General features: G+C 34.6%; 51 protein-coding genes and 2 pseudogenes (1 of these 53 running past the window's edge). 12 read left to right on the forward strand and 41 right to left on the reverse strand.

Annotated features, from left to right (window positions below; genetic code table 11):
• Window positions 1-231 (forward strand): annotated as a pseudogene (locus ACI3K6_RS19415) (IS110 family transposase); the annotation flags it as partial.
• A 490-nt stretch (window positions 232-721) separates the two neighbouring features.
• Here ACI3K6_RS19415 and ACI3K6_RS19420 read toward each other — a convergent pair.
• The 3 genes from ACI3K6_RS19420 to ACI3K6_RS19430 form a co-directional block, all read right to left on the reverse strand.
• Window positions 722-1,501 carry a hypothetical protein gene (locus ACI3K6_RS19420; protein ID WP_435556121.1) on the reverse strand — a complete coding sequence of 260 codons (780 nt, stop codon included), beginning with the start codon at window positions 1,499-1,501 and terminating at the stop codon, window positions 722-724.
• Between the two features lie 115 nt (window positions 1,502-1,616).
• Window positions 1,617-1,808, reverse strand: coding sequence for a hypothetical protein (locus ACI3K6_RS19425; protein ID WP_435556122.1), 192 nt, complete (start codon window positions 1,806-1,808; stop codon window positions 1,617-1,619).
• A 992-nt stretch (window positions 1,809-2,800) separates the two neighbouring features.
• Window positions 2,801-3,301: a GNAT family N-acetyltransferase gene (locus ACI3K6_RS19430; protein ID WP_435556123.1), complete on the reverse strand. Its 501-nt coding sequence runs from the start codon at window positions 3,299-3,301 to the stop codon at window positions 2,801-2,803.
• 494 nt (window positions 3,302-3,795) lie between these two features.
• Between ACI3K6_RS19430 and ACI3K6_RS19435 the strand changes: the two genes are divergently transcribed.
• On the forward strand, window positions 3,796-5,505 hold the full coding sequence (locus tag ACI3K6_RS19435; protein WP_435556124.1) for a heparinase II/III family protein: 1,710 nt from the start codon (window positions 3,796-3,798) through the stop codon (window positions 5,503-5,505).
• Between the two features lie 249 nt (window positions 5,506-5,754).
• Window positions 5,755-5,961: pseudogene (locus ACI3K6_RS19440) on the forward strand (IS110 family transposase); the annotation flags it as partial.
• Between the two features lie 725 nt (window positions 5,962-6,686).
• Here the strand turns inward: ACI3K6_RS19440 and ACI3K6_RS19445 are convergent.
• The 4 genes from ACI3K6_RS19445 to ACI3K6_RS19460 form a co-directional block, all read right to left on the reverse strand.
• The gene (locus ACI3K6_RS19445) at window positions 6,687-7,205 is read right to left on the reverse strand and encodes an NUDIX hydrolase (RefSeq protein ID WP_435556125.1); all 519 of its coding nucleotides are present in this window, start codon (window positions 7,203-7,205) and stop codon (window positions 6,687-6,689) included.
• A gap of 543 nt (window positions 7,206-7,748) precedes the next feature.
• Window positions 7,749-8,480 (reverse strand): CPBP family intramembrane glutamic endopeptidase, encoded by a 732-nt coding sequence (locus ACI3K6_RS19450; RefSeq protein WP_435556126.1) that lies wholly within the window; start codon window positions 8,478-8,480, stop codon window positions 7,749-7,751.
• Between the two features lie 196 nt (window positions 8,481-8,676).
• Window positions 8,677-8,901, reverse strand: a complete 225-nt coding sequence (locus ACI3K6_RS19455; protein ID WP_435556127.1) for a cyclase — start codon at window positions 8,899-8,901, stop codon at window positions 8,677-8,679.
• A gap of 432 nt (window positions 8,902-9,333) precedes the next feature.
• Window positions 9,334-9,465: a hypothetical protein gene (locus tag ACI3K6_RS19460; protein ID WP_435556223.1), complete on the reverse strand. Its 132-nt coding sequence runs from the start codon at window positions 9,463-9,465 to the stop codon at window positions 9,334-9,336.
• 179 nt (window positions 9,466-9,644) lie between these two features.
• Between ACI3K6_RS19460 and ACI3K6_RS19465 the strand changes: the two genes are divergently transcribed.
• The 3 genes from ACI3K6_RS19465 to ACI3K6_RS19475 all read left to right on the forward strand — a co-directional run bounded on the left by ACI3K6_RS19465 (window position 9,645) and on the right by ACI3K6_RS19475 (window position 11,476).
• Window positions 9,645-10,076: a GNAT family N-acetyltransferase gene (locus ACI3K6_RS19465; protein WP_335480371.1), complete on the forward strand. Its 432-nt coding sequence runs from the start codon at window positions 9,645-9,647 to the stop codon at window positions 10,074-10,076.
• A 202-nt stretch (window positions 10,077-10,278) separates the two neighbouring features.
• A complete protein-coding gene (locus ACI3K6_RS19470; protein WP_435556128.1) occupies window positions 10,279-10,452 on the forward strand; it encodes a YjfB family protein in 174 nt (57 codons plus the stop codon).
• 463 nt (window positions 10,453-10,915) lie between these two features.
• Entirely contained in the window at window positions 10,916-11,476 is a 561-nt protein-coding gene (locus ACI3K6_RS19475; RefSeq protein WP_435556129.1) for a hypothetical protein, read from the forward strand.
• A 558-nt stretch (window positions 11,477-12,034) separates the two neighbouring features.
• Here ACI3K6_RS19475 and ACI3K6_RS19480 read toward each other — a convergent pair.
• The 6 genes from ACI3K6_RS19480 to ACI3K6_RS19505 all read right to left on the reverse strand — a co-directional run bounded on the left by ACI3K6_RS19480 (window position 12,035) and on the right by ACI3K6_RS19505 (window position 17,849).
• Window positions 12,035-12,823, reverse strand: a complete 789-nt coding sequence (locus ACI3K6_RS19480) for a YwqG family protein (RefSeq protein ID WP_435556130.1) — start codon at window positions 12,821-12,823, stop codon at window positions 12,035-12,037.
• Window positions 12,824-12,856: 33 nt separating this feature from the next.
• Window positions 12,857-13,345 carry a prolyl-tRNA synthetase associated domain-containing protein gene (locus ACI3K6_RS19485; protein WP_435556131.1) on the reverse strand — a complete coding sequence of 163 codons (489 nt, stop codon included), beginning with the start codon at window positions 13,343-13,345 and terminating at the stop codon, window positions 12,857-12,859.
• Between the two features lie 445 nt (window positions 13,346-13,790).
• Window positions 13,791-14,540 carry a formylglycine-generating enzyme family protein gene (locus ACI3K6_RS19490; protein ID WP_435556132.1) on the reverse strand — a complete coding sequence of 250 codons (750 nt, stop codon included), beginning with the start codon at window positions 14,538-14,540 and terminating at the stop codon, window positions 13,791-13,793.
• A 600-nt stretch (window positions 14,541-15,140) separates the two neighbouring features.
• Window positions 15,141-16,124 carry a BtrH N-terminal domain-containing protein gene (locus ACI3K6_RS19495; RefSeq protein WP_435556133.1) on the reverse strand — a complete coding sequence of 328 codons (984 nt, stop codon included), beginning with the start codon at window positions 16,122-16,124 and terminating at the stop codon, window positions 15,141-15,143.
• Between the two features lie 128 nt (window positions 16,125-16,252).
• Window positions 16,253-16,744, reverse strand: a complete 492-nt coding sequence (locus tag ACI3K6_RS19500; protein ID WP_435556134.1) for a DinB family protein — start codon at window positions 16,742-16,744, stop codon at window positions 16,253-16,255.
• A 247-nt stretch (window positions 16,745-16,991) separates the two neighbouring features.
• Window positions 16,992-17,849: a MurR/RpiR family transcriptional regulator gene (locus ACI3K6_RS19505; RefSeq protein ID WP_435556135.1), complete on the reverse strand. Its 858-nt coding sequence runs from the start codon at window positions 17,847-17,849 to the stop codon at window positions 16,992-16,994.
• A gap of 283 nt (window positions 17,850-18,132) precedes the next feature.
• Between ACI3K6_RS19505 and ACI3K6_RS19510 the strand changes: the two genes are divergently transcribed.
• Together ACI3K6_RS19510 and ACI3K6_RS19515 are read left to right on the forward strand one after the other, a co-directional pair.
• Complete coding sequence (locus tag ACI3K6_RS19510) at window positions 18,133-19,149, forward strand: Gfo/Idh/MocA family oxidoreductase (RefSeq protein ID WP_435556136.1); 1,017 nt, start codon at window positions 18,133-18,135, stop codon at window positions 19,147-19,149.
• Window positions 19,150-19,187: 38 nt separating this feature from the next.
• Window positions 19,188-20,165 (forward strand): Gfo/Idh/MocA family protein, encoded by a 978-nt coding sequence (locus ACI3K6_RS19515; RefSeq protein ID WP_435556137.1) that lies wholly within the window; start codon window positions 19,188-19,190, stop codon window positions 20,163-20,165.
• Between the two features lie 282 nt (window positions 20,166-20,447).
• Here ACI3K6_RS19515 and ACI3K6_RS19520 read toward each other — a convergent pair whose 3' ends face one another.
• From ACI3K6_RS19520 to ACI3K6_RS19535, 4 genes are all read right to left on the reverse strand, one after another.
• On the reverse strand, window positions 20,448-20,981 hold the full coding sequence (locus tag ACI3K6_RS19520; protein WP_435556138.1) for a cell division site-positioning protein MapZ family protein: 534 nt from the start codon (window positions 20,979-20,981) through the stop codon (window positions 20,448-20,450).
• Between the two features lie 257 nt (window positions 20,982-21,238).
• Window positions 21,239-21,739, reverse strand: a complete 501-nt coding sequence (locus ACI3K6_RS19525) for a PTS sugar transporter subunit IIA (protein ID WP_435556139.1) — start codon at window positions 21,737-21,739, stop codon at window positions 21,239-21,241.
• 286 nt (window positions 21,740-22,025) lie between these two features.
• Window positions 22,026-22,202: a hypothetical protein gene (locus ACI3K6_RS19530; protein WP_435556140.1), complete on the reverse strand. Its 177-nt coding sequence runs from the start codon at window positions 22,200-22,202 to the stop codon at window positions 22,026-22,028.
• Window positions 22,203-22,256: 54 nt separating this feature from the next.
• Window positions 22,257-22,700 carry a carboxymuconolactone decarboxylase family protein gene (locus tag ACI3K6_RS19535; RefSeq protein ID WP_435556141.1) on the reverse strand — a complete coding sequence of 148 codons (444 nt, stop codon included), beginning with the start codon at window positions 22,698-22,700 and terminating at the stop codon, window positions 22,257-22,259.
• A gap of 202 nt (window positions 22,701-22,902) precedes the next feature.
• Between ACI3K6_RS19535 and ACI3K6_RS19540 the strand changes: the two genes are divergently transcribed.
• Window positions 22,903-23,394, forward strand: coding sequence for an RrF2 family transcriptional regulator (locus ACI3K6_RS19540; RefSeq protein ID WP_435556142.1), 492 nt, complete (start codon window positions 22,903-22,905; stop codon window positions 23,392-23,394).
• Between the two features lie 180 nt (window positions 23,395-23,574).
• Here ACI3K6_RS19540 and ACI3K6_RS19545 read toward each other — a convergent pair whose 3' ends face one another.
• The 4 genes from ACI3K6_RS19545 to ACI3K6_RS19560 form a co-directional block, all read right to left on the reverse strand.
• Window positions 23,575-24,753, reverse strand: coding sequence for an MFS transporter (locus ACI3K6_RS19545; protein WP_435556143.1), 1,179 nt, complete (start codon window positions 24,751-24,753; stop codon window positions 23,575-23,577).
• Between the two features lie 95 nt (window positions 24,754-24,848).
• Complete coding sequence (locus ACI3K6_RS19550; RefSeq protein ID WP_435556144.1) at window positions 24,849-25,427, reverse strand: TetR/AcrR family transcriptional regulator; 579 nt, start codon at window positions 25,425-25,427, stop codon at window positions 24,849-24,851.
• 278 nt (window positions 25,428-25,705) lie between these two features.
• On the reverse strand, window positions 25,706-26,917 hold the full coding sequence (locus ACI3K6_RS19555; RefSeq protein ID WP_435556145.1) for an MFS transporter: 1,212 nt from the start codon (window positions 26,915-26,917) through the stop codon (window positions 25,706-25,708).
• 425 nt (window positions 26,918-27,342) lie between these two features.
• On the reverse strand, window positions 27,343-28,251 hold the full coding sequence (locus tag ACI3K6_RS19560; RefSeq protein ID WP_435556146.1) for an AraC family transcriptional regulator: 909 nt from the start codon (window positions 28,249-28,251) through the stop codon (window positions 27,343-27,345).
• 182 nt (window positions 28,252-28,433) lie between these two features.
• On the opposite strand from ACI3K6_RS19560, the gene ACI3K6_RS19565 reads away from it, so the two are divergent.
• Together ACI3K6_RS19565 and ACI3K6_RS19570 are read left to right on the forward strand one after the other, a co-directional pair.
• Window positions 28,434-29,174 (forward strand): SDR family oxidoreductase, encoded by a 741-nt coding sequence (locus ACI3K6_RS19565; protein ID WP_435556147.1) that lies wholly within the window; start codon window positions 28,434-28,436, stop codon window positions 29,172-29,174.
• Between the two features lie 251 nt (window positions 29,175-29,425).
• Entirely contained in the window at window positions 29,426-30,568 is a 1,143-nt protein-coding gene (locus ACI3K6_RS19570; protein ID WP_435556148.1) for an SLC13 family permease, read from the forward strand.
• 260 nt (window positions 30,569-30,828) lie between these two features.
• Here ACI3K6_RS19570 and gtfA read toward each other — a convergent pair whose 3' ends face one another.
• The 18 genes from gtfA to fabF all read right to left on the reverse strand — a co-directional run bounded on the left by gtfA (window position 30,829) and on the right by fabF (window position 55,414).
• Entirely contained in the window at window positions 30,829-32,298 is a 1,470-nt protein-coding gene (gene gtfA, locus ACI3K6_RS19575; RefSeq protein ID WP_435556149.1) for a sucrose phosphorylase, read from the reverse strand.
• Between the two features lie 11 nt (window positions 32,299-32,309).
• On the reverse strand, window positions 32,310-33,266 hold the full coding sequence (locus ACI3K6_RS19580; protein ID WP_435556150.1) for a carbohydrate kinase family protein: 957 nt from the start codon (window positions 33,264-33,266) through the stop codon (window positions 32,310-32,312).
• 107 nt (window positions 33,267-33,373) lie between these two features.
• Window positions 33,374-34,186, reverse strand: a complete 813-nt coding sequence (locus ACI3K6_RS19585; RefSeq protein WP_435556151.1) for an alpha/beta hydrolase — start codon at window positions 34,184-34,186, stop codon at window positions 33,374-33,376.
• Between the two features lie 14 nt (window positions 34,187-34,200).
• Window positions 34,201-35,151, reverse strand: coding sequence for an alpha/beta hydrolase (locus ACI3K6_RS19590; RefSeq protein ID WP_435556152.1), 951 nt, complete (start codon window positions 35,149-35,151; stop codon window positions 34,201-34,203).
• Between the two features lie 101 nt (window positions 35,152-35,252).
• Window positions 35,253-36,236, reverse strand: a complete 984-nt coding sequence (locus tag ACI3K6_RS19595; RefSeq protein WP_435556153.1) for a LacI family DNA-binding transcriptional regulator — start codon at window positions 36,234-36,236, stop codon at window positions 35,253-35,255.
• Between the two features lie 390 nt (window positions 36,237-36,626).
• On the reverse strand, window positions 36,627-37,430 hold the full coding sequence (locus ACI3K6_RS19600) for an alpha/beta hydrolase (protein WP_435556154.1): 804 nt from the start codon (window positions 37,428-37,430) through the stop codon (window positions 36,627-36,629).
• A gap of 45 nt (window positions 37,431-37,475) precedes the next feature.
• On the reverse strand, window positions 37,476-38,282 hold the full coding sequence (locus ACI3K6_RS19605) for a Nif3-like dinuclear metal center hexameric protein (protein ID WP_435556155.1): 807 nt from the start codon (window positions 38,280-38,282) through the stop codon (window positions 37,476-37,478).
• Between the two features lie 153 nt (window positions 38,283-38,435).
• Window positions 38,436-39,761, reverse strand: a complete 1,326-nt coding sequence (locus ACI3K6_RS19610; protein ID WP_435556156.1) for an MFS transporter — start codon at window positions 39,759-39,761, stop codon at window positions 38,436-38,438.
• Between the two features lie 477 nt (window positions 39,762-40,238).
• Window positions 40,239-41,228, reverse strand: a complete 990-nt coding sequence (locus ACI3K6_RS19615) for a LacI family DNA-binding transcriptional regulator (RefSeq protein ID WP_435556157.1) — start codon at window positions 41,226-41,228, stop codon at window positions 40,239-40,241.
• Window positions 41,229-41,707: 479 nt separating this feature from the next.
• Entirely contained in the window at window positions 41,708-43,186 is a 1,479-nt protein-coding gene (locus ACI3K6_RS19620) for an Lsa family ABC-F type ribosomal protection protein (RefSeq protein WP_435556158.1), read from the reverse strand.
• A gap of 497 nt (window positions 43,187-43,683) precedes the next feature.
• Window positions 43,684-45,675, reverse strand: coding sequence for a methyl-accepting chemotaxis protein (locus tag ACI3K6_RS19625; RefSeq protein WP_435556159.1), 1,992 nt, complete (start codon window positions 45,673-45,675; stop codon window positions 43,684-43,686).
• Between the two features lie 433 nt (window positions 45,676-46,108).
• Window positions 46,109-47,692, reverse strand: coding sequence for a SagB family peptide dehydrogenase (locus tag ACI3K6_RS19630; protein ID WP_435556160.1), 1,584 nt, complete (start codon window positions 47,690-47,692; stop codon window positions 46,109-46,111).
• A gap of 24 nt (window positions 47,693-47,716) precedes the next feature.
• Window positions 47,717-49,657 (reverse strand): TOMM precursor leader peptide-binding protein, encoded by a 1,941-nt coding sequence (locus ACI3K6_RS19635; RefSeq protein WP_435556161.1) that lies wholly within the window; start codon window positions 49,655-49,657, stop codon window positions 47,717-47,719.
• The gene (locus tag ACI3K6_RS19640) at window positions 49,657-51,618 is read right to left on the reverse strand and encodes a putative thiazole-containing bacteriocin maturation protein (protein ID WP_435556162.1); all 1,962 of its coding nucleotides are present in this window, start codon (window positions 51,616-51,618) and stop codon (window positions 49,657-49,659) included. Before ACI3K6_RS19640 ends, ACI3K6_RS19635 begins: the two co-directional genes overlap by 1 nt.
• 248 nt (window positions 51,619-51,866) lie before the next feature.
• Entirely contained in the window at window positions 51,867-52,145 is a 279-nt protein-coding gene (locus ACI3K6_RS19645; RefSeq protein ID WP_435556163.1) for a heterocycloanthracin/sonorensin family bacteriocin, read from the reverse strand.
• 422 nt (window positions 52,146-52,567) lie between these two features.
• Window positions 52,568-53,221 carry a TerC family protein gene (locus ACI3K6_RS19650; protein ID WP_435556224.1) on the reverse strand — a complete coding sequence of 218 codons (654 nt, stop codon included), beginning with the start codon at window positions 53,219-53,221 and terminating at the stop codon, window positions 52,568-52,570.
• 96 nt (window positions 53,222-53,317) lie between these two features.
• Entirely contained in the window at window positions 53,318-53,932 is a 615-nt protein-coding gene (locus ACI3K6_RS19655; protein ID WP_435556164.1) for an undecaprenyl-diphosphatase, read from the reverse strand.
• Between the two features lie 243 nt (window positions 53,933-54,175).
• Complete coding sequence (fabF, locus tag ACI3K6_RS19660) at window positions 54,176-55,414, reverse strand: beta-ketoacyl-ACP synthase II (RefSeq protein ID WP_435556165.1); 1,239 nt, start codon at window positions 55,412-55,414, stop codon at window positions 54,176-54,178.
• A 122-nt stretch (window positions 55,415-55,536) separates the two neighbouring features.
• On the opposite strand from fabF, the gene ACI3K6_RS19665 reads away from it, so the two are divergent.
• Window positions 55,537-56,412: a helix-turn-helix transcriptional regulator gene (locus ACI3K6_RS19665; RefSeq protein ID WP_435556166.1), complete on the forward strand. Its 876-nt coding sequence runs from the start codon at window positions 55,537-55,539 to the stop codon at window positions 56,410-56,412.
• A gap of 159 nt (window positions 56,413-56,571) precedes the next feature.
• Here ACI3K6_RS19665 and ACI3K6_RS19670 read toward each other — a convergent pair whose 3' ends face one another.
• The gene (locus tag ACI3K6_RS19670) at window positions 56,572-57,399 is read right to left on the reverse strand and encodes an undecaprenyl-diphosphate phosphatase (RefSeq protein WP_435556167.1); all 828 of its coding nucleotides are present in this window, start codon (window positions 57,397-57,399) and stop codon (window positions 56,572-56,574) included.
• A gap of 85 nt (window positions 57,400-57,484) precedes the next feature.
• Window positions 57,485-57,671: the 3' end of a DUF817 domain-containing protein gene (locus tag ACI3K6_RS19675; RefSeq protein WP_435556225.1), read on the reverse strand. Its footprint extends 587 nt past the window's final position; the window shows 187 of its 774 coding nt (coding positions 588-774); the start codon falls outside the window, past its right edge; its stop codon occupies window positions 57,485-57,487.

The following is a 57,671-nucleotide window of genomic DNA, read 5'->3' on the forward strand; positions in this document are numbered from 1 at the left end:
AGGCTTCGTCACGCCTTATATATGGCTGTTCGTTGTGCTATTCGTGACTGTCGAAAGAGCAAAACAAGTGATGAAATCATTCCTCGTAATAAGAAATTACGAGAATTCTATGATAAGAAGCGTAAAGAAGGAAAACCTTTTAAAGTAGCTGTCATTGCTTGTGTTAATAAGCTCTTACACTGGATATTTGCCCTTTTAAAAAACAAAACTACTTTCCAAGATATAGCTTAGAACCTAAATAAAACTAAATAGCACAAAACCTTCCAACTACGAACTAATGGAAGGTTATTTGGTATGCATATTTTTAGTATAGCACGAGGTATTTTAAGTTTTTATTGAAAAATATTGACAAACTATTAGCTGGTTTACTTCAATAAGAAAAGATCCTTGCCCCTAGAAAAAACAAAGCACTCGTTACTTTAAGTGCATTCTTTCACAATCTAGTGTACTTAGTAACCATTTTGAAGTTCTGTTTACTCTCACTAAAAAAAGGCCGTCAAAAGTCTAACGGGTTCCGTTTCCAATCACAAAACTCGAAAATGCAATCGAAAACGCAGCCCAATTTGTACTGCTTTTTGTATACGTTTTTGCAATAAAAAGTAAAGGGCTCAGTTCACACTGAGCACATTTTTAGTATTCATTTTTCAGACAGTTTTTTACTAACGCACCCCGTTAGTTGCATAAGGTTGAGCTATTCTTAAATTACTCATAAGATTAAATTTCAATCTAATTCCTTGATATATTCTTCTCTTTCTTTAAAAGCTTTTTCTACGATTTCTTTCGATACCCCATCTGGAATATGAAAGGAAATTGAATTCATGTAGTTCTTTGGATATTTATTTTCTAAAGAAAAAATTGTAACATTATAAACGTCAATTTTGGCACCCGTTAAAAATTGAAGTAACTGATAAACCTTATCTACATGGTCTATATCACCTTTTAGTTGAATGTCATATATTTTATATTCATTTGACTCGAAAGCTAAATCAAGATTCTGATTGAAAACTGGCATTTGATTTGTATTCAAATAGTCATAACCAAGACTCTTTAACCCACCTTCAAATTCCTTGAAAAGTGCCGATTCTTCAACATAATAAGAGTATTGTGCAAAATTTGTTATATTCGGCGGTTCATAAGGTGTTGAGCTTTGACGTTCAAAATCAGACATCGAATAAATAGAATGTACATTCTCTATATCAAAAGTTATTCGATTATTTACATCGTTTGTATATTTCATACTAATTTCTTTCACATCTAATGGCTTGTAAACATCGCTAAACTCTTGAAATTTTTTAAGCACTTCATAAATTGAATTCATTTTTTCAGTATCATATAAATTTTTAACATTTGCACTCACAACATTTACTTTTAAATGTTTGATAACATTTCCATTATCAGCGTTATCAAGTGATTCCACATCATTTTCACTATTAAATTCAATTGACTTTACTTTTGCACGACTAAGAATTGCAGAATACGATTCTTCAAATGCCTTTTTCATTACAAATGCTTTGGCTTGGATATTATAGTCATCTCCAACAATTTTCGAAACGAATATCCCCGTAATGTAGATGTTAAATGTGAGTTTGTTGCCTGTTTTCTTTCTAACTTTATAACTAGTTTCCCCCCCCGTTTCCTTCGTTTATATTAGGTTTTTCCAGGACTTCAACTTCGAAACCATATTTGTCTTTAATATATTTTTGTGCCTTTAGTTCGAACTTTCCTGCCCCAGCACATGCAGTTATTAAGAACATCAAAACTAAAATTAGCATCGAGCAAATCGATAATTTGAGGGATTTTTTAACCAAAAAATTATCTCCTTTCTGGTTTACTCTTTATCATTTTCGTTAGTTACATAAGAGCATTTTTAATTTAGTTAATTGAATGTAACCAAATCTGGAATCAGTACTATAAAATGTGGTAACTAACAATCTGAGTTTTCGGTGCCTATTTCGTGGTTTAATTTATTTATAGCATAATTTCAAAATTCTTATTGAATGCTAAACTGCTCTGTTAGCGTGTGTACATTTCTTCACAAACCTTATTTCATCTAAACATATATATCCAATAAAAATGTTCTTTCTAAACATTTTTTTGTATGCCGATTTGTGTATCAAATTGTTGGTTAAATTGTCGAGGTACAACAGCCATTGTACCCCGACAATTTGGGGTGCATTTTACATACAAATTTTTATGTAATTTCAACACAAATGGCTTTAAATCAATAAAAAACGAGAAATTGCCACTCAATTTACATTACATTTTTTAATGTTTGTGATAGGAAACGGAAACCGTTATCAAAAGACGAACCTTTTAGTCACCTTTTCTAAAGCCACTTTTCTGTTGTAATTTATCATAATTACAAACCTTTTAATAACCAATTGATTAGTATACCAAATACAGCAATAATCATAAATATATTCCCAAGAAACTCGAAAATTTGCTTTGATTTATAACTGGAACGTAAATTGACCGAAAATGAAAACAATAATACCAAGGGTATCCAAATCCTACTGGTATCTTGTTTTATATTAAACTTAATTGTAATAATCACTACAAGTAATGATAATGCTACCCAAAAGTAAATTTTCCTATCTGTTTTCCAGTTTTTATCTACCATAAATAAAGCCACCCTTTTTGAGGAAAAATTTTTCAGATACTTGACCTTTCAAATATAAATATTCTTCTATTGGGTCAAATAATCCTTCTTGCACTAAACTTCTCCGTTAGTTCAACAAGAAAAAAGACCGCCGTAGCGATCACTATGTTAACTCTTGCCCCGTTAGTTGAGTAAGAAAAATTATAATAACTTGGACATAAAATACTCATTATAAAATTCATCATCAATCACCAGTGAATTTCTTTTTATACCTTCTATCTCAAATCCACTTTTCTTGTATAAAGCTACTCCTGCTTCATTTTGAGTAACAACTGTAAGTTCTAATCTTGAGATATTAGAATTTATTGCCCACTTTTCTAACTGTTGAAATAAACTTGTTCCTATACCACGCCCACTGTATTCTTCTAAAATACCAATAACAAGATATGCAGAGTGCTTTGTTCTGTTTACACTACCGCCAATGGCTATCAAATAGCCAACCAACTTTCCCTTTTCTTGTTCTGCAACAAATATTGTTGAATTACTTTGCTGTTTGATGTGCTCTAATTGTTTACGCTGTTGTTCAGTAGTAGTTTTTCTTTCTCCTGATTCCATTAGCATAAACTTAGCTTCTGCTTCAACTTGCTTAATTAGACATATTAAATTTTCAGCATCCAAGGGCTGTATCTCTCTAATTAACATTTGAATTCCCCCGATTCCATTGTGATTACCCAAAATTGTAAACTATATTTATTAAACTAACCTGCCAAGTTACTTCAATAAGAAAATGCATTACCGTTGTTCAGTAACGCCCCCTTTAGTTTAAGTGTATTCCTTCACAATCTCTATTCTCAAATTTTTATTTGGACGAAAAATGCTGAGAAAAATCTCAGCTTTTTCCTATTCCCTTAGCCATGTAAACGTGTTCCGTTAATTTACCTACAAGGTAATTCGTTTAACTTAATATACCAATTAAATCTATCCCTTATTTTTTTAAAAAGAGAAGAGCCTTGGTTTGGACTCTTATGGAACTGTATATTTTCTTTATGAATAGTACACTATTTGTACAATATGTGACATAAATCGTAATTAGATATGACAATTCTACTTTTTTAAATCATATAATCCCTTACCATATTTTCACATTTTTGCTTTTTCTATATAATAGTAGCCAGATTGAAAATTGGAGGATTTTTATGATATTTAAACGCTCTAAATCGAATAAAAAATCATTAGAAATTGCTAACGAAATAACACATGATTATTTATACGTAAACAAATCTTTCTCTCCATATAAATCTGATAGTGTGATAACTTGGAAGGAAAACCCTTTCAATGACAAAACATGGTGTTTTTATTTTCATAGTTTAGATATGGTTGGATATTTAATGAATGCTTATGAATTAGATCCTAGACAGGAATACTTGGAAAAATCTAAATGGTTTCTGGAAAGTTGGATGTCTTCCAATCCTTCACCAGAAAACCAAGTAAGTCCGTTTGCATGGGAAGATCATAGTACAGCGAATCGAGTTATTAATATCATTTACTTTTTGGAGTTCTATAGAGAATCAGAGTTATACGATGATACATTCTCTCAAAAAGTATTAGGCACATTAGAAGTTCACGGACAGTTCCTATACGATGATAAAAATTACAACTTCTCAAATAATCATGGAATATTTCAAGATCGTTCTTTACTTGAATTATCGATTATGTTCCCTGAATTTACGGATTGTCATAAATGGTTTGATAAAGCAATTAAGCGAATAGAATCTCGTTTAGAAAGAGATGTTACTGCTAGCGGCGTACATAAAGAACACAGCGCTTCCTATCACATCGTAGTATTAAAACTTTTTCGCGAGATAAATGACTTTTTACTTTACAACAACAAGAGTGTCCCTATATTGAAAGATACAGTATTCAAAATGGAAGAATATTTAGCTCATATAGTTAAACCAGATGGAAAAATTCCAATGACAGGAGATTCTGGTAACGATTCTATTTCATTTCTAAGTATAGAAAATATTACTAACCCTAAATTACTTTATGTTCGCTCCAACGGAAATGTAGGTGAAATACCTACAAAGGATATTGTCTATAAAGATGCTGGGGTAGCAATATTCCGAAATGATTGGGAAATAAATACACCTATTTATCTTAAATTTATATCTTCCTTTCATTCTCAAACACATAAGCACGCAGATGATCTTTCTTTCCTATTATCTATTGGTAAAACTGACTTTTTTGTTGATTCAGGGAAGTATAATTACCAAGAAAACGATAATTATCGGAAATATTTTAGAAGCAGTATGGCACATAATTCGGTGACAGTATCAAGAAAAACCTATAACTTAGGTAAAAACCAAGTAGGTAAATCCAAAATTGACAAATATTTAATTGATTCCAAGTACAGCTATGTTACTGGTAGCCATACGCTATATCCCGGTGTTTTATTAAAACGAACGATTATTTACTTCAAGGAAAGTAATTCAATCATTATCCATGATCGAATGAGTTCTTCTGCAATGAAAACATACAGTCAAATTTTTAATATTGGCAAAGACGTTAATGTATCAATAATATCCAAAAAGAAAATATTACTTGAAAGTAACCTTGAAGATTTAAAGATTGAATTACTACAACTCAACCATGTTACCGAGTTAAAGGATTCCAATGGAAATGTTGAACCAATTGCTGGATGGCAATCAACTAAATTCAATGAAAAGTATCCAATAACTCAACTTCAGTTTTCAAACAAAGGCACAGATTTAGAATATAAAACCATTATTAACACCTCTATTTCTAATGGGCTAAAAAATTATACTTTCAAGAATGAATCTGAAAAAGATATTTTGACAGTTACCTATAAGAATAACGATAAAGAAACTATAATATTAAACAACTAAATTTATGGAAGCAAGTTTCTCTTGCTTCTTTTTTCTATATTTGTTTACTTGTACATTGCTAGTCCTGTGCCAATAGAAACAGCACCCGTGGAACTCGATTCCGTCAGCTAAACTGTTCACCCCCTACTTGTGTAAACATGTTTCAGGCTGGTTGGGACTATGATCCCGTTTAACAAGCGAACCTATGACATTACAAGAAGCATTAGGGGTTACCGACAAATTTGAATTTCTAGGAGGAGGAGAAAATTAATGAATCCAGTGATTGGTCTGGATGTATCAAAAAGAGAAAACCAGATTCAAGCGTTTTTAGATAAAGGTAAACCATATCGTAAGAGTTTTAGTATTACTCATGATCTTAAAGGATTAGGAAGTTTATTAGAGTTCCTTCAAGATGTTGAAAAGGCTACTGGTGGTCATCAACCTTCGGTTGTTTTAGAATCAACTGGTCATTATCATACGCATCGTATTATGCGAACTACCTCAGATAAATTATATTTTTTCATTAGAGATATACTTATTCAAAAATGCTGATTATAAAGTAGTAGAAGGTAAAGTAAAAATAGAGATTCATTGCTTTCGTGGGAGTTGTGATGATTTAATATATATAAATGGTAATGAATTTATTGACGAGTACACTCCAATGGATAAAGTAGCATTTGACGAAAAAAAAATAAAACTATTCTACCTACCTTATACAATATTAATTAAGAAAAGTGAAAAGGGATGATAATAGGAATGGGAACTATAATTGGTATTTTAATTGTATTGGCATTATTGGCAACATCTCTCATTATGGCTGTTTGGGGAATAAAAACTGTGTTTAAAGTATATAAAAATAATGATAGTTAAAGTTTGTTGAGTACAAACGAATAATATGATACTAATATATATTTTGATATAAATTTTTACAGTATTTAATTCATAGTATGAAAAAGAATAGTTTTGCTTATGTTATACAATGATATTTTATTTTTTGTAATAGTATTAGTTTTTTGTTACGAGATTTTGAAGTTTCTAAAGCAGAATGACGTAAGGAGACATGAAAAATAAACTCAAACTAAATAAACATAGTTATCGTTGGAAACGTAAATCTAAGTTTATTTTTATACTTATTTAGGTTGGAAAATAAAACACTGAACACACACTATACCCATACAATGAAATTTCCTTGCACGTTTCATTTAAAGACGAATAGAGCCATAATGATGTCGACCCTCAAAAAGAAAAGCAATGATACTCTCATAATAAGGAATAAATTTTTTTAGTTCAATTAGCTCTAAGATTTCCTCTTTTGAAGCCCATTTTACTGCTTGTACCTCTTCAGTCTGTAATGTCAATTCATTCAAATCAAAGTCACCTTCAATTAAATAATAATCATCAAAGCCACGTTCAAAGTTAATAGTAAATTGTGGACGTAACTTTTCAAAGTTATAATGAATTCCCAACTCCTCAAATAACTCTCTTGATGCAGCCTGCTGACTTGTATCGCCTGCAACTGCACTACCACCACAAGTGATATCCCAAAGGTTCGACCACCCTTGCTTAAAGGGCTGGCGCTGCTGAATGAGCATTTCTCCTTTTGAATTAAATATACAAACGTGTACTACTAAATGAAACTCGTCTGGTGCCATTTCATCCCCGCGAGTTATTTGTTTCTTTATTTTATAACGATGCTTATTATATAAATCCCACTTTTCCATTGTTAAACTCCTTATGTATATTTTTGTAACAAGATTCCCAGTATACTATAAAAAAATTATAAGAATGAACTTTGCAAAATATATAACGATTTGGGATAAAGTAGATAAATCTCCCCAAAGTTTCGTTTGGTAACATTTCAATAAAGAATGTTTTCCAATAAAAATGTCCCTATTCACAAAAAGAGCGCTATTTATATTATAGAATTGCGCTCTAGAGTTGAACATATATATCGGTAAATTTTGTCACATTAAATAACAAATTCAAAACCTGTGGGTTCTTAAAATGGTATTTAACATTGTTTAAAGACTAATGTAAGTTCGGAAAGATCGTCTGGTAAAGCTGGTGATACGATAAAAGTATTAGATTCATGTCCTCCAGAGCCTCCCCCTCACCTGAAAAATGGCGAGTTTTCTTTGTTATAAATTACTCGTTCTATTGTACTAAAACCCTTTAGTTTAAGTGTATTCCCTCACAATCTTTATACTGAATGAAATATAAACAAATAAAGGCTTTGTTTAAAAATAGTGTCGAACTAAATTAATTTATATTTTTACCAACAAAGCTATAAAAGCTACCACATCTGTAAAGTTACACAAGCAGTGTACTAGAATGGCTAATTTTAATGAATCCTTTTTATATACAAAATAATACAATGGTAACATCGATATAATTCTTGTTATAATAAGCCAAGGTGACCAAAAATGATAAACTGAAAATAATATTACATTAAAAAAAACACTGTATTTTCCCATCCATTTCATACGAGCAAGTAAATATCCTCTAAAGTAAAGCTCCTCAATTATTGGTAATATAAGTGTAAAAATGAAGAATCTCACTAATATTGAAAGGATAATAATATTTCTATCAAATTGACTCATGTCTTGCACATAATTATAGGAACTTGGAATCCAACTAAATACAGTATTTAATAGATTATTTGAAAGTGGCTTTAGGGCTGTCATAAGTATCCCTGTCACTATAAACAATGAGAGTGTGTAAAATATGTATTCTTTAACCTTCAGCTTACTTTCTAAACCTAGTATTTTAAATATATTAAAACTTCCTACTTCCTTCTTTGCTACATAGAATAAATATCCAAGTTCTAAAGGTATTATAGAAAAAATCCCTGCTAAACTAAATATAAATAATTTGGGATAATTTTCAAAAATCCCTACCTTCAATAGAAATACATAAATTATACTAAACACTATTCCTGGAAACAAATGAAGTATTATAAGTTTCCATACACTCCTGATTTCCTTTTCTTTACTCATACCTTATCCCCTTACTTTTTATCAACTTCAATTATACGGAATATCAATGGTTTTTTTACAATATTCAGTAAACTGTATATCTAGTAATACACGTTACTTACTTTAAAATTCTAAACTTTGTATCGGAATTAGAGATGTGAGCTTGACAAATAAATAAATTCTTTACAGCTCCCGTTTCAGCAATATAGAAATGAAGCTAATTGTCGTCATCAGGTCTTCTTTTATGTTTTTCATTTATGATTTTCTTATTGAGTATCCTTACTTTACCAACCATTAGCAACCTCATATCTTCTACAATATACTTAGCTAACTCTTCGTCAGAAATATCATCTCCCTCAATATCAAGACGGAATTCCTGCCCTTGAATTCCACCGCCATTGGTAAATTCGATTTCAAAGTCGAATAGAACTCTTTTGTCCATTTCGTTTCCACCTTAACCATAATTTTAGAGTGTTATATATATATTCTGATTTTTAAAACAAATACCTTCTTCCACTCTTCAAGTAAACTGCACCGTTCGTAGTATTAGGTTAGCCAGAATGCTAAATATTTCTGGTTACCTTATTTATTTTGGCTTATTATATCAGCAGCCAGGGTAGAACGTAACTACCTTAAACTTTAATATACATACCCAATTTTCTTTTAAATGTTAATCTATTAGATGGCCCTTTTCATAAAGAATGACGCTTTCCTTATTTCAGAAAAGCGCCCAATTGCTGAAAAATCAATAGCGTTGACAGAGGAGAACGCCCTTCACTCTGGAGAAAAATGATAACTGACAAAAAAATCTTGAACGTTTGAATCGTCAGGTTTTTAAATAAAGAAAGTTGAACCTAAATCGCCTCGTCTACTCTCATTCCCAAAAATTTCGGCTTCCTTCGTTATCTTCTAACATTAGGACTTTCACCAAATCTCCTTTTTGGAAAGTGCGAGTACTACCAGGTAAAATAATTAATGTATCAGTTTTTGAAAGACTCATCACAATATTGGACTTGTAAGAGAATCAAGAAGGTTTCGGACATGCCTATGTCTATCTATGTATATTGAGTAATAACTATATGACGTGATATAATATTAACAAAATTCAATAAATTAGTATTTATCATTACATTAAAAAGTAGATATCTCATAACTTAAGATAATTTAATGGGAGCGAGGGCTGAAATGGAAATTAAGCATGCAACAATGGATCAATTTGATATTGCATTTGATTATATTGAAAAATTATGGACGTCAAATGATTACGATAAAGAAACAATTAAGAAAGTCTATCAAGAAGTGGTGGAAAATGAAAATGATTTCGCATTTTTCCTTTATGACGAAGGAAAAGTAAGAGGTTTTTGTCATGGAACTTATTTCAATACGTTCTGGCACTCAGGAAAATCTTGTTATGTATCTAGTATTATTTCTAACGAAGAGGATCGTGGTAAAGGATACGGGCGTAGGTTGATGGATTATGCTAAAAAATCAGCTGAAGATTTAGGATGTACCGCAATGTTCCTTGATACTGGTCTTGCTAGAGAAAAAGCGCATCGTTTTTATGACATCTATGGTTTTGAAAAATGTGCATTTTGTTACCAGCTAAAACTCGATTGATTAATGGTCTTTACTGTATTAAACACACAAATACACATGTAGTAAGTTAAGTTGTATCTTTATTGGGTACAACTTTTTTGTTGAATTGAAAAGGGTCTCCTGCCGACAAAACTGGTGTGTCTCTATATTTCAATTATTTTGCAATAATGGTCTTAATTTTAGTAATTTATAGCCGATAATAATAATAAGGGAGGTGTATTTCTTGGATATTGCAGCTTTATCAATTAGCATGCACCAAGCTTCACTTGGTCAAAATGTTAGTCTAGCTTTAACGAAAATGTCTATCGATAATGCCCAGCAAAATGCAGCACAAATGGTTGAAATGCTTCAAGCGCCACATCCAACTTTAGGTCATTCCATCGACATAAAGGTATAAGCGTCTGAAAAAAATGTATTCGAATTAGGATACATTTTTTTACTTTTTCACTCTAAATGGAATTATTTCTTTCATATATCATAGTAATTCTGAAGTTTTGAAACAATTCCAGCAATAATTTATTTCTTTTATTTATTAAATAAAAAAGCTAAAAAATAGAATGTTATTTTAAAAAGATTTTAAGAAAACCTGTCAAACTACCAGGTAAATCCCCCATCTCACTGAGACAAGGGATTATTTATATCGATGTGCAGAATTGCTTAAATTAGGCTTGCGCACCAAATTACCCTGGACTGGTGGAAACAGATTCAAAGAAAAAAATGCCTTATCATGCGATTCTAGAAGAAAAAACACTTAAGTTAAAATTTACCTTTCTAGGTATTTTTTTAATAAATTTATAGTAATTTAGTATAATTTCGATTATAGTTATATGTGAAAATTATACTATTTTTTGGGGGTTCACATGAAAAAATTAGCCAAATTACTTATGATCGTAACATTTGCTCTAGGTACCTTTGCAGGATACGGTGCAAAAACTGAAGCAGCTACAATAACCAAACCAATTGGTTCCACATTTTTAAAATCAGCTTTATATGGAGACACTTTTAAAGTTCAGGATTCGACAGGTAAAACTATATTTGCTAAAATTACTCAAGCTGTAACTCTAAAAACATATACTAGTAACAAAAACTTTTCATACGCGACGGTTTCCTTCATTGATTACGACTTGGTTGGAACTAAATGGGTCAAGTACGCTAAAACAGTGACAGGATATTTCTTTACACCAGTAAAAGACGGAATTACATACTCTGAGTTCACTAATGTGAAAAAAGGAATGACATATAACCAAGTTGTATCAACTACTGGGGAAACCATGCACCTTGATTCTACATATCGTGACCAATATAGTGATAGTAAAGATTATTCTTGGGAAAAATCTACATCTACTATGACTCTCGATGTCTTTATCACTTTTGATTTTAATAAACTAACATATAAGAGTTTTTACTTAGACGAATATTAATAGCTAAGAGCCCCATTCTCAATTGAGACAGGGGCTTTTTTTTAGCACTAGAGCTCCATTAACATCGTTATCCCAAGTAAAGCACTAGAAGTATTAGTATGCCTAAATACCTTTCAAGTTTTAATGAATCGGTTGAGAAGGTGGGGTTTTTGTTGACTTTTCAGAATTACTATTGCTCCCATAGTTCCTCCATCTTAATTACTTTATTATCTGCATTCTCAACCGTATATCTTACGGTTGGATTATTAGGATATGAAACATTTCCATCAAAATTCGTAATTTCTGTGGTTTCGCCATTTCTCGACAACATAAGAAAAATGTTTTGTAATTCATCCAAATTATAACACATAATCAATATACCTTATTGCATTATAATCCCGTTACTATAAGTTTAAAATCTCACAAACTCCTTTAATATTTAACATATTGATCTAATTCTTAAAAGAGTTGCTCTAAAATCTGGCCCAAAAATGAAAATAAGCGCTGACCCTTATTTATGGATAGCGCTGTTTAAATGGAGATCACTCAACAATATTTCGATAAATATAGCATCGTGAGTTAGAAACATTGCAGTGTAAATTGAACCTTATCGAATTGCTTATTAACTAATGAGGTCTTATCAATACAGAAATAGATAATGCCTGAATCTCCCCAAAGCCATTCCATATCTTCTTCATCTGAATCAATCTGTAGGAGAAGAACAGCTTCTTCCGGGTTAAGATCAAATTCATCAAATACATCATTTTGGATGCTAAATGGATACCCCAACATGTAGTGAGCCGGTTCGTAATTTCCTTGATCATCACTTGGCTGAATAAGTTCTTGCCTCATTTCAGAGTAGTTTTCTTCATCGTCATCACTAAACTCAATATCTTCTGGATTCTCCGGGAGTGTCAGCCTGTTTACGAATGTCACCTTAAAAACAGGTAAAGAGAAATAGTCTTCGGTCTCTTCCGGGTACTCTTTCCTTCTTAACTCTTTTTTGTCCCCATCAAAGTATAAAACCTTAAAACAACCTTCGTCCTCTTCAAAACCCCATGGTTGTTCTTTTACATCATAAAATATATAAATGATTCCATTACTCGGAAGAATATGTTCCTCGTCATATGGTTTTACTTCATTTAAGTCAAATTGTCCTAAAAACGAGAGATAACCATTCTTGTATTTAGGAAACTCCCAATCTAGAGGCATATCCGGTAGACCACCAAGTTTAGAGGAGCCTAACGGAATTTGTTCCTCCTCCACTTTATTTTTAATGACTTTAATGGATTGTTTTGCATCTTTTAAAATGTCCGATTTTTTGTGAAGTAATTCGTATTCTTGCAACAGTATATGTAAATCTTGCATTTTCTTTACCTCCTACAAACATGGTTTGTTTTATTAGAGTTCAATAATATTGTACTCGTAACCAATTGCAGTTATAAATTTATACATATCCACAGTAGCAATAAAGATAGTTTTAGTGTTGTCATTTGGGTGAAAACTCATCAATCTTTCTGAGAGCATCTCTTTATCTAAGTAGACTTTTATATCATGTTCACCATTGTTTAGCAATCCAAAAATGGAAACAAAACCAGGAGGTAACCCCATTTTTTTCATTAACCTTTCTGGTGATCCAAAGCTAATTCGTTTTTCATTAAGAATTTCTGCAAGGTTTTCCATATCAAGTTGCTTTGCATCATCCATAATTACTAAATAATATGCATTCTTTTTTTTGTTAGTTAAAAAAAGTGTTTTAGTACGTACTCCCTCTTTTCCAACAATATAGTTATCTGCTTCTTCTGTTGTCAAAGCAGGAGGATGTTCAACAACCTCATATGGAATATTCATCTTATTTAAGGCAACATATACTTTCTGGTATTGTTCCATAAAGAAAAGACCTCCAACTAAATCGTATTAAAATTCAAAATATTACTATTCATTAATAATATTTTATCATAAAACAACTCTTCTACTCCTGTAGTTGCATAAGAAAAAGCCGTCTAAATGACAGCTGTTCTTCTGCTCTTGCACCCGAGACTTTTAGTGTCATCCTTCACAATCTCTTTTACAAATTAATATAAATCCTATCACTAATAAGTATTTGTTCCAAATCCATTACAATACAAAAAGACGCCTTCTTATTCAAGAAATACGCCCTTAATGGAAAGATCGTCCAACATTATTTAGGATCTTCTTGCTTCTTACTTAAAATTTGCAGAAAAGTATCCCAGAAAGTTTCGAGAAATTATCCTCTCCTACCATCTTTTGGGTTCCATGAACCCTGTATCCACCTATTTATTCCTATTAACGTACATCAATACAGAATTTCAAATTAGTAAACGATTGATCTAGCAATTCTAAATCCGATATCATCTATATAAAAATCTGGCATACTCTTTCGACGGCAAGTAGCTCCACATCCACGTTCTTCTTCTGCCCAACTGCCTCCACGAATTATTCTGTAATTACCAAATGTCTCTTCGTCGTATAAGTCCCAGCACCACTCCCAAATATTCCCGATCATGTCATATAAGCCCCAATCATTAGGCTTTTTCTTTCCAACTTCGTGTACTCGTTCGTTAGAATTATCTTTATACCAAGCGATTTCATCAATTTCACCATACCGATATCCCTTTGATTTTGCCTTACATGCATATTGCCATTCAGCATCTGTCGGTAAACGAAAACCATTAGTACTATAATTGCAAAGAACTGATTTACTTTCATTATCAAAATCATAAAACTTGTCATAACCCAATGTATCAGATAATAAGTTACAAAAATTCACTGCATCTTTCCATGAAACATTAACAACTGGTTTCCGATCCTCAGTTGTTGTTAAAAATTTCTTCCCCGTAATAATCGCATAAAGTTCTTCTGTCACCGTATATTTGGCAAGATAAAATGGCTTAATTTCAACATTCCAAATAACTTCCTTTAAATTTTTTCTAATACCCGGCATTCCATATTTATAGTTTGAACTAATCCATTTTTGCTCGTTTCGAAAATCTCGTAGGCTGATTTCTCCTTCAGGAATATAAACCATTAATTCTTTTAAGTAGTCATTTAAGTTAGCTAACATTGTCCACTCCTAGGTTTGAAATTAATATTATTAAACACAAATTCCATATTAAGAGATCTTTTAAGGATTATTGTTTAAGCATTTCATCACAATACCGTTCTAATATTAACATAAATATCCATTTTTGTTTGGAAGTCTATTCAAGAATTTGGCCTATGTTTAACACAAGTTAAACACTTCTCTTCAACAAAACTGCACTGTTAGTCCAAGTGAGAATTCTAACAAACTCTTCACAGATAATGATTTTCTCAAAATGCGTTATTCAATTAAATGGCCCGATTGTTGAAAAAAACTAATTACCATTGGTCAACTAAACTCCCGTTAGTATATCAAGAAAAAATGACCGCCTAAGCGATCATTTCTGAATAACTAACTTTCACTCAAGCACCCTTTATTTAAGTGAAATTATTTAACATACTTCATTATTAAACAAATATAGTTTAAATTAGGGGCCTTTTAGGGCACTTCTTTTTAAACAAAAGCAGAACTTATATTTTTGAAAAGAAGTTGATTCAGTTGGGATCTTTCTAAAAGCGTAGAATAAGGTTTACGGCTAACTGTACCATTTCTCTAAATTCAATTTTTCTGGGTACACTACATTTAACTGATTCTTGATAGTTGCTTCATTGCATCATATTCTTTGTTTGATAATTCCAAAAGAAGATCAGAAGCTTGATTTAAGAATAGTAATTCATGAGTTTCTCCAGCCTTTATGATAAGATTAGATGTTTCCTTCCACATTGGCGCAATTTCGGTAAACAGATTGTAGGCATTTTGTAAAAGAGCATTATCAAATAGGCTCAAACATTCTTTTAAGAAATCTCTGTAAATATTTCTAAAGAGGGAGCCTCCGGTTCCTCCACGTTCCATTAGAATAGCAGTTAATACTAAGTCTTTTTCAATATTTTTACTTCTCTCAAACCATTTATTAATCTCTACACTTGTTTTCTTAATACCTTTATAGCCCAAATTATTTATAGGAGGATTAATATAAGCAATAGCGTTATTTTTTATTGCTTTTGTAATCACATCCTTTAAATTTGATACACCCTCTTTTTTCTTGATGGTATAAGATAGATTTTTTGAAGACATTGGACCTTTTTCGTTTCTAGCCAATGCCAAATTTTCGAGACTTGTTTTTACTAAACCACCCTGCTGTTTGGTATCAACTAGGTAGGCAAAACGATCGTCATATCCATACATAGCCACATAATGGCCAGCAAAATGTACCTTATTAGTAAAATAATCTAAGTAATAACTGTCAAGCTTCAATCCTACTATAATTCCTTTATCTATATTCTGTTTAACATTTTCCCAAGCCTTTTTTGGGGAAGAAGTTTCTTTTACATCCAATTGAAGATTTAAATTATTTACAATGCAATGGGTAAGAAGATCTGGTTTAACTCTTCCTCCAAGGAACGGAAAATCCATGTTTTTCATGTCCCAATATATATAACCTAATCCTTCACCAATGCCAAACAACATCGCTTCAGATATTTCAATTCCTAAACTTTTTAGCAAACTGCCGGTTGCAGTAGTTTCACAGTGTTGGCCCGAAAAAGGTGAGAAATTTTTTATTAACATTTATCCATTCTCCTTATCGTCACTTTTTCCAATAAATCCTTTATTAAGATATCCATAAATTCAATTTCATTTTTCATTAATAAAAGAGGGTGTCTGAATAATGCTTGTACGTGAACGGGTAGTCTTATTTAATCCCCTTTAGTATTAAATTTCCAGCTTTTTTGTTGTTTCCGAATGTAAACGATTTGTCCAATGTGGTATGCGTTATGCGTGGACAAATTTCCTAAGACTTCCCACCACTTTGCGGTCTCAGGGAAACCACTCACATCAGTTTCTACCTTTTCTTCAGTAAGTAAGTCTTGCCATTTAAGCAGGACTTCTAAGAGGCACTGTTTTAAGTCAGCAAACGTTTTATTTTCAGGAATAATAAAGCTTTCATTATTGTCACTTATGGGTGCAACGGCATTCACATGAGATTTTTTATATCTTTTTTGCCAAGTTTCATTCCAGTATAGGAGATGTTGGACAATTTCTGCAATACTATTGCTTTCATCATTCGGTTTCCAAAACGCTTCTTCCTCTTTTATGTTTGCTATTGATTTCGAAAACGGAACATACCAGCTAAGATCGTTCGCATTTGCTAATAATTGATCTTTCAAAACATCTTTAGCATGAGACATAACCAATCACACTCCTTCTATTTATAAATTTTCTATTTCGTTGCCCTTCTGAAATCTCCTGCATGATTCCATTAATTGACCCCTTTATGCAAAAAGCACAAATCCCTATTCTGGAAATGCGCCCTATTATTGAATAAAATAAGAAAATTAAAATAGTAAAGGAGAAATTTCTTATTGATTGTTACTCCGGAAAATGCTCTTTTCTGGAATAACTAAGTGAAAAATCAACATGACTCATTAAGTATGATTAATGCAGCTCCCATTTTCTAATAGCCTCTTCCTTTTTCTTTAGATCAAGGAGGTTTTTGGTGTATTCCTTCGCATAAATAATGGAAAATAGTGTATCTAAGATATATTCAAAGGAAATTTGTGAAGAAAAGGTTCCCACTTTAAAAAAGTCATATTCATCATAAGGCACTTCTATTATCAACTCACACAATTTAGAAATGGAGGATTCTGAATTTCCCGTTAAGATGATGGTTGGAATTTTCATTGAAGCTAAATATTTTAGTATGTTCAAGTAGAAATACGAGCTACCAGCATAACTAATAAAAATGGCACAGTCCGTTTTGCCCAAGCTTAATGCATTCCATGTTGCTTCCCCATACTCATCAGCGATGATTAAGTGTTTGTTAATTTTTATAAACTTGTTTTGAAAACTGCGGGCACGAATCTGAGAGTCTCCATTTCCAAAAAGATAAATTTTGTTAGCATTTCTCATCATTTCTACAGCTTTGTTTAATTGATTCTGATCTAGTTTCACTAGTGTCTTTCTGATGGTTTCAATCGTCAAGTCAGCCATTTTTTTGGCAATGTTTATTGAACTGTCAGTTGGTAGAAAAGGAAAATTAGGATCAACATGTGCAACTGCATGTTTATTACTTTGGATTTCATGAATTAATGCTACTTTAAAATTTCTATAACCTGAGTATCCTAACTTCTGACTAAGTCTAATAATGGCAGAGTGGGAGGTAAATGTGTTTTCGGCAAGCTCCTGAATAAACATATTCGGAACATCCTCTTGGTTTATTAAAATATAATCAGCAATCCTTATTTCGGTGTCAGTAAAGCCCTGCTTTTCTTCAAGTTTCTTTAATAAATTCATATTTTCCTCCATATTTTTTGACGATAAGCCATTATTTTATATATCAAATAAGATCCGACACGGACTTAAAAAAATAATAACTAAATGTAATATAAATCATAATTTTGACAGAAGTTCTCGTCAACATCTACTAAAATGAGCACCTTCTTAAACATTATGTTCAGTCTAGTATCACCTATTCTAAGTATTGTTGAAAATGAGGTCCTATCTGATATAAAAGTATTCCCAAACCTTATCACCTTAAATATAATCAAGCTACAAAAGAGAATTGGAGGAATTTTTCATGTTAACTATTGCCTATATCGGAAACGGAAAAAGTACCAACCGTTATCACTTACCTTTTTCATTAAAAAATGAAAAGATTCGTGTAAAAACCATTTACTCACAGGAAAATAACAGTGTTTGGATGAAAGTATCAGGTGTAAATTATGTTAATGATATAAATACAATCTGGAATGATGAGGAGATTCAATTGGTCGTCATTTGTACCCCATTAGAATACCATTATGAATATGCTAAATTGGCTCTAGAAAATGGCAAAAATGTATTAGTCGAAAAGCCATTTACACAGACTTCTGACCAAGCAAAAGAGTTATTTGCCCTTGCAAAAGAAAAAAATCTATTTATTCAATGTTATCAAAATCGCCGATTTGATTCAGATTTCTTAACAGTTCAAAAGGTTATGAAAAGTGGAGTTTTAGGAGATATTTTTGAAGTTGAAATGCACTTTGATTATTTCAGACCTGAAGTACCTATGTCTGCAAAAGGATTTTCTAAAGAATTCAGCTTTTTGTATGGACACGGAAGCCATACGATAGATCAAGTGTTGTCTCTCTTCGGTAATCCAAATCGTATTACTTATGATGTTAGACAGCTACTTGGAAAAGGACATATGAATGACTATTTTGATTTGGACTTCCTTTATGACTCTAAAAAGGTTTCTATTAAGTCCAGCTATTTTCGTTTGAAAGAACGTCCTAGCTTTGTCTTATATGGTAAAAAAGGTGTTTTTGTAAAGCAGTCAAAAGATCGGCAGGAAGAACACTTGAAACTATTTTATATGCCATCTAATAAGGATTTCGGTATAGATTTATCAGAGCACTACGGCGTTCTAACTTATATAGATGATGATGGAAAATACCATGAAGAAAAAGTCACTTCAGAAGTGGGTGACTACGGGCGTATTTATGATGGCATTGTTGAATCAATTATCTATGGAAAAGAAAAAATAGTTAAAGATGAAGAAACCATTCGACAAATAGAAATTCTTGAAGAAGGTATTAACAAAATCGAAGATTAGGAGAAGATATTTGCATAACAATAATGAGGTGAATGACAATGAAACTTGCAATAATAGGTTCTGGAAAAATTGTTGCTGATTTTTTAACTATAGCCGGCGATTTACCCGATACTGAATTAGTAGCCATCTTTGGTACGGAAAGAAGTATACCAAAAATGGAAGTAATGAAAAACGAATATGGAATTGGAAAAATATATACCGATTATGAAGATTGTTTACAGGATTCAGATATTGATACCGTATATATCGCATTACCCAATCATCTTCATTATTCTTTTTCAAAAAATGCTTTATTAAGAGGAAAAAATGTCATTTGTGAAAAACCGTTTACACTAAAGTTTAGTGAGTTTACGGAGCTAAGAAATATTGCAAATGAAAATCATTTGATATTAATTGAAGCGATTACGACCCAATATTTATCCAATTACTTATCAATTAAAGAATCCATTCATGCTCTTGGAGATTTAAAAATAATCGAGTGTAATTATTCTCAATATTCTTCTCGATATGATGCTTTTAAAAAGGGAGAAATCATGCCGGCTTTTAACCCTAAAGCAGGTGGAGGAGCATTAATGGACATCAATATTTACAATATCCACTTTGTGGTTGGAGTTTTAGGAAAGCCTGATTCGGTAACGTATCTTGCAAACGTTGAAAGGGATATTGATACATCTGGCATTCTTTTATTAAACTATCCAACCTGTAAAGTAGTTTGTATTGGTGCAAAGGACTCGACAGCACCGATACGTACTTTAATTCAAGGCGATAAGGGATCCATTGTATTAAACGGGCCTACCAACGTATGTGATTCTTTTGAGTTGAATATTAAAGGGGTGGATAGCCGAATCATCGATAATAAAGTCCACCCTCATAGAATGTATGAAGAATTTTGTGAGTTTGCAAGAATGATCAATGAAAGTGATTACACCAAAGCCAATAATATGTTAGAACAGAGCCAAATTGTGATGGAAGTTGTCGAGGAAGCATTAATGGATTCAGGAATTAAGTTAGGTTAATTTTTCAAATTCTAACTTGCTATTGTTGCTTAAAAAATTAAGTTTGATTAAAAAACCTTACAAACTGGAATTTTTAGGATAAATATTAGAAACCATTTTGAAAAAAATTGATCAAAATGGTTTCTTTCCCAAAAGATCTAAGTTTAGTTACTATAAAAAAGTTTGATCTTACCCACATGGGCAACTTAATGTTATCCTTTTTCTGTTAAAGTGTCTTTTTGTTTTAAAATTTCCACCCTGCATACAACAAGATAGCACCCGAAATTTCAGCAACTAGTAATACTAACCGTGATACCAACCTGTTTTGCAGTTAATAGTGATAAGCTCGATCCATTTACCTTTTCCATTTTGCTGTACATACATAGTGTAAAAGCCTGGAGAACCTTTTTTACTAGAGTCAGCTAATTTGACTAATTTAATTTTATCTTGTTTTGTAACATATTGGTTATTATAAACACTTTTTATCACTTCTGACTTTACTCCTGGTGCCCAATTAAATGGATCAGCAAATCTAAGGTCGTCTGTTTTGACATATGCATATTTGTTGTTGTATTTGATTTTTGAAAAACCATATTGCTGATAAGAATACCAGTTGTCCTGATCCTTCCCAACAGCTACACCGCCATATACTTCCACCAAATGCCCTGCTTTAATTTCCCCTAATGTTTTATATGATGAACCTGGGGATGACTTTACAACAAGGGTTTTAGCTGCATAGGCTTTGTCATAGCCGGCTGCATCTGCTTCAGTTAAGTTGAATGAAAAAGATAGGGCTAGTAAACAAGTAGCAACTAGAAACGCAAACAATTTTTTCATTTTTGATACTCCTTTTAAAATAGTAATATGTACATTTGTAATATGAAAAATTTTCCTATTAATTTTAACATAGGTACTTATTTATATGAAATTTTTAAAGCTTCATATAAAAATACTGTTTTCTATCAAATGAATAAGATCTTATCCTCAGTTTTTTCAGGGTAGAGCCTTTAAAATAAAAAAGCAATGCGATTTCTCAAGAGAAATGCACTGCTATAAAGAGATCATTCTTAAATTAAGGACTGGAAAATTCTTTTCTATATCTTTAGTTTACAAGTAAATAACGGTTCTCCTTTAGAGACTTCTTCTGCTGAATTTTGTACGATACTCTCAATTTTCTCACTTGAATTTGTGATGATGATTGGAGTTACCGTATCCTTATTGTGATTTTTTATAAACTCAATATCGAATTCTAACAAAGGATCGCCTACCTTTACCTTTTGCCCTTGTTTCACTAGGACATTAAACCCTTCTCCCTGTAGTTCAACGGTTTCCAGCCCAACATGAATTAATAGCTCCAGACCATTTACGGAATAAATTCCAATTGCATGCTTCGTATTAAAGACCTGAATAATTTCTCCATCCACTGGCGAAACAAGTATACCTTTACTCGGGTACACCGCCAACCCTTCCCCCATTAGTTTTTGGGAAAATACAGGGTCTGGTACTTTTTCTAACGGAATCACCTTTCCATCAAGAGGTGAGTAGATTAATTCTTTGTCGCTTTTTACCTTTTTCTTGAACAATTTTTCTAGCATACATGTGCTCCTTTAACTTTAATAATTTCAACTTGTTTGGAAAAGGAGGTGCTCTTGTCTAAAATAATTTCCCCACCCTTTTCAACCATTTCCTTGACTATTCACATATAAATATAGTGCTCTTATTTTTATACCATAATCATGAACATGGTGTCGATGCCCTAAGTATGATTGACTTGCGAAGGAAATGAACATGTTTCCGAATTTTTGTTTGCTTAAAAGTTGAAAGTATCGAAAACATGAAAAAAGATGCCACCAGCGTAGCATCTTTTTTCGTGTTTCACTCTTAATTAATATACCCTTTATCCTTTAAGAACTCATAGGCAACACTTTGATATTCTTCTTTAATTTGATACTCAAGTGTATCATCAACGATTTTAGCACACCGTCCACCATATGGTTTAAGTGCTTCCTTTATTTCCTTTAATTCTACATTACTCTTAAGTGGATAATATACCTTCATTGTACTCACCTTATTTCACTATTAATTTGCTGCTCTACACTGTAGAGAGTAATGTTATTCAGTAGTTGCTACATTCCCCATTGAAATAGAAATTCTATTCCAATTGTTAATTTGATTGATAATTAAAATCAAGTCAACATATTGTTTCTCATCAAAATGTTTACGTACCCGTTGATAAAGCTCTTCTGGTACCCGTTTTGTTGGGATTAAAGTGACATGCTCTGTCAATTCTAGAGCAACTTTTTCTGCGTCTGTGTAAAACGTGCACTCTTCCCAAGCACTAACACAATATATTCTTTGCTCTGTTTCACCCATTTTCCGAGCATCTGCTGTGTGCATATTCAAACAATAGGCACAACCGTTAATTTGAGAAGCCCGAATTTTAATAAGTTCACGAAGTTTACGATCAATACCAGTTGTTTTCGTATACTTCTCCATTTCCATCATAATGTTAATTCCCTCTGGTGATTGCTTATAATAATCCATTCTTGGTTCCATTTTAAATTCCTCCTTGAGATGATCATCATTTCATTAATTAACGACAATATTAATCGTCGATTAACAATATCTATAATATACCGTTCTGTTTATAATGTCAAATCACTTTCATAGGTAATTGGTGCCAAAATGAAAATTTGACAAAGTATTAAAACATTTCTAAGATTAATTTACATAATCTCATTTCAAAGTAGGTGTCTTAATGCAGTATAGTATTGGAGTTGAGTATGCACTTCACTGCCTCGTTTATTTAATTGATACCCCAGAGGATTCTCCAATTGGAATAAAAGAACTTTCCGATTTTCAAGGAATTTCAGAAACCTATCTATCAAAGATTTTTAGCAAATTATCAAAGTCTGGTATAGTAAGTTCAGTTCCTGGTGTAAAGGGTGGGTATAAACTTGCTAAATCTCCAGAGGAAGTTTCCTTTTGGGACGTTATCGAAGCAGTGGAAGGCCCTAAACCGATCTTTCAATGTAAAAATATTAAAGATAATGGGTATTTATATAGAGAGAAAATCTGCACTCCTAGTTCCTCTTGTACGATTAATTTAGTTATGCTCTCCGCGGAAGAAAAAATGCGTGATTTCTTGCGTAACAAAACACTTTCATGGCTTAATGAAGAGCTTGAGAATGTTTTACCTAAGCCAGCTCGGGAAAATACTCGAAAATATTTTTCGAATAACAGCCAATAAAATAAACCTCTCGTGAAATTCCTAAATGAAGGAATTCGGAGAGGTTTATTTTTCCACCAGAAAGCATTTACTGTTTTAAAATTAACGCCTTTTATTCTAACCCCCCCTAAACATCTTTTTAAGGGACGGTTTTGTTTTACTAAGCCTAAATAATGGTGGTAGAAAAATGATATTTTATCGTCAATTCGATGTTCCTGAAGAATAGGAACGATTAAATTTCACAGAATAAATTAACACATAGAGAACCATCAATGAGGCAAAGAAATTCAGCAATATCAACGATACATTTAAATTAAAAAATTGTGTTAGCAGTCCCACACCAACTACCGGGACAATGAAGCCTGAGTATGCACATAAATAAAATGCTGATATGACCCGCGGACGCTCTTCCGGCTTAGGCAATTGGCTTGCAAACCTTAATGATACTTGAAACGTCCATCCAGCCCCAATTCCTTGAATTCCAAATCCGGACCATAGCAAAAATAAATTTGCTGTTTCACCTGAAAAAACAATAATCCACGATCCAATAGTTAGAAAAAGGATGCCCATACGCATCCGAGTAACTGGATTTTTCGGCCAAGGAAAGAACTGCATCAATGCCCCACCACCTAAAAGCAACAAAATTAACAGCCCTGAAATAGAGAGATTATTGGTATGAATAACGTTTTTTGTGAAGGAAGGAATAAGAGAAAACACAATTCCACCTAATGTAAAAACAGTAAAGATCGGAAGCCCTATAATGGACCAAAAATGAGAACGAATATTACTCGGAACGCCTAGCGAGATCTTAGTTTTAACCGGTTTCTGCACTTGGGCATCTTCATTTTTCGGTAACATTTCTAGAATTATCAATGAACACATTAACATGACGAGCAGAAACCAATAAGGCAAACGTAGTGGCTGAAAATGGATGTATTGCAAAATTAAGCCTGAAATGGCGGGGCCCAATCCAAATCCAATGTTCACTGTCGCTCCTGATAGCTTGATTGCGGTAGTAACTTTACCTTGAGAAGTTTGTTTTAATAAGAAAGCACTAGCAGTACCTGTGAAGGCACCATATGCGATCCCCTCCAAAATCCTTGCCACATACAGCATCCAGATGTTGATACTAACTAAAAATAACAATGTCGATGCAATGGACATCCAAATACTCCAGCGAAGAACTCTTTTCAATCCCCAAGTACTTCCCCTGGCTCCTACTACAAATAAAGTCGGCAGCAGGATTACTGCATAAACGGCAAATAATATGGTGATTTCTAGACTGCTAAGCCGATAATATTCACTGTATACAGGAAATAACGAAGAAATAAACGTAGCACCACACGACATAATTAGGACAACCCAAAGCATTCTTTTCATTACATTACCTACTTTCTTGAGTTTTCAAATCTAAGGTGTGTTCCTTTTTAAAAAAGGACCAATCGGTCTTTTTTGAAGCAAAAAAAAAAAGTAAATTAGAAAAGCATAGCTTTTATTTGTCCGATGACCATGTCTAAATATCTCTGATCCTTGTATATTCTGCTGATGGCTAACGCACCTTCCAAAGAAGAAAGAATGAATACTGCCATTTGTTCAGAATCAATCTGTTCGTCAATGTCATGTTGACTCTTTCCTAACTCAATTATAGATTTGATTATATCAATTAAGCCAGCAAAGCCATCCCTTACAGAATCTTCGATTAGAATATTTGAATCATCAGCTTCAATGGCTGCATTCATTAACGGACATCCACCAACGATAATTTCATTATTCAATAACGTCATAAAAGTTGAGGTAAAAGCCTGAAATTGCTCAAGAGCAGTCTCCTTAGATTGAATAGCTTGCAAATAATTTTCTTTCAGTTTCATTAACGAATATGCAAAGGATGCCTTAGCAATATCTTCTTTACTTTCAAAGTGGTAAAATATACCTCCCTTTTGCAATCCCGTGGCCTTCATTATTTCAGCGATAGAAGTTGATTTGTAGCCATTTGTATTGAATAATGACGAAGATTGTTCAATAATATATTTTTTCGTTCGTTCCCCTTTACTCATTTATCATTCACTCCTTTGTGTTAAAAAAAGACCGTTTGTTCTTTTTTATTTAAAACTATTGCATCTCTTATGTCAAGTGGTGATTTTATCATTTGCGGAGTAATTCTGTTAATCTTCATTTAACCGGGACTTAAAATGATCTGGTGATCTTAGACTATCCGCACCGTTCTAATAACAAATTCTATAAATTAAACCTCTCTTGTAAATCCTTTATCAAGGAGACTTGAGAGGTTTTTGCCTTGTTATTGTCATAAATACTTTGGTCACATGTCTTGGCCCTATTCTACTTCGCTTTTCCTTCTCCCTATATGAACTGATCCTTTTACAGAACTATTACCATGCAACAAATAGTAAATAACGATCCCGGCAAGCACGAAGAAAGTGCTATAAAAGTATAATGTACTATACCCTACTTTTACTGTTGCTAGACCAAATAAAAAGGAACCAATTCCAAACCCAAAATCAAAAGTCGATAAGTACGTAGCAGTAGCCAAGGCCCTCTTTTCAGCCGGGGCAATTTCAATGGCGATGGTTTGGAGACTTGGAAAGATAGTTCCCCACCCTAAACCGACAAGCGCACCAGAAAGAAGAAACAACGGTAACGTTGGGGATAAACTAAGTAAATAAGTCCCAATGGCAAAAAGCAAAATGGATGGATAAATAATTTTATTTGCTCCATATTGATCATACCATTTTCCAGTAAAAGGCCTTGAAATTAAAAGGACAGATGCATAGACTACAAAAAAATAACTTGCTGCCTGAACTTGTCCGATTTCTTTTGCATAAACGGATACAAAGGATATGATCCCGGAATAAGCAAGAGCAAAAAATCCGGAAATTAATGAAATAGGAATAGCAGACATCTCAAGCAAAGACTTTATTCCTTTATTCGTGTTTAAATTTCTAACCTCTTTGGGCATAATTTTTTTAGGGATCCGAACAAAAATGACAAAAATCAATGCAAATAATGCCAGTAAAGCATTAATGGAAAACAATAGATTTGTACTGCCAAGGTGCATAATGGTTAATCCTAAAAAAGGTCCAACTACCATACCGAGATTTAGTGTTAAAACATAATACCCCATACCTTCCCCTTTACGAGATTCAGGAATAAGATCGGCTACAATGGCTCCTGTAGCTGTCGTTGCCATTCCAAATCCAATTCCATGTAGACTGCGAATAATAAGTAAGATCCATAAAGAATGTGCGATAAAATAAAGAAATGAGGAAACAAATACGATTAAAAAGGCTGTCAAAAAAACAGGAAACTTTCCAATCTTTTCAATCCATTTGCCAGCAAACGGGCGGGTAATTATAGCTGCAATTAAAAAAAATGTAACAATAAGCCCAACTTCAGACTCGTTACTCTTTAATTCTTGCATCGCATAGATCGGTAAAGTCACTAATAGATAGTAAAATGTTGTAAAAGTTAAGAAATTAGCGATTGAACTACTAATGAAATTTTTTGTCCATAATTTTGGCTTTCCCACTTAGGACTCCTCCTTTTTTTACTTCCCTCAATATCAAAGTTTCCATTAACTTCGTTGGTACAATGATTGCTTTTCTTAGCATATCCCAATAACTCATTACACCTCCATTTAGTCTGTCATTTTATCGAGATTCATGTTATTTGAAAAAGAGTTAACCTATTTTATTCATAAAAAGTGATCAACACCACCTTGTATTGTAGATATTATTAATCGACGATTATATGAGTCTATAATAGTGGTTGATTTTTCTTTTGTCAAAGTAATCTCTTAAAAAAATAAGCCATTAATGGATGGATCCTCAAAATCAAACTGTTTACACTTTATTAACATCATATTGAAAAACCCTTCTCATTATTGAGAAGGGTTTAATGTTTATTATGCAACTAGTTCTTTCATTTGGAAAAATTCCGTCTTAAATTTTGGGACTACTCTTTACTAGTTAGTGCTTTTATTTTATTTCTATCACTGATTGGTGGAGAACCAAATAATCGTGCATACTCTCTGTTAAACTGCGAAGGGCTTTCATATCCAACTTGAAAAGCGATTTCGGCTGCATGAACATGATCAGACAATAGGAATTGGCGCGCCATTTGTAACCTAATCATTTTTTGATATTGCAAAGGGCTCATTCCTGTTACTTTTTTAAAATAGACATGAAGTGAAGAGGTACTCATATTAATGGATTGGGCTAGCTCATCAACTCGTAACGTTTTTGCAAAATCCCTGTTTATCAGCTTTATTACTTTTTCTATGGAACTGGCCTTATTCCCCAAGATTGCAAATTGTTTCACTTGTTCGCCATGTTCATTTCTTAAGATTCGAAACAAAATTTCTCTAATAACTAGCGGTGCTAAAACGTTCATTTCAGAAGGATCATCCAATAGTTTGATTAATCTTATTACCGCGTCTAGTAAAGGGCTAGTAGCTTTACCTACCACCAGTGCTTTCGGAGAGAGGTCCTTTTCTTGTTTTACAATTGGCATATCTTTTAGGATATCTAAAATTTGCTCTGTACTGAAGCTCAGTTGCAGGCATAAAAAGGGGTTATCCCTGGTTGCTTCCGTTATTTTTCCCGTGATCGGCAGGTGTACTGAGGCCACTAAATATCGGTTGGGGTCATATTGATACATCTCGTTTGCCAGCATCACTAATTTTGAACCTTGTGCAATAAAGCAAACAGATGGTTCATATATGGAGTGTAGTGGTTCTGAAATGGTTGAAAACCGTATAAGCTTCATTGATTTAAGTGATGTTTGGTGGAACCCATCTTTGTCGGTGTAACGGCTTATTAATGAGGCTAATTCTAATTTCTGTTCCTCCAACTTGGCAGACATTTGATCATCCCTTTCTTCACCTATAACATAATTAACACTTTCTGGAGAATTAGGCAATGATTAAATAGGATTCATCTATCTAGATTAGAAATGTTTGATATAGGATATACATAATTCCATTGAATCCGTTGTAATCTAAACGGAATTGAATCGGAACAAGGCATTTGAAAAGGAGAATATAAATGGAACATTTATCAGGAAAAGTTGCGATTGTAACAGGGGGATCACGTGGAATCGGGAGAGAAATAGCTGAAAAATTAGCTTTACATGGCGCATGGGTTGTTGTCAATTATTCAAGTAGTGCTGAAAAGGCTCAGGAGGTGGTAAAAAGGATTCAAACAAACGGAGGAAAGGCAGTTGCCATCAAAGCAGATGTAAGTAACGTAAGGGAGATTGAACATTTATTTTCAGAAACTCTATCTACATTTGGGAAAGTAGATATTCTTATCAATAATGCTGGAATTATGGTGAATAAGCCTTTAGAAAAAGTAACGGAGGCAGATTTTAATCAACAATTTTCGATTAATGTGAAGGGTACTTATTTTGCATGCCAACAAGCCTATCAACATATGGGCAAAAACGGAAGAATCATCAACTTTTCAACCTCTGTTACAGGATTAATGTTCCCGACCTATAGTGTATATGCTGCTACAAAAGGTGCTGTCGAACAGATTTCAAGACAGTTAGCAAATGAGTTTGGCCATAAAAATATTACGATTAACACGATTGCTCCCGGTCCTGTTAATACAGAGTTATTCACGGTTGGTAAAACCGAACAGCAAATTCAAGGGTTGAAAAATATGAATGCATTTGGGAGACTCGGTGAGACACAAGATATTTCCGAAGTAGTATGTTTTCTGGTAAGTGAACATGCAGCATGGATAACCGGTCAAACTATCCGTGTAAATGGTGGTCTTATATAAGGAGCTAAAACAAACCTCTCATGGAATTCCTTTAATGAAGGAATTTAGAGAGGTTTAATCTTTATTCCAAACTCATCCACTTCATTAAAATAACACCAGACCAAAACCAATGTTCACCGTTGCTCCCACTACACTTTTTTTCCTGTTATTTCATGGAAAAGATGGTAATTTAAAAGTACATTGTAGTTTCAAATGCAAGAAACGGAGGTATGTAGTAGAATAGTTAATACTGGAGGGGGATTGATGAAAGAATGTACTTATGTGAAAAAAGAAAAAAGTTGAACTTGAAATTTGGAATTTTAAAAAAAGATCTTGTATTTTCCATATCACTTCTGTTAGCAATTTTAAGCTGTTTATTCCATGCACCAAAATTAGAATATATTAATATTAAAGTTATAGTCAGCTTATTTAATCTTATGCTCGTAGTTAAGGCTCTGGAAGATCTTAAACTATTGGATAAGTTCGCCATTACTATACTTAGTAAATGTCATAATAGCAAAAGTGTTTCAGCAATCCTAATTTTATTATGCTTTTTTAGTTCAATGCTTGTTACAAATGATGTGGCATTAATAACGTTTGTACCATTAACACTTATCATTAGTAAGATTATAGAAACTTCTATGTTAGACACTATTATCCTAGAGACAATTGCGGCTAACATCGGAAGCAGCCTAACTCCAATGGGAAATCCTCAAAATCTTTTCATATTTACTTACTACGGAATTAAGCCAATACAATTTTTTACAGCCATCCTTCTATTAGTGGTTCTTGGAATTATTCTATTATTCTTTCTTAATCAAAGATTGAATAGTAAAACATTGGAAATGGAACTTCCGTATATTCCTATAAAAAGTAAAAAAAAGGCAACAGTATGGGGTATACTATTTGGCATCATATCAGCATCCATTTTAGGGGTATTAAGCTACAAACTTGCGTTCATCCTCGCATTGGGAACCGCATGTATACTGGATATTAAATTATTAAAGAAAATTGATTATTTATTGCTGATTACATTTATATGTTTTTTTATATTTATAGGAAACATATCTGAATTAAAGGTCGTTCACACATTTGCAAGCGAAAACCTAAAAAGTCCCATATCTATTTTTTTCAGTTCCATTATTTTAAGCCAACTGATAAGCAATGTACCTGCTGCAATCTTTTTATCCAAATTCTCTGTAAATTGGCAACCTTTATTAGTAGGAGTGAATTTAGGTGGGCTTGGTACAATTGTTGCTTCCCTCGCAAGTGTCATTTCATTTAAACTTTTTATTAAGAGAGATCCACAAAAAAGTAAACTATACCTTATCAGGTTTAGTTTTTATAACTTTTCTATTTTAGCCCTTTTAACTCTTGTTTATTATTTTTCGATGAAGTATCAAAATTTCTTTTAATACAAAGTAATAATTTTAAACAACTTTAGGTCAAGCAAAATAAAAAACCCAATTTCTCAAATTTTTATACTTAGAAATTGAGTTTTTTATTTTGGATTTTTTTCCAGAGTTTATACACATAGGGGAACTACCCCATACCTATCTAGATAAGGCATTTCATTTCTAGTTTAAAGAAATGAACCTCCCCCAAAATTGCTACTATTGGGTATAAAATGAGGATGTTAATCGGAGGTAAATATTTATATAGAATTCCTAAATGACTATATAAAATATTGTGATGCCTGTCCGTTTTCATCAATATAATCAATTACTGATTTATTCTTATTAAGATCAATCAATAATGTACAATTCTTCTCATTTCTTTTCCAGGAAAGTCGAATTTCGTCCTTAGCCGATTCCAATACGGTAAACTCACCATTAAAAGCATCGTATTCATTTCTAAATCTAATAAGCTTTAACAATCTTTGAACTACTTCTTTTTCAAGAGACTTTTCAATTTCCTCAAGGGTGAAGTTATGGCGGTTAATTTCACGTCCTTCACCAGTTTTTCGTACATTTTCGAGATCATTTTCTCCTGCTAGCAAACCTACATAATAGACTTGAGGTACTCCAGGAGCAAAGAATTGAATGGCTCTCGCAGCCAAGTAGGCATCATCGTCACAATTAAGTACTGAATAATAGGAACATCTAATTTGATGAACATCAAACCCATCGGGCGCTTTGTGCTCCTCTGATAAAATGAGACTAAGGTTTGATCCCCGTTCCAAACATACATCAACCACTTTTCTTGCCTCTTTCGTGTCTATCAGATCATCTAAATCTGGCTTGATTGGAATTCCGTCATGGCAATCAAGCATTGTAAACTGCTTGTGCGGGCGTGTCTTCAGGTATTGTAGAAGATCTTTGCTGGATTTATTAAACAATGCATCCAAGATTCTATATGGCAAAATAAAATCATAAATCCAACATCCATGCTTAGCCAATTTGTATTGGATGCTGTAATGAGAATGAACTTCAGGCAGCAATTCAATGTCTAAAGAATTAGCTAATTCTAAAATCCAATCCAAAAATTCATAGATTTCCGGCTCGACAAAAAAGCAATTTGTTCCCAGTTTTTTTATGACGTATCCAACGGCATCCAGTCTGATAATCTTCACATTTTGCTTTTTGAAATTCATAAAGGACTCCGTAAAAAGTTTCCTTACTTTCTCCGATTTCACATCTAAATCAATTTGTTCGGACGGATCCGTCTTACCAAACGTTGTCCAAACCTTCTCTTCTTCACCAGTTTCTTCAATTGTATATGATGAATATGGCAGTGCCCGGCGCAAAAACATTTTTTCTATGTCTTCTTTTTTCGGCTTTCCATCTTCCCAGATCTTATCAAGGGTAATAAAAAGATCTGCATATTTTGATTTTCTCCCTTTTTTAAGGAAATCCTGAAAATACTCAGACTGCCTTGAAATATGGTTTACCATCACATCAATTAAAATATCATAATTTTCACCGATGGCTCTTATGTCTTCCCACGTTCCAAAATTAGGTTCAATCTCCAAATAGGTCTTTGGAGCAAACCCCCTGTCTCCTGATGATGGGAAGGGTGGAAGAATATGAACCCCCCCTTTAAAAATATCTGAAAAATGTGTTAAAAGGACATTGTTCAGCGCCTTTAAATTTCCCCCAAGTGAATCTGGATAAGTAATCAACTGAACTTGGTTTCTAACTGACATACTTCATCCTCCTACAAGTCATATAACTCTTTAATTACTTCAAGTTTAGGCAAGTTCACTACTGCACCCGTGTGTTTCAACTTAAAAGCACTGACCGCAAAACCAAAGTTTAACGCCTCTCTTATCGTATGTTCTTTCACCAATGCGGTATAAAAACCAGACCAAAATGCGTCACCCGCACCTGTAGTATCTATTACATCTGTCGCAAATGAGTTCAGTTCCACCATTTCCATTCCATTCGAAACGATTGCACCATCTTTTCCCAATGTCATGATGACCAGTTTAGGGCCGAGTTTCAAAAACTTTTCAATCTGATTTAGTGGAGTATCTTTGCCGAACAATCTTTCTGCGTCATCTTCAGATGGTTTGACAATATCAACTTTACCAATGATAGACTTAACATAATCAACACCATCTTCGCCCCTTTGCCAAATCATTGGATGGTAGTTTGGGTCAAAACCTATCAAAATGTCATTTTCTCTAGCTTTTTTTATTACTTTTTCAATTGTTTGACGTGCTGGTGGCATCGATATCGGCCAGCAAGAAAAGTGTACAATCTTTGAATTTAGTAAAGCTTCTTCGAGACTAGGAGTATAGGCTAAATGATAATCAGCCCCACGATAGAAAATGGGGATTGGTGTTGATTGGCTTTTCGTTACGACTACCATACTGGTAGAATTATCTACTATCTGAACACAGCTTGTATCGATTCCTGCCTTCCGTAAATGGTTCATTAAAAATGTTCCAAAACCATCCTCGCTTACAGCAGAAGCAACAAGTGAATGGATCCCCAATTTCCTTACATTTATGGCAATATTAGAAGGGGATCCCCCGAAAAACTTGTGATAGGTATTACATTCCACATTTTCATCATATTCGGCTGAAATCATGTCAATAAGAAGTTCTCCTACTGTCAGGATATCGTTCCTTTTATTTTGTAATAAAATTCTATTATCAAACTCAAGCATCTTGATCCTCCGGGTTCATTTATCGACCTCTACGCAATCTACAAATATCCCTCAGAAAAGGTTAATCGCATATTCCTTAGTTTCTAATAAATGCTTTTCTCATTTTTTTATTGTAGTCCTTTTATCCAGCGCCCAGCCATTTCAATCCAATTGGCCACTTCTGGCTGGATAGTCCATTCATTATTTTTTGCCTTAGTTTCCTCTGTTCCAAGGGACAAACCATGGATCCCATAAGGGAAGATGTGCATTTCCAAAGATACCTTATTCTTAAGAAGGGCATTAGCAAATAAAAAACTATTCTCAACAGGAACAGGCTCGTCTGTATAGGTATGCCATAAGAAGGTTGGCGGAGTGTCAGTGGAAACCTGTCGTTCCAATGACACCTCTTGTAAAAGGTTATCGTGGTTTTCTCCTAACAACGCAGTAAAAGAATCCTTATGTCTATATATTCCAGAAGTAATAACCGGGTAACTTAATAGAATTCCGTTAGGCTTTATCTCATCATTTGAAATCCCTAAACTTTTAGATAAAAAACTTCTGTTCCAAAATACACCTAAACTTGCTGCCAAGTGACCACCAGCTGAAAAACCAGCAACAATGATCTTATTCCTGTCAACATACCATTGTTCTGCATTCTGCCTAATAAGTGAAATTCCCATGGAAAGTTCTAATAGTGCTGTTGGAAAAGTGGCTGGATGAACACTATAACGTAAAACACATGCATGAAAACCCATTGCATTCATTCTAATGGCAATCGGCTCAGCTTCTCTGTCAGAAGTAAATTCATATCCCCCGCCAGGACATATAATGACCGTTGGACGTTTACGATTACAATCTATTTCTGGGGAATTATTTAAAAAATAAGTATATAATTTTGCTTCAGAATGCTCGGTTCGAATATCGATCACTTCATGTATCATTTTTTCTGCCTCATTTATATTACTTTATCTGAAAAACTAAATGCCCTTTTAAGTGCATTAATATATTCATTTTGGGCTCGCTGGCTGATTTCTGCATTTGGAACAATATGTTCGAAGGCATGAAAACAACCAGGATATAGATGAAATTCTACTGCAACGCCGGCTTGTGCAAGACGCGTAACATAGTTAATCGTTTCATCACGGAAAGGATCCAATTGACCTACACATGTATATGTCGGAGGAAGCCCTGACAGATCTTCTGCCCGTATTGGTGCGGCATATGGAGAGATGTTACCATTTGCATGCTCACCTAGATACATTCTCCAAGCCGCCAAATTATTAGATGTGTACCACACTGCTTTATTGTCCTCAATTTCGTTACTGGAGAACGTAATATTTCTATCATCAATCATTGGATATAATGGCATTTGAAAACAGATGGCAGGTCCACCTTTATCACGAGCCATTAATGCCAATGCAGCAGTTAATCCTCCACCTGCACTTCCTCCTCCAATGGCAATCCGTGTCAAGTCGATATTCAATTCTTCCGCAGAGTTTGTTACCCATAACAATGTTGCATAACAGTCTTCAATAGCTGCTGGAAAGGGATGCTCAGGGGCCAGGCGATAATCTGGCGATATGACAATACAATTGGCAGCTTCCACAAAATTTTCACATAGGCTGTCTTCTCCGTTTGGATGCCCTAAGACATATCCTCCTCCATGTATCCATATAACCGCAGGTAAATTTGACTGGTCTCTTTGAACCGGTTCGTAAATCTTAACCATCATTTCTTGTCCATCTCCACCGGAAACTAACCGTTCAGTAATTTGAACAAATTTTGAATTCAATGTTGGGGGGATCGGCATTTGTCTTGCCATTTCTAAATCATCAGGGAGTTGAATAACCGGTGTTGTATCTATACCTTCTCTTAATTCAGGATTCACTCTACTATAAAAATCCATAATTAGTTCCTCCATTCCATGAAAAAGCATTTTCAAATATCGGTGGAATCAAAATGTTTCATATCCTCTTAAACAATGAACATGTCATCCCTCATATTTGCTTAAGTTGTATCGCCTTCTACCAAAATTACGTTAAGTGGATCATTACATTCTATAAAATTATCATCATTGTTTATTCTACTATCTAATAATTTAACAGCTCTTTTTGCCATTTCAAGAATAGGCTGCTGTATTGTGGTTAGGTTTGGAAGGAAATTCCTAGCTGTTTTAGTACCATCATAACCAACAATTTTTAATTCATCAGGAACTTTTATACCAAGGCTTAAAGCTTTATAATAAATGTTTGCTGCTAGAATATCATCACTTGCAAAAATGCCATTGATACCGGGATTTTCCGAAAAAATTCGAATGATCAATTCATCATACACTTTAGAATTAAAAGTTTGACTAGTTTCATAAATGATTGGAGTAAGGCCGTAAGTCTCCATTACATCTTTATATGCAGCTGATCGTAAATGTGTTGGCGTCTTTAAACTAGCCGGCCCACCTATATGGATGATCTTTTTACAGCCCTTTTTTATCAAATGTTCTGTTGCCAATTTACCTCCTAAGTAATTATCTGAGGATACAATGGGAGCAGAATCAGAAATATATTGGTCAATTGCGACAATTGGTAATCTTGTTAATACTCCATCAAATATTCCCCTATTATGACTACCAACAATGATGCCGTCCACTTGATTTCGAAGGAGCATATCTAAATACTTTTTTTCTTTTTGCGCATGGTTCAAGCTATTACATAAAAACACTTTATACCCTAATTCCTCGCATACCATTTCAAGATTAAATATTAATTCAGAAAAAAACGGGTTGGTTACTGTTGGAAAAATCAACCCAATTATGTTACTTTTTTGTGAGGACAAAGATCGTGCCATTTCATTAGGGACATAATGGATTGCTTCCATTGAATCATTAACTAGCTTGCGGGTTTTGTCACTAATATAGCCGCGGTTATTTAATACTCTGGAAACAGTCGCTCGTGAAACACCCGCATGTTTTGCTACATCTTCTAATTTTGGTTTCATTTCTTGCTACCTCTTTTACTAATTGAAAATGGAGAGAGACCCCTCAACTGGGAACACTCAATTTAGGTTTTTAAACACGTTCCATCACATCGGGGACTTTTTCCTTCTGTTTTAATATTTTGGCTCTGTTAAACTTGTCTGTTGCTTTCCGCTCCAGGCACTTCGCTTTCCGTGGGCGTTTCGGCGAGCCTCCTCGGCGCTTGCGCCTGCGGGGTCTCTCCAGAACCGTACTCCCACAGGACATTGATTATCTCCCTAGAATTCGCCCACGCACGAAGGAAATGCTTTAGCATTTTCGAGGAGTCTTCGTGCCTTCCGCTCCTATCAACAGGGTTTAAAATCAGAAGTATTCTTTAACATAGCCAATATTTTAAAAGAGTTCTTTGCCCCTCAATTATCACGATCACAGATGGCCCAAGATATAGCCTTTTCAATATATTCATTCCAAAAACCAAACGAATGGTCCCCATTTGTTTCTCTATATATCACATTCACATTCTTGGAAACTAAAAATTCATAAAATTTCTGGTTTACATCTAATAAGAAGTCGCCAGTTCCACATGCCATATATATTTTGGGAATTTCCACTTCAGCCTTTATCAAATCAACGATAAGTGCCTCAGGATCTCTATCACTGCCCAAAAGCTGGTGTAAGTCACCAAAAATTCTTCTATAATATTTATAATCCGCTACTTCATCTTTATAGTCGTTAGATATTCCCGCTATCCGATAAGTAATGATTGCGGAGGACAAGGCAATTATACGACTGAAATTATCAGAGTACTTTAATCCGTTGCGAATCGCTCCATATCCGCCCATTGATAATCCACCAATAAAGGTATCCTCCCTCTTTGAAGATAAGGGGAACATTTTTCGGGTAAACATAACTAATTCATTTCCTATGTATTCACCAAATAATTCCCCTTTATCAATATCATCCAAATAAAAATTATTTTCACCTGAAGGCATAAACACTGCTAAGTTATATTTATCAGATATTTCTCTAATTCTTGAGAGGCTAAGCCAATCCAAATAACTGCCAGAATACCCATGTAAAAGATAAAGAGATTTTAATGGGCGTCCCTCAGTATTTACATTTCCAAACATCTCAGTGCGGTCTATCGGTAATAATGCATTAAAAGTAACTTCCCTTTTTAAAGCCTTTGAGTAAAAATTTACTTGTGATATGGCCAATGGATTCACTCCTTGTGTTAATATAAATTTATGAATAATGAAGGTTTAAAAATAAAGGAACGGCTCTTTCGCATCAATAAAAGTAACTGGAATATTATTAACTAGAGGCTTCAACCATTGTTCCATATATTTCATGCCCCATTCTTCACTCCGCTCATGGCCAACAACAATCATACCCTTTTCCAATCCTAGCATCGTTGCGTCATTGACATACGCACAAAGTGTCCATTCTGTAATTTCACCACATACCATAACATCCAAGTTATGATTTCTCATTAACTCCATAGGCATTTGTTCTCTGCCTAACCCTAAGCTTCCTCCACCAACTAGCACTCCTACCTTTGAACATTTCATTTCGGGGTTGCCGACAATTTGAATTACATCCATTGATAGTTTCAGTTTAAAAAATTTGGCAAGTTCCGCCAAAGTGATTTCATTAATTTTGTATATGAATGGTGGGTTCTCCTCCAGCAAATTATTTTCCCAGCCAATTTCTTGCAAAAGCCCATCATAAATTCTATCCGTTTTCCCCAAATGCATATAATCATGGTACCGCCAAATTACTATATTGTTTTCTTCAATCAACTTTTTCTTTGCAAGATATAACGGGTCATCCTTAAGCCAATCCGTCTCGTCCCACCCTGTATAGAAAGTAGGTTCATGTGTAATGATCATATTTGCCCCGACAGCAATAGCCTTCTTAATAACGTCCATCGTTGCCATAAACGTAGTGACAATTCCTTGTACCTCAGAATTATGATTACCACATATGATCTGGTCACCTGTTTTTTCAAGTCTCATATCGCCACATGAATCTGAGAGAATCGCCTCAATAACTTCTTGTACTTTCATTTACTATTCCTACTTTCCTTAGCATGACTAAATTAAAATAACAAAATATATGGTGATACATTCCTACTCGCATTTACTAATAGAAGGAATGTATCACTAGATAGTTAACTATATAAATTTGATATATTATTTCTTAGACTTTTTAATAGAAAGTTAAGCTGTTACTTTATTTTTTCCAACCTGTTCTTCTAAACCAAGATTTTTAGGAAGTATGAACGCTGCTAACACTCCAACGAACAAGATGAACGCCATAACGTACATAGCGCCAGCTTGCGAACCTGATAGCGAGATAAAAACACCTGCAAGATAGGGTCCAGCAAAACCACCCATTGCTGAAGTAAATCCTGTTATCCCCCTACAGGCACCTTCAACCTCTTTGGAGAAAATAAGAGTTGGTATCGTATGAAAACTTGGCATAAATGCCTGTATAAAAAAGCCAACTACACACATTAAAACGATATACAAAGTAGCATTTGTACTATTAGAAAAAAGGCCTAGGGAAGCCAGAGCAATAGCAAACAAAAATAGAGGTATCCCCGTGCTAAGGCGCCGCTGCTTTATTTTCGCTGTTAATTTAGACCATATAGCCAATCCAAAAATTGCAGTAATAGATGGAAGAGCACTAAGTAATCCTATATTACCAATTCCTGCATGTGTAACAGATTGAATAGCTGTAGGCATCCAAGTAAAAAATCCTATCTGACCAAATACTGCGCAAAAGCCAATGATACTTAAAGCCCAGCTATACTTATTTCTTAAGAGATAACCTAAAATTGGTAGTAGCTTATCCCCACTTAGGTTATTGTCCCAATCTTTCACTATAGCATTCTGTTCCTTTTGAATGGTTGTAGTAATATATTCTCTTTCTTCTTTACTTAACCATTTAGCATCTTCAGGTCTGTCATACATTACGGCAAACCATATGCCACCAATTATTAAACTAATAACACCTAAAATGATAAACATCATTTGCCAATTAAACATGGCTATAAGTAATCCACCGATTGGACCAGTCAGCGTTGCTGCGATGCCGGATGCACTAAACACTACCGCTATGGCACGACTCCTTTCACCATCCTTTTCTGGAAACCAATATGGCAAAAGAGTCATGATGCCTGGAACAATACCTCCCTCCGCAACACCAAGCAGAAATCTAAGCAAAATGAGTTGCCAACCAGTTTCAACAAATGCTTGAAGAATGGTTATTACGCTCCAACATACCGTTGTAAAGAAAAGAAATTTTTTAAGTTTTCCTTTTTGAGCAATGTGTCCACCAGAGATCTGTAAAATCATCCCTCCAATGCCCGCGACTCCACCCGCAAATCCAGCAACGCTTGCAACAAGTCCTAAATCCCTCATCATGCCTCCAGGCAAGGCAATTGCTAAGAGTGACGAACTTAAAAATGAAAAAAAGCACATTAAAAATAATACAGGTAAAAAGTAAAACCATCTCAACTTTGGTATTCTCAATTCAGCCATGATTAAATACCCCTCTCTCTTTAATAATTTTATCTTGTTTTTAGCCTATATACTAAGGTCAAATACCGTTCACAATTGCAACGCAAATCCAAGATATTAAAACGTTTACAAATATTCCCCGAATTACATCTAACTTAATAATGGTAAAAAAGGTGAAGATTGATATTTCATTCCTATACTATATAGCAATTAAACTAAATAAATAAATCCCTTAAATTACGATTATTCCTCGCCACAGATCAACAATATTAAAACGTTTTCAAAACATATCAAATTTTAAATCAACCGGTTGTTACTTATTATGTTAACCGGTTAACACAAATATGTCAATCGGTTAACATATTAAAATTTTTATCTAAAACGAAAGAAACTACTGATTGACAAACTCAGTAGTTTCTTAAAGATATGGATAATGGTTAAAGAGGATTTTACATTTGGACTTATAACAATATGCATTTTCTTTTTCTCCAAGAGATCCTAAGTTGTTTCTCTTTCAATAGCAGAGACTGGTAAAATGTTTTCAAGTGGTACCTCTTCACCTTCGATCTGTCTTGCAATCAAATCAATTGTTAGTTCACCCAATTTCTCAATTGGTTGACTAATGGTTGTTAAACGCGGCCACATTAGTGTTGCGATCCCAATATCATCATATCCTATGATTTTAATTTCTTCCGGAATTGCCTTTTTTAATTGATGACAGGCTTGAATAACCTCGGCAGCAATTACATCACTGCTCGTAAATACACCATCTATATCCGGACACTTTTGAAGGAACCGAACAATCTTATCTACATTGTTATCTAGGTTTGAGTCCGAATCATCTAGTTTCAAAGTAGTAAATTCTATCCCAGTGTTTTTTATTTCTTCCTTGAAGCCTTGAAGTCTACCACCTGCCAGCAACGCATTGTGATGCGGTCCTCCAAGACCACCATATACATAAGCCAGCTTTCTGCAATTTTTCTTGATTAATAATTGTGATGCTAGTTTTCCTCCCATGGTATTATCGGAAGCAACATATGGAATTTTTTCTGCTAAAATCCGATCAAATGATATAATCGGCAATTGTAGGTTAATATATTCATCTACATCCAAACTATGGCTGCCCATAATAATACCATCGACCTGGTTTTTCTTTAATAATTCAAGATAACTGCTTTCTTTCGATTTATCATGGTTTGAATTACATAGCAGCAATTTATACCCCTTTTGATAGGCATAATACTCAAGAAAATAAGCTAGCTCGCTAAAAAAAGGATGTGAAATTTTAGGAACTATTAATCCGATCATATTTGACTTTTTTCTAAACAAAGAACGAGCGAGCTCGTTAGGCTGATAATTTAATTCTTCCATAGCTAGGTGTACCTTTTCTCTCGTAGATTGACTGATATAGCCTCTGTTATTCAGTACTCGCGAAACTGTTTGAACAGAAACACCAGCTTTTTCTGCCACATCTTTAATGGTAACCATTAACTAAACACCTACTTTTTAACTTATTATATCACTATTGAATGCCCATTCATTATTATCTCTTGCCCAATAAGAAAACAATATCAGACAGTTGTTTTGTTAACCATCATGATAGATGAAATTTCAATACTAAAAAGCCCAATTTCTCTGAATTAAAATAGAGAAATTGGGTTCTTTTTCTTTACTCCATAAAAGCTCCCGATTGTGGAAGATCGTTTCAAAGACTTTATAAAAATAAAGCCCACTATAGTTAATAACCAAAAAAATTATTATATCTTCAATTTTTAACTAAATGGCTCTGTTAAACTTGGCTGTTGATTTGCGCTCCAGGTGCTTCGCTTTCCGTGGGCGTTTCGGCGAGCCTCCTCGGCACTTGCACCTGCGGGGTCTCTCCAGAACCGTACTCCCACAGGAGTCTTCGCACCTTACGCTCCAATCAACAGAGTGTAAAAAAATCAACACTGTTTTAACACAGCCAACTAAATAAATATACTCTTTGTAGCAACTGTTTGTTGAAATGCCTGATCATGCTCAACAATGACCATTGTGGGATTAAAGCTTTGAATAAGCTCTTCAATCTGTATGCGCGAATAAATATCAATAAAATTTAACGGTTCATCCCAAATATATACATGCGCTTTTTCACATAAACTTTTGGCTATAAGCAACTTTTTCTTTTGTCCACCAGAATAATGAGATATATCTTTCTCAAATTGAATTCGGTCAAAATCCATCTTACGGAGAATGGATTTAAATAACGTTTCATCAATCCCATGCTCTTCAATAAAATCCGATAATAGTCCCTTCAAATGAGAGGTATCTTGTTGGACATAGGAAATGATGAGGCCTGAGCCTAAATGAATGGACCCTGTATGTTGTATGGGATTTCCTAGAATTAGTTTTAGAATACTACTTTTTCCGCTTCCATTCTTTCCATCAAGGACAATCCGGTCACCTTGTTCAACTTTAAAGCTAATTGGTTGATTCACTATTTGGCCATCATATTTAACCGACACATTGGTTAAGACCATTAACTCATTTGAATGAAATTTCAATGGCTCTAATTTTAATGTCTCTGTTTTTTCCACATTTTTTAGCAGTTTTGATTTCTCCTCAATAGCTTTTTGTTGCCTTGATTCAAGGTTCTTTGCTCTCTTCATCATCTTTGCCGCTTTATGTCCTACAAAACCTTTGTCCAACTTAGAACCCGAATTCGTAGTCCCATTTTTGGAACCTTCCACTTGATTAGACCAACCTGCTGAACGCTTTGACGACTGGTTTAATCTCCCTATGTCTTTTTGAAGGCGCTGATTTGTTGCCTCTTCGTGTTCTTGCTGTCTTTCAAAATTTAACTTCCAAGAAGAATAGTTACCACTTTGAACTTCAATATTTGCTCTATTTATAGATAAAATATGATCAACACATCCATCTAAAAAGATTCTGTCATGTGAAATTAAAATAAACCCTTTTTTCTTCCTTAAATAATCAGAAACCAACTTTCGTGCTTCAGTGTCTAGATGATTGGTGGGCTCATCGATCAATAGAAATTGACCCTCATTCAAAAAAAGGGCAGCAAGCAACACCTTGGTTTGTTCTCCATTTGATAATGTTTTAAATGGCCGATACATAGCCTCGGCATCAACATTTAAATAGGAGATTTCACGAAGAAATTCCCAATCTTCTACTTGGGGGCAAATTTCTTCTAAGATTTCATGTGTATACTTGTTTTTATCTGAAACTGGATAAGGGAAATAATTAAATTCTACTGAAGAAATGATTTTCCCACTATACTCATAATTCCCTAATAGTAAATTAAAGAATGTAGTTTTACCCCGTCCATTTCTACCGATAAATCCAAGTTTCCAATCCGTATCTATTTGAAAGTTTACATCTTCAAAAATATTGTCAAAGCTACCTGGATAGGAAAAAGTTAAGTCTTGAACTTGTATCATTGACATGATAATTCCTCCTTTGTATATCAACATTTTTTTCTCTTTATACAAAGTCGGCACATCCATCTATTCTAAATTCCTCCATATAAGTTTGATGGATATTAACGACTTATATGGAGTATTACATGTGTAACTATAGTGTCTGAATTGCTCATTTTTCTCTCTCCTTCATTACAGATAAAAAAATATCAATCTTATCTATGTGGGAGTAAAAAATCCTCCCAATAAGGTATTTGGGAGGATTAATCTTTCACTAATATTAAATAAGTTCTATTTGCCATTGAATCATGACAAATAAAGTGTAAACTGTTTAATAAAAATGGATAGACTAACCCTATATTTTGTCGTTTGAAGTTATTTATTTCAAATATAAAATATAGATTAGTTAATCATTGTCCATCCATCAGTCCTCTCATCATTGTATTATTATATTAACAATTTTTTTGTTGGAATACAATATGAGCAATATCTTTACCTCAAATTACTACTTGTTTAAAACTAATTTATACCCTAAATTTGTTAATTAATATTTTTAATTCTTGTGCCATATTCATTAAATGGCCTGATGTAGAGGAAATTTCTTTCATTGCCATTAACTGTTCCTGTGATGAGTTAGCGACACTATGGGAAGAATCAGCAGAGTTTTTAGCTAAAGAAGCCATCTCTTCCACAGAAGAGGAGACTCTGTTCGTACTTTCTGACATCTGAGTGGAAACAGCAGATAATTCCTGCGTTTGATTAGCAACTTCTTGAGTGGCATTCAAAATTCTCTCAAACACTGTTTCGATGTTTCTAATTTGCAATAATCCTTCTTCTACCTCATTTTTTACAGTGTCCATTGATTGAACTGTATTATTGGATTCTTGTTTAATTACTTCTATAAGTTTTCCTACCTGTTTAGCAGATTCAGAAGTTTGGTCCGCTAATTTTCGAACTTCTTCTGCAACAACAGAAAACCCTTTCCCATGTTCACCAGCCCTAGCTGCTTCTATTGCAGCATTTAATGATAATAAATTCGTCTGGTTCGAGATTTCTGTAATGACAGATGCAATCTTGGCAATTTCATTTGAGCTTTCTGCTAATTGATTAACAACCTTAACAGATTGGCTAAATGACTTACTGATATGTTTAATCTGCTGAGCAACCTGAATTACGGATAGGTTTCCTTGTTCGACTTCTTCTTCCGTTTTTGAAGAGTTTGATGAAATGACGGATACTGTTTCTGTTACATTTTTAATTCCCACGACCATTTCCTTAACGGTATTTAAAGAACCGATTGAACTTTGAAGTTGGGTTTCAGAGCCACTTGCCACTTGTTGAATGGCAGTTGAGATTTGGTTGGTTGCCAGTGTAGTCTCTTCGGCACTGGCAGAAAGTTGTTCAGAAGATGAGGCTACCTTTTCAATAGCTGCCATTACTTGTTTAATTAAAATTTGAAAATTGCCTATCATTGAATTTAATGACTTTCCTAAGCTACCTAATTCATCTTTACGGTTACTGACTACTTGCTTAACACCGTTTGTTAGGATCCCTTTTGAAACTTCTTCAGAAACTTTAACTAGGTGCTTAATCGGTTTTAATATCAATCGATTCATAAAAAACGACAATACGATCATCATTAAAAGCATAATGAAACCTGTAACGATTATTGTTATTAAAGTTTCACTTCTAACCTTAGTAATGGTTTTTTGTTGCTGGTCTACGGTTATAACTCCTATAGATTTACCAGAAAAATCTCGAAGTCGTGTAGTCATCTGAGCATATTCTTTTGAATTGCGCAGGGAAGTAACAAATAATTTCTTGTTTGCACCAGTCTGTATTGTTTCTAGACTTTTTGAAAGATCATCTTTTGTAAGATATTTTGATGTGGACAGTATTGTCCCATCATCTGTTAAAATTGCTGCATCGTTTTGTAAAGTATCTTTTATTTCTCTTATTGCTTTATTATCAAGAATTCTTCCAAAAATAAGGATTCCCGTTGGTTCAGCGGTTCCTTCTTCATTGGTGATCTTAGATGCTGCTATTACTGCTAATCCTTTTGATGTTTCAACTAAACCTGAGATTGCTTTTTTATATTTCAATTCTTCTAAGATCTTTTTATTATTTATTGAACCTGTAAATTCTTTTATATCCCCCACTTGAGTGAGAATATTTCCATCTAAATCAGCAGTTGAAATAAAGGAGAGATTAGGAATAACATTCATGCTATAATTTACATTTTCATTAATCCAATTAATATCTTTACTTTCTACTGCTTTTCGATTATTTTCCCAATGTGAATTAGTTTTTATTACCCCCAGCAGGCTTTCTCCAAACTTATCAATTAATTTATGAGCAACTTGATTTGAAACAAGAGCATGCTCTTTTTCAATTTGAGTTAAGTCTTTATTTGTATCAAAATGGAGGAAATATCCTGCTATTGAAATTGGTAAAACTAAGAATATAAGAAAGAATACTAGTATTTGTGCAAGTAACGATTTTGTTAGTTTTTTCATGTAAACCTCCACATTCCGAAGAAATATTATTAAATAATAGCAATTTTTCGTTGAAACAACTTAATCGCATATCATCTCTTGTTTAACATGTAATATTGTCTAATATCCTCTTTTGGTTTAGCTAGTTGCACTTCAAAACGACAAAGTTTTAGTCTTTTAACTAACTTCTCCCCCCTTACTTTCCCTTTATTTATGAATATTTAATAATTATGGCATTTAAGTATTATATAGGAAAAATAGATTGCATTTTAGTTAATTAAAGACAAATTATCGAATAATTCATGACAAATGTCCTATGGAATACTTCTCCTCAACGAATTAACATGGGTCTTTTAGATGCAGGAAATCTATAACTCTCTCTGGGACGTACAAAAAGCCTTGAATTCTCAAGGCTTCTTATTTTTAGTAAAATTATTTGAAATACTCATTACTCCTAGCTATTCAAACCTCCTTTTAACCAGACGCGGGGACGATATGGACCAACAGGAATTTGTATAAGGCTTGTTTTTCCTTTCGAATTGACTCCGTAAAGTTCATCACTTTGGTTCGAGTCGAATCCTAATAGTGGGTGTCCCCCCATTTCTAGGGCACATGCTGTCAAGAGCAGCCTTTGCAAAAGTATTCCTGCCTCCATCTGTTGAATTCTGTATCCTCTGTAGCCCAGTTCCTTTTTAAGGTGGTCCTTGTCTCCAACAAAATGCAGACAAAGCGGAACCTGATACAGATTTACATTGGGGGTTATTAAACCATTTTGCATATACTCCCGGAAATCCCCTTTAGAGATTCTCCGAAGTGCATGAGCACTTTTGTCATAGGCGTAAGCACCATCTTGAACACCTTCCACATTATAAAAAGTGCCATACAACTCTAAACTGGATGCTGCATTGTTATATTTGTTGCCAAGGTCATTTTGATACGAAAATGAAATGGTCTCTTTTAACAAAGAAGCTATTTCTGTTTGATTGATTTTCCCTATCATAAAATCAATATCAGGTGAGTGCCTCTCCCTGCAAACAGATGCAAGGTCGTATGAAATTGGCTCCGTATATGGCAGCATGATCAACTCCGTGCCTAAGGAATTGTTAGGAAGAGCATCATTTTTTATATTCTCAAATGAGTGTGTTGTTTCCATCATCGATGCTTTATTCATCACTTTCAGCACTGGGTAATCAATAACTCTTTTTGAACGGTTATATGTTACATGCTTAAGTAACGGAACTTCCCGGGATAATTCCGTTGCCGAAATATTTTCTCCCTCTTCAAATTGGCCACTATTAACGTTGGTAGCGTGGATAGATAATGGAATCACAGCATATATGCTTTCGTCTTGTTCTGATAGCCCCAGCAAATGATTGATCGAACGATCAAGGAATTGGTAACATACTCGGGTTGAGAACCCCATCCTATCTGCCACTTCCACCGATTGCCCAATTAGCACACCTGCATCTAGCCCTTGTAATCTGTATGAGAAATTATTGTATTTATAAAAATTTTTCCAAAAAACCGTCGACACAAAAACAATTCCAAAACAGTCTGAGAGATTATATCGATTACCTAGACTTCTGAATAGGTAGGAATCGTAGTTGCCTTCTCGTAGCAATAAAAGGCGATGGTGTGCAACATCGTAGTGGTATACTCCCTCTGGTACATCCTTTAACTTTAAGTATATATATAATTCATTGGGATACAGCGCTCCGCCAGAGGGAACAAATCTCCGAAATAACTGGGCATAGCTTACAGTAGCTTTTTCCTCGGTGCCTTCAATGTAAGCAGCTTGAGAGTATCGGGTTAGACCATATACATACCATAAGTAATGACCAAACTCCTCCAGGCTAGGGTTTGAATTAGCTTCTCTCCCTTTGAGGGTTAACGGTACATCTGCGGTAAGCGGAATCTCTGGTAAGCCACGATACAGTTTATAGGGAAGCGGTGCGTCTGCCCAATCCGGTTGCCATTCCGACGGAAGAAGTTTATTTGTGTCAAAGTGCAGATTGTATAGGAATGTATCTAGTTCCAACCTAAAACCCTCCTACTCTTGCAATTATGGAAAAGGATGAGGATATGGATTCAACTGTTCATATGTTAACGGGTGCTTATTAAACCCGAGTTTCACAGGTACATTAAGAACCCGTTCAAGTCCTTTTATACGTGTAAGATGATGTCCAAATGTCATTGGCAGCATGCCAGGAATCAATACCTTTACACAAAATAAACCGTTCCTTTTGGTAATTGGCGTTGTTTGGTCAACCACAATGACGTCCAAGTCTAGCCTTAGGAACCTTTTCAGAAGATCCTCAACATCATCCTTCAAATCAGTATTCACTTTTGGAGATTTAAATTCCTCATCAAAGGTACGTAAAGGGCGGTTTTCATCTAATAGAAAGCTCAAGTTCCCTTCTGCTTCTCTTAGTCCATAGAGCATACCATGGTCCACCATGGTACGTACTGCAAACGGATCATGTAACATCTCTTCATATTTTTGTCGAGTTTTCTCCAAGATTTCGTCATGCCTAAACATCATTCCTGCAAGCTCGTAAATTGCACTTTTTACTGCCTTTACAGGATCTGGATTAGCTCCGGCTGCACAAATGAGATTTGTACCCTTGGATCTTCTGTTTTTTGCCACAGCCCAAACACTCGGAATTTCATGTTCCATCGTTGAATTGTAAAAATGTACGTCATAACCAGCCACCTCATGTATACGGCAAACCATCAGCTGCAATTCTTTATCGTCCGTAGAACTAAGGTCAAGACGAGGAAGAGGGAGTTGTGCATACCAGGTTAATAAAAATGAGTCTCGCTCGACAACCTCCATAATCCCATGGAAAATGGCCTCCTCTAAACTCCCTCCTAAGGCACACCCATTGGAGGTTTCATAAACAAAGCCTTCTCCATATCCCAAACTGTAATAGGCCAGTAACTCCGGAACCATAATAGGGCGTTTTTGTAATAATGAATATCCCCAGACCCAATTCATTGGGTGATCAGGATGAAATGGTTTAAATGGAAAATGGGGCTTTGTATATTGTTCCTTCTCATGTAACCCTACCTTTGCAGGATTTAGTGCTTTATCCGCCAAATTATAATAACTATCACGAACGACTTTTCTCTTGCCGCGAGGTTCGATTCCGCAATATCTCTCCAAACCCTCTAAAATAGCGGTTAGCTCACTCATTTCATAAGAATTTGACCTGCCTGCTACGCCCTCATCCCCTTCAAACAACGGCATATTCACTAAAACATCGGCAAACGGGAGCCTGGAATCCTGCATTTTCCCATTCATGATACCAGTACGAAAATCAAGATAATCCTTGACTAGCACGTTTTTTAATTCATCCATCGAACGACATCGATAACCAGAAGGGTTCAATTTAGGACTAGGTTTTAACTTAATGTTCGCCAATTCAGATGTATCTTTAGGTATTTGACTGCATATTGGGCATAACGGATCAGGTAAGAAAAAGTGGCCCGAGATCGTTAACGTTTTCAGGTTTGTAATGTACACCTTTTCTCCTAAGCAACTTTGTTCTCCTTGAAGAATCTTCATTACTTCGTTGCTAATCAAGATCGCCATTTGCGATAGTCCGGTTCTTGATGCCCATGCATCACGCACTAACCCTTCTTCTGTTGCCATTTTCACACGAAGTCCCCACATTTCTTGTCGATCAGGTCCTGCTAACGTAAGTCGTAAGTCTACACAGTGGGAACATCCAGGTACATCAGGATGTACAAAGGGACCAATGATTCCTTCACCAAACGAAACGAAACCTCTAAGCCACGGAATACCTAAGGCCCTTGTCCTCTCTTCCGCTTTTTGATAAACGGCTGGTTTCCAGGTATCATGCAGGACAAGAACTAATTCTGGCTGTTCGGAAACTTCTTCGAGAATGCTTTGGCGCCTTACAAGATAGTTTGGGGACAATTGATCATACACATAATCCGCTAATAACCCCTCTCCATCTATAAGAATATGAGCAGCCATTAGGATCCCTCCTCTTGTACCTGAACACCAAACACCCCTGCCAGCTCTTGTTTTAAAAATGGCTCAAGGGCAAGGTCATAGATTACTAGCCGCATGCGGTTTTGATTCAATACCTCAATAGACGAATGTAATAGTTCCCGATACGTAATTTCATCACAAGATGGGATATCCATTTTACTTTCATTCTTTTCCAGAAAAACCTCTGACTGCATCTCTTGCTTTACCGTAGAATTCACTTGGTTTTGAGCATCCAAAAGCGCTTGTTCCAATGCATTTCGTAATGCCCATGTTGTATTTAAACCTGAACTGGTGTATCTACGGCCATTCGACCTTACCCAAACCACTGGGAAGCCTAATACATCCTCTTTTAAACCAATTGTTGCAGCCCCATTTAAGGTAGTCAGAGCATTAAAGTAAAATCTGCATCGTTTATCTTCTAGGGCTCCCAACTTAATCCGATAAACCCGACTCTGCTGGTCGGCCTTTCTTTTTTTCAATTCTTCACCTAAAAATACTTGAAGGCCTCTACAAACAGCTTCTGCGATGGTTCCTCCAGCACCTATGCCTATAAATCCCTCAGATATGTTTGCACCTACCTTATTTTTCTGATGATTGGATCCCCATTCGGACAAGTTGTTCATTTGGGAAACATACATTTCTAAGCCTGTCAGCCCTGCCTCTTTTTTTGCTTCCTCATGTGTTAGTCCCGCACAGGTAACCTCAGGAAGCAGCTCTGCCGGTCCCTCTGACAACGGGTTAACTGCTTGAACATAGCACTGTGCAAGTGGAAGTTGGGATAAATTTTGTTCCTCCCAGGTATGGAAAATCCCTATTTCTTCTGACGTTAATCTACTAAAATACTCTAAGAGGTTACCCATTGATTCATTTCTGTCCGTTTCCTGTTTGAGTCGTAAGTCAAAATCTTCTACTTGTCTTGGAATATCACTTTTAGAAATACTCAATGGATGAGGGATGAAGTAAAGCCAGTCTCCTTCAAGGGTTTCAAGGTCAAGCATGTAAATTTGATGACTCTCATTGGAATCTGCAATCCCTGTAGCCCTTTTGAAAAATTCGAATACTGAAACATTTGCCAGAATTGCCCCTGCTGCTGAAGAGAAGGATTGAGGCGGCCGATCTTTTTTAAGTGTTGTGTGATGTATCCTGCGCCATGCGGACTCCCAGCTTTCCTTTTTACCCGGTTGATCAAATGGACCAGATAACCCCACCTGGTCTAAATAGATGGTTGGCATAAATGCCTTCTTTTCTTCTTGGCAAACCAGATTAAGATCCCGTAGCTCATTTATATTTCCATCTTGCGAGACATATAGAATCCAATCAAAGGTTTGAACCGCTTCTCTCCAGAAACTGGTTCCTCCGTCTTTTTGAAAAGGTACATTTTTTACCTCTACTTCAGAATCGGTCTTGCGGGCATTATGCACTAGTTCATTGATTCTCTGCCAATTGGTAGGAATGGAATCTGTTACCAAGACATTTAGGTTAGGAATACCTGATTCGATTAACGCAGAAACCAATGAAACCAAAAATGGGCCAGAGCCTACAGCCAGAACTTTCTCCCGACGGTATTCTTGAAAATGGTAAGCACCAGACTCCATAAAATTCTCAATAAATTCAATTTGTGATGCATACTTTTCAAGAAGGTTTCGATTCAATTGATGGGGTTTATCTTTGCTTAGATCCCGTACAAAACCGTTGTTGTGCAAGGTTTCTCCTATTTCGTACACCCTGTCCCGATAAGGAGCAGTTAATCCCATTGTTAATTCATCCATTGTATGCTCCCCATTGAACATTGGAAGCAATTTTTCAATCCACTGATAAATTGTATTACCTTCTATTCTAAATGAGCTTGCGTTGTTTCTTAGATACACACCGCCATGTGGATCTGGAAGAAAGAAAGTATCCCTTTTGACCTTCAGACGTGAGGACGAGTCCAGTTTAGTCATTCAGCCCCTCCTTATTCAAAATCGTACAAATTATGCACTATCAGTTTATGTATGATTTTTTGTCCAATATGATAAGAAAAGTGGAAGAACCTTTCACAATCCGGAGCTAGACAAATCTAAAATGTATATACTTCCTTAAATATAAAAAATGCCCAACGTAAACTACGCAAGGGCACTTTTGATTTACAAAATTAATTTTTTCTTTAGGAAATTTTATCGGAGCAAAACAGTTCAAACTGCCAGAGCAATTAAATGAAACCGAAACAGCTAAAACCGAGGCCAAAGCCGAAACAACTGAAACCGAAGCAGCCAAAACAGCTAAAACCACCACATCGGAAGCCTCCGCAATGGAAGCCTCCGCAATGGAAACCGCCGCAGTGCATACCGCCGCAGTGCATACCTCCACAGTGCATACCTCCACAGCGCATACCCATAATACGCAGATCCTGGTTCTGAAGATCCATAGGAACTAACTGACCAACTTGGTAAGGGTCGATTCCCAACCCTTGTAGCTCATTTTGTAACATTTGTATTTTTCCTCCCCATTGTATTTAATTATCTAAGTTAAACTTAAATAGAGAGTAATTAGGTCAATGCCAGTTCCATATAAACGAAATCATTAGTTACAATCTGTACTCTCTTCAACAAATTATGTTTTCTTTTAGGTCTCTGTTACTAAAGAAAGAGCCTATTTCACGTCGAAGCATTTTCCTTCCTCAACAACTCACCCATTATAAATAAAAAACGAACCTTTAAAATTGAAGGTTTGCAGGAGTTATATTAAAAATTTATTAAAATGCCTAATCGAAAATAGGCTGTTTTTTCGAATTAATGCAACTCCCATTTTATCATCCAAAAAAGCCAAAGCGTACTGCCGATTGGAGCCGCTCCAAATTTTGATTCATTTTTCAACTTCACTTCCTGATCATTTCATTCTCGCTAAACGTTCCTAAGCTGTTTTGATCTTATTAGATATATATCCCAATCCAATGACAAGTACTGTAATTGCAGTTGGAATCAATAAATGTAAATCCTCTGTTAGAAAATACTTCAATTTTGGTTCTCCAATCATCATTTCACCCGCTGTCCAAGCTAGTATTCCTGCACCACCATAAGAGATAATTGGGAACTTTTCCATTGCTTTTAATATTAATTGACTTCCAAACACAACTAGAGGAATACTTACAACAACTCCAAATAATATACCGACTATATTTCCTTCAACTGCACCAGCAATAGCTAGGACATTATCAAGAGACATGATGGCATCAGCAATAATAATGGTTTTCACAGCTGAAATAAAGCTTAAACCACCATCTCTATGATTTTCTTCATCTTCGCCTAATAGAAGTTTTATGGCAATATACACTAGAAGAAGTCCACCAACAAACGATACGAAAGGTAATCGGAGTAGGTAAACAATTCCAATTGCGAATATTAAACGTAAAATAATAGCCCCAAATGTTCCCCAAAAGATAGCTTTCTTTTGTTGCCTTTTTGGAATATTTCGTGATGCCATTGCGATGACAACAGCGTTATCCCCACTTAAAACAATATTGATTAAAATAACTTCCAAAAGAACTGTAAAAGACAAACCAAACATATCCAATTTTTTCACCTCTTAAACAAGCTAGCTAAATCATTAATATTAAATTGAGGGAAAAATATGCCGGAATGAATACCCTATGGTTGAATAAATCTAAAAGTTTTTTGATTTGTTCTCCTTTGTTCTTTTAATTCTATGAAGAAGCATATTTTCATATTTTGTATAAATTTTTAGTGTGCTTTGTGTAACGCTTAGTTTTGGGAGTAGTAAATAAATAAAAGTTGAAGTAACTAGGCTTAATACTATTCCTGCTAAAACATCAAAAGGGTAATGGACCCCCACCCATATACGGGATACTCCTACAAGAATTGCTAACAACATCCATACAAGTGACCAACCTTTTTTATAAAGCCAGAATGACGTACAATATGAGAAAAATAAAATGGTATGGTCACTTGGAAAAGAATTGTCTTTTTCCTTATGTATCAGTTTATTAACGTCTGGCAATTCAACAAATGGTTGATAATTTGAGTGAAAGATTCCGATAACCTTTCCTATTGAAAAGGCACATATGAAAGCGAACGTTGCACAAAGAATCATCATTCTATTGTCACTATCTTTAGTAAACCAATAAAGAATAACACTTAGTACAAGGAAAATTACCATATATTCAGCAATAAAACTAAATATGGGATTCAAAAAGGGATACTCTTTTCCTAAGTCATTCACCAACCTAAACCAAGATACATTTACCTCTGAAAAATCCAAACCTTACACCTTCCCATCTCTTTTTAAAACATAATAGAAGAGATTGAGATGATCTTCCATCGAATCCAATCACATTATTAGGGATTAATGTTACATTTTTGTAAGGTTGCTGTCACACCTTGTGGGTAGTGAGTTATTTTATCAATTAAATTCAAAATTAATTTCTCCACTAATCTTTTATTTAAATAAAAGAAGGCGACCTTCATGTAGAAGATCACCCCATTATTGGTATGTCTGTATTTTTTACATCTCATATTTTTTCAATGCAATGACCGCGTTATGCCCGCCGAACCCAAATGAATTGGAGAGACCAATTTTAAGATTTGTTTCTCGAGCTTCGTTTGGTACATAATCTAAATCACATAAAGGATCTGGTTTATCTAAATTGATCGTTGGTGGAATGATACCCGCCTGCAGGCTTTTTGCTAAGGCAATTGCTTCAACTCCACCTGCGGCTCCTAATAAATGACCTGTCATCGACTTATTTGCAGTAACAGGAATTTTATAGGCTTGTTCACCAAATAATTTTTTAATCGCCAATGTTTCAGATATGTCACCAACCTTTGTACTTGTAGCGTGAGCACTAATTAAATGAACATCATCAATAGAAATCGAGGCATCCTTTAAAGCCATATTCATAGCCAGATACGCTCCTCTCCCTTCTGGGTGAGTGGAAACCATGTGATAGGCGTCAGAACTAGCACCGTATCCAATAACTTCTGCATAAATTTGTGCATTTCTTTTTAAAGCATGTGTTAATGATTCAAGTATTAAGATGCCCGCCCCTTCAGCCATTACAAATCCATCTCTATTCGAATCAAACGGTCGACTTGCAGCACTTGGATCATCATTCCTTGAAGATAGAGCAGTTGCATTTTCAAAACTAGCTAAAGACAATTCTGTTACGGCTGCTTCAGCTCCACCAGCAAATGCAATATCAGACATTCCATACCGAATAAGTCTGAACGCCTCTCCAATCGCTGTATTACCAATTGCACAAGCGGAAACAGGTGCCATAGAAGGTCCTAATGCACAAAATTTAATACTAATTTGTGCCGAAGCCGCATTGGCAATCATCGATGGAACCAACGTAGGGCTTACCCTTTGTGGTCCCCTTTCACGAAGAATATCAATATTTTTAGTCAACGTCTCAATTCCACCTATTCCAGAACCAACATATACACTTAGACGCTCTAAATCGATTTCCGAAATGTTCAGTTTGGAATCTTTCCATGCTTCTTCAGCAGCAACTAGAGAGAATTGACAAAATCTATCCATTCGCCTTGCTTCCTTCTGACCAATTATTTCTTCAGCAGTAAAATCGCTAACTAGCCCAGCAATTTTAGTTTTATGTTTACTAACATCAAATGTATGAATATAAGAAATGCCTGATCTGCCTTCAGCTAAATTCCGCCAAAATTTGTCAACATTGTTTCCTAATGGTGACACAACACCCATTCCCGTAATGACAACACGTTCCATACTTATTACCCCCACTTCAGTTTAACTATATTTTCACACTCCCAATATCCTATTACAAGTTGTTGTTTATCATAGTATAATCAGTAATAGGATAATCGCTATAAGGTAGGAGTTATGTGAACATGAATAGTAAAACTAGATTAGAAGCCCTATCCAACTTTTTAAAGTCAAAACGAGCAAGTATACAACCTCAAACTGTGGGACTACCAACAGGAACCAGACGGAGAACCCCAGGACTCAGGAGGGAGGAAGTCGCCCAGTTGGCAGGTGTGAGTACAACATGGTACACATGGCTTGAACAAGGACGAGATATTAAGGTCTCTTCATCCGTCCTAGATGCTATAGCTTCTGCTCTTCTATTAAATAATGATGAACGAAAGTATCTATATGATTTAGCATTAGAAGTAAACACAAATGTATATAAACAAGAGCTTGAACAAACAAAAGTCTCCCCTTCTTTAGAAAAAATTTTAACAGAATTAAAATATTGCCCTACTTTGATCACAGACCGGCATTTCCAAATTGTAGGTTGGAATCCTGCTGCTGCCTATGTTTTCTTGGATTTTGAACAAATCCCCATTGAACAGAGAAATTTAATCCGATTAGTGTTTACAAGGAAAGAATTGAGGTCATTAGCTGTCAATTGGGAGCATTTTGTAAAAGGATTTCTTTCTATTTTTCGAGTTTATTATGGTCAATATATGGGGGATGAATGGTACACTCAATTTCTCGAAGAAATGACGGAACTTAATCCAGAATTTCAGCGCTTATGGCAAGAAAATCAGGTAAATATGGCTCCTGAAGTTTTGATTGAATTTAGACATTCTAAGGCAGGTAAAATGATTTTTAATTTAACCTCTTTACAAGTTCATGGTCATACTGATTTTTGGTGCAGCATTTATACTCCTGTTGAGAGTACTCCAACTGAAGAAAAATTAAAAAAGATGATGAAAAAAGAAAATCCTAAACCAGAAAGTAGTACTAACTTATCAATCTGAAAGATAATAGTCTTCTCTTTCAACCACCTGGTAAACATTAATCAAACAAAGAACATCCTGACATTCAAAGGATGTTCTTTGTTTCCTCCTAACTGCTCTATTGTTCCTATAGCCTATGGACATCCAATTATCCTTTCCAACCCTTTTCATTTTGAGGTATTAGAAGTAAACAATATAAATAATAAACACTAAGAAAATTCTATAGATAGCAAATGGGATCAGCTTAATTTTATTAATAAGTTTCAAGAAAAAACGAATCGATACTAATGCAAAAATAAAGGCACTGATAAAACCTACGATAAAAAATGGTATTGTTTCTAAAGTAAAGTACTGCCAATTTTTCATTAAGGAAAGCATGCTGGCTCCTACCATGATGGGTACGGCCATAATAAAGGTAAAGTCAGCTGCAGCACGGTGACTCAATCCAAGTAAAACTCCTCCAGATATAGTTGAACCTGACCTAGAAAAACCCGGCCATAGTGATAAACATTGAAATAGCCCAATTAGAAGTGCTTGTTTATAGCTAATTTGGTCAACCGTTTTAACAATAGGCTCTTTAGGACTGAACAGGTCAGCACAAATCATTAAAATTGCCCCAACAATCAAACTTATTAATACAGTGGTAGTGGAAAATAGATGCTCATCTATGTAATCTTCAAATAACACCCCTAGAACACCTGCAGGTATTAATCCTGTAATTACTTGAGACAATTTTAACCGTTTACCGTCTTGATAGTTTACAGTAGATTTTCTAAAGCCTATCATGCTAATAAAACGATCTTTAAACACGACTACAACCGCTAAAATGGATCCTAGTTGAATGACAATTTTAAATGTATTTGCTACATATTTGGAAAGAAATTTCTCAGATTTAAGCCACATATCATCGACAATAATCATATGCCCTGTTGATGATACTGGCACAAATTCAGTTAAACCTTCTACCATTCCTAGAATGATCACTTTGAGTAAAAGTAAAATTTCCATAGATATCTCCTTTATTCAATAATGAATGCCATCCCTTTTGTTAAAACAGATATTCATGAAAATCCTAGTGACTCTTAAAAGTGCATCAAAAATTTTTTGTATTTTTCCCCTTTACCTGCTTTAACGTTGCTACTATTTGAAAGCTAACAATTACTAGTAATACCCATGAGCTCACCTTCCCGAGATGAACGAGGCTCCATGCATCGGTTTGATTTGGATATTTCCATGCACCAAAAAAGGTGGCAATATTTTCGGCAATCCAGATGAAAAAT

This window comes from Neobacillus solisequens, from assembly GCF_051233465.1.
In the GTDB taxonomy this organism is placed as follows: Bacteria; Bacillota; Bacilli; order Bacillales; family Cytobacillaceae; genus Neobacillus.

Excerpts from the sequence above, each read along its gene's own strand:
- ACI3K6_RS19420 (WP_435556121.1), bottom strand. The coding sequence starts at position 1,501 with ATGAAAAAGGCATTTGAAGAATCGTATTCTGCAATTCTTAGTCGTGCA.
- ACI3K6_RS19430 (WP_435556123.1), bottom strand. The coding sequence starts at position 3,301 with ATGTTAATTAGAGAGATACAGCCCTTGGATGCTGAAAATTTAATATGT.
- ACI3K6_RS19435 (WP_435556124.1), top strand. The coding sequence starts at position 3,796 with ATGATATTTAAACGCTCTAAATCGAATAAAAAATCATTAGAAATTGCT.
- ACI3K6_RS19445 (WP_435556125.1), bottom strand. The coding sequence starts at position 7,205 with ATGGAAAAGTGGGATTTATATAATAAGCATCGTTATAAAATAAAGAAA.
- ACI3K6_RS19450 (WP_435556126.1), bottom strand. The coding sequence starts at position 8,480 with ATGAGTAAAGAAAAGGAAATCAGGAGTGTATGGAAACTTATAATACTT.
- ACI3K6_RS19455 (WP_435556127.1), bottom strand. The coding sequence starts at position 8,901 with ATGGACAAAAGAGTTCTATTCGACTTTGAAATCGAATTTACCAATGGC.
- ACI3K6_RS19465 (WP_335480371.1), top strand. The coding sequence starts at position 9,645 with ATGGAAATTAAGCATGCAACAATGGATCAATTTGATATTGCATTTGAT.
- ACI3K6_RS19475 (WP_435556129.1), top strand. The coding sequence starts at position 10,916 with ATGAAAAAATTAGCCAAATTACTTATGATCGTAACATTTGCTCTAGGT.
- ACI3K6_RS19480 (WP_435556130.1), bottom strand. The coding sequence starts at position 12,823 with ATGCAAGATTTACATATACTGTTGCAAGAATACGAATTACTTCACAAA.
- ACI3K6_RS19485 (WP_435556131.1), bottom strand. The coding sequence starts at position 13,345 with ATGGAACAATACCAGAAAGTATATGTTGCCTTAAATAAGATGAATATT.
- ACI3K6_RS19490 (WP_435556132.1), bottom strand. The coding sequence starts at position 14,540 with ATGTTAGCTAACTTAAATGACTACTTAAAAGAATTAATGGTTTATATT.
- ACI3K6_RS19495 (WP_435556133.1), bottom strand. The coding sequence starts at position 16,124 with ATGTTAATAAAAAATTTCTCACCTTTTTCGGGCCAACACTGTGAAACT.
- ACI3K6_RS19500 (WP_435556134.1), bottom strand. The coding sequence starts at position 16,744 with ATGTCTCATGCTAAAGATGTTTTGAAAGATCAATTATTAGCAAATGCG.
- ACI3K6_RS19505 (WP_435556135.1), bottom strand. The coding sequence starts at position 17,849 with ATGAATTTATTAAAGAAACTTGAAGAAAAGCAGGGCTTTACTGACACC.
- ACI3K6_RS19510 (WP_435556136.1), top strand. The coding sequence starts at position 18,133 with ATGTTAACTATTGCCTATATCGGAAACGGAAAAAGTACCAACCGTTAT.
- ACI3K6_RS19515 (WP_435556137.1), top strand. The coding sequence starts at position 19,188 with ATGAAACTTGCAATAATAGGTTCTGGAAAAATTGTTGCTGATTTTTTA.
- ACI3K6_RS19520 (WP_435556138.1), bottom strand. The coding sequence starts at position 20,981 with ATGAAAAAATTGTTTGCGTTTCTAGTTGCTACTTGTTTACTAGCCCTA.
- ACI3K6_RS19525 (WP_435556139.1), bottom strand. The coding sequence starts at position 21,739 with ATGCTAGAAAAATTGTTCAAGAAAAAGGTAAAAAGCGACAAAGAATTA.
- ACI3K6_RS19530 (WP_435556140.1), bottom strand. The coding sequence starts at position 22,202 with ATGAAGGTATATTATCCACTTAAGAGTAATGTAGAATTAAAGGAAATA.
- ACI3K6_RS19535 (WP_435556141.1), bottom strand. The coding sequence starts at position 22,700 with ATGGAACCAAGAATGGATTATTATAAGCAATCACCAGAGGGAATTAAC.
- ACI3K6_RS19540 (WP_435556142.1), top strand. The coding sequence starts at position 22,903 with ATGCAGTATAGTATTGGAGTTGAGTATGCACTTCACTGCCTCGTTTAT.
- ACI3K6_RS19545 (WP_435556143.1), bottom strand. The coding sequence starts at position 24,753 with ATGAAAAGAATGCTTTGGGTTGTCCTAATTATGTCGTGTGGTGCTACG.
- ACI3K6_RS19550 (WP_435556144.1), bottom strand. The coding sequence starts at position 25,427 with ATGAGTAAAGGGGAACGAACGAAAAAATATATTATTGAACAATCTTCG.
- ACI3K6_RS19560 (WP_435556146.1), bottom strand. The coding sequence starts at position 28,251 with ATGTCTGCCAAGTTGGAGGAACAGAAATTAGAATTAGCCTCATTAATA.
- ACI3K6_RS19565 (WP_435556147.1), top strand. The coding sequence starts at position 28,434 with ATGGAACATTTATCAGGAAAAGTTGCGATTGTAACAGGGGGATCACGT.
- ACI3K6_RS19570 (WP_435556148.1), top strand. The coding sequence starts at position 29,426 with ATGTACTTATGTGAAAAAAGAAAAAAGTTGAACTTGAAATTTGGAATT.
- gtfA (WP_435556149.1), bottom strand. The coding sequence starts at position 32,298 with ATGTCAGTTAGAAACCAAGTTCAGTTGATTACTTATCCAGATTCACTT.
- ACI3K6_RS19580 (WP_435556150.1), bottom strand. The coding sequence starts at position 33,266 with ATGCTTGAGTTTGATAATAGAATTTTATTACAAAATAAAAGGAACGAT.
- ACI3K6_RS19585 (WP_435556151.1), bottom strand. The coding sequence starts at position 34,186 with ATGATACATGAAGTGATCGATATTCGAACCGAGCATTCTGAAGCAAAA.
- ACI3K6_RS19590 (WP_435556152.1), bottom strand. The coding sequence starts at position 35,151 with ATGGATTTTTATAGTAGAGTGAATCCTGAATTAAGAGAAGGTATAGAT.
- ACI3K6_RS19595 (WP_435556153.1), bottom strand. The coding sequence starts at position 36,236 with ATGAAACCAAAATTAGAAGATGTAGCAAAACATGCGGGTGTTTCACGA.
- ACI3K6_RS19605 (WP_435556155.1), bottom strand. The coding sequence starts at position 38,282 with ATGAAAGTACAAGAAGTTATTGAGGCGATTCTCTCAGATTCATGTGGC.
- ACI3K6_RS19610 (WP_435556156.1), bottom strand. The coding sequence starts at position 39,761 with ATGGCTGAATTGAGAATACCAAAGTTGAGATGGTTTTACTTTTTACCT.
- ACI3K6_RS19615 (WP_435556157.1), bottom strand. The coding sequence starts at position 41,228 with ATGGTTACCATTAAAGATGTGGCAGAAAAAGCTGGTGTTTCTGTTCAA.
- ACI3K6_RS19620 (WP_435556158.1), bottom strand. The coding sequence starts at position 43,186 with ATGTCAATGATACAAGTTCAAGACTTAACTTTTTCCTATCCAGGTAGC.
- ACI3K6_RS19625 (WP_435556159.1), bottom strand. The coding sequence starts at position 45,675 with ATGAAAAAACTAACAAAATCGTTACTTGCACAAATACTAGTATTCTTT.
- ACI3K6_RS19635 (WP_435556161.1), bottom strand. The coding sequence starts at position 49,657 with ATGGCTGCTCATATTCTTATAGATGGAGAGGGGTTATTAGCGGATTAT.
- ACI3K6_RS19640 (WP_435556162.1), bottom strand. The coding sequence starts at position 51,618 with ATGACTAAACTGGACTCGTCCTCACGTCTGAAGGTCAAAAGGGATACT.
- ACI3K6_RS19645 (WP_435556163.1), bottom strand. The coding sequence starts at position 52,145 with ATGTTACAAAATGAGCTACAAGGGTTGGGAATCGACCCTTACCAAGTT.
- ACI3K6_RS19650 (WP_435556224.1), bottom strand. The coding sequence starts at position 53,221 with ATGTTTGGTTTGTCTTTTACAGTTCTTTTGGAAGTTATTTTAATCAAT.
- fabF (WP_435556165.1), bottom strand. The coding sequence starts at position 55,414 with ATGGAACGTGTTGTCATTACGGGAATGGGTGTTGTGTCACCATTAGGA.
- ACI3K6_RS19665 (WP_435556166.1), top strand. The coding sequence starts at position 55,537 with ATGAATAGTAAAACTAGATTAGAAGCCCTATCCAACTTTTTAAAGTCA.
- ACI3K6_RS19670 (WP_435556167.1), bottom strand. The coding sequence starts at position 57,399 with ATGGAAATTTTACTTTTACTCAAAGTGATCATTCTAGGAATGGTAGAA.